This window comes from Chryseobacterium flavum, assembly GCF_003385595.1.
Lineage (GTDB): Bacteria > Bacteroidota > Bacteroidia > Flavobacteriales > Weeksellaceae > Chryseobacterium > Chryseobacterium flavum.
In genome coordinates this window covers 1-57,671 of record NZ_QNUE01000003.1, presented here as the reverse complement: position 1 = coordinate 57,671, position 57,671 = coordinate 1, and the positions used below count along the sequence as shown (strand labels likewise).

The following is a 57,671-nucleotide window of genomic DNA, read 5'->3' as shown; positions in this document are numbered from 1 at the left end:
AACTGTATTCAATCCAAACAGCAGAAAGCCTGTGACCTTTATTGATCTCAGGTAGCCGGGTAAGGCAAAGAGATTTACATATATTTACACTTTAATATTAATAAAACTAATAATTTATGAAAAAGCTGACATTGCTGCTGTTTATAGCAATCTCATCATTTGCCTTTTCTCAGGGGATGAAAATCATTTCAGGGAATTTTGATTTTTTAAAAGATCAGGCTGAGGTCAACACAGAAGTTAAAAGTGACCATGTTCTTTTTTATGTGGAAAACATGAGTGAAGAACAATATCTGGAAAAGAGAAAAAAAGAAGTTTTGGGAAACCCGAAGAAAACACAGCAGGATTGGGACAAATGGATTAGTGAATGGAATAATCACAAAGAAAATATTTATGCTGAAAAGGTTATTACAGGATTTAATGAGAAATCAAAAAAAATAAAGCTTAATAAAGGAATTGCATCAAAGTATACACTTATTGTGGATACCAAATGGATTTATCCGGGATGGCACGGAGGAATGCTGATTCAGCCGGCAAAGCTTACCACAGATTTAAAATTTATAGAAACAGACAATCCTTCTCATGTTGTCTTACATCTTGAATCTTCTGAAGTTCAGGGTAATGGCTCAAGTGCAGAACTGTATATGGAGTATGGGAGAATTGCTGCTTCCTTTAAAAAAACAGGTAAGGACCTGGGTAAGAAAGTAAAAGAAGCCTTGAAATAATAAAAGAGCGGTCTGATTCAGACCGCTCTTTTATTATTGATTTTGTTGTTCCTGTTTTTCCAGTTTGATGAGATTTGCAAGATTTTTGATAACTGTATCATGTTTTTTCACAAAAGGATTATCTTTATTCCACACGTAACCTGCGAGAACGGCACAGATCTTTTTCTTAACGTCCGGATTTTCGGGCTGATGGAAAAAAAGCTCCTGAAGATTTCCGGTATACCATTCTTTTACATAGGTAGTAAAAACATCTACTCCATATAAGATATAATCTGTATACTCAGTCTGCCAGTTGATTTTTTCGCCGTTCAGCTGTCTTAAAGCCAGCTTTGCAGCAAGCATTCCTGATTCTGTTGCAAATGCCATTCCCGACGAAAAAACAGGATCCAGGAACTCAGAGGCATTTCCTGTTAAAGCAAATCCGTCTCCGAACAAACTTTTTACGGAGCAGGAATAGTCTTTCAGATGTCTTGGCTCAAAAAGGAAATCCACTCCGCCAAAACGTTTTACATAATAATCTGAAAGGGAGATGGCTTTTTTTAAAGCCTCGGCAGTGTTACCATTTTCAGCCAGTTTATCAATATAATCAGTGGGTCCTACTATTCCCAGGCTTGTATTCCCATTGGAAAAAGGGATTACCCAAAGCCATACTTCTGTTTCAATAATATCGAAAGATATTAATGTTCCTTCTTCTCCCGGCTCCCTGTTAATATCCTTTACATGAGAAAAAATAGCAGAATGGGGAGACAGTTTGGATGGCTTTTCCAAATCCAGAAGGCGAGGTAAAACCCTTCCGTAACCACTGGAATCAATTACAAATTTAGCATGGATATCTTTTGTTTCTCCATTCCTGTTTCTTACTGTAGTAATAGAATCTGTGCCATTAAATCTGATGTCAATGACTTCGGTTTCGAATTCCAGATCAATTCCTTTATTAATGACTTCCTGAGCAAGTGTATTATCAAAATCAGCTCTTGGAACCTGCCAGGTCCAATCCCATCCTTCTCCGAATTTATCGCTGAAATCAAAAATGCAGACTTCATCTCCGCGAAGGAAGCGTGCACCCAGCTTTTTTTCAAAGCCCATTTTGTCTAACGCAGGAAAAAGCCCGGCTTCATCAAAGTGGTCCATTACCCGTGGAATTAAGCTTTCTCCAACTACCAGCCTGGGGAATTTGGTCTTTTCGACTACTTTTACGTTGACATTATTCTTCTTTAGGTATGAAGAAGATACGCATCCGGAAGGACCGGCTCCGATTACAAGAACGTCAACAAATTCTTTGCTCATCTTTGATTTTTTATTTTAATAATAACTTCTATCTTTGCCGCAAAATTAGTGACAAATAATTAATATTTTACAAAATTATCAACTATTACTTTTGATTAATGAAAATAAATAACTTTTTAGAACTGAAAGACTTTCAAAAAATTATTATTGAGAATGAAAAAATAGAACTGGATGGATCACTTTTATCAAGAGTGAATGCAAGTTTTCAGTTTTTAAAAGAATTTTCAAAAAATAAAGTAATATATGGGGTGAATACAGGTTTTGGGCCGATGGCACAATTCAAAATCAGTGATGAAGACACCCATCAGCTTCAGTATAACCTGATAAGAAGTCACTCCTCAGGAATAGGGGCTCCATTGCCGGAACAGGAAGTTAAGGCATGTATGCTGGCACGGCTGAATACCTTGTCATTAGGACACTCAGGGGTACATGAATCTGTCATTTATCTTTTACAGGAGCTGATCAATAGAGATATAATACCACTAATTTTTGAACATGGCGGAGTGGGAGCAAGTGGTGACCTGGTTCAGCTGGCCCATCTGGCCCTGGTGCTGATTGGTGAAGGTGAAGTATTCTATAAGGGAGAAAGAAAAGCTACAAAAGCTGTTTTTGAGATAGAGGGACTGGAGCCTATACAGGTAGAGATCCGCGAAGGACTTGCTTTAATGAACGGTACTTCCGTTATGTCCGGAATCGGTATTGTAAATGCTTATAAAGCAGCACAATTAACGGATATTTCAATTAAGCTTTCCTGCGCGATCAATGAAATTGTTCAGGCTTATGATGATCATTTGTCGGAATCTTTAAACGGGACAAAGAAGCATTATGGACAGCAGAAAGTTGCTGAAAGAATGAGAGCACATTTAGCGGACAGCAAACTTATCAGGAAAAGAGCAGACCATCTGTATACGCATTTTGAAGAACAGGAAAAGGTATTTAAAGAAAAAGTTCAGGAATATTATTCTTTAAGATGTGTTCCTCAGATATTAGGACCTGTACTGGATACATTGGAATATACCGAGAAAGTTCTTGAAAATGAGATCAATTCTGCAAATGATAATCCGATTATTAATGTTGAGGACCAGCATGTATATCACGGAGGAAATTTTCATGGTGATTACATTTCTTTGGAAATGGATAAACTGAAAATTGTGGTAACAAAGCTAACTATGCTGGCTGAGAGACAATTAAACTATCTTTTAAATGCCAAAATCAATGAAATTTTGCCTCCTTTTGTAAATTTAGGTAAATTAGGTTTTAATTTCGGGATGCAGGGGGTACAGTTTACGGCTACTTCTACAACAGCAGAAAGCCAGATGTTGTCCAATTCAATGTATGTTCACAGTATTCCTAATAATAATGATAATCAGGATATTGTGAGTATGGGGACAAACGCGGCGGTGATCTGCAGAAAGGTTATTGAAAATGCATTTGAAGTATTGTCAATAGAGGCTATTACTATTGTTCAGGCTATTGAATACCTTGATTTTCAGGATAAGGTCTCATCTTCTACAAAAGAGCTTTATGATGAGATCAGAAAAATCATTCCTGCTTTCTCGGATGATATGGTGATGTATCCGTATTTAGAGGAGGTAAAGAAATATTTAAAGACCATGTAATTGCTGAAGGTGATTAATTGTCTTTAAATAACAGCTAATAAAAAAACTAAAAACGAAAATAAACACTAACGCATGAAATGTGCAATCATAACAGGAGGCTCCAGGGGGATAGGCAGAGCAATCTGTATAAAACTGGCAGAAGAGAAAAACTATCATATACTGATTAATTATACAGCAAATGAAGAAGCTGCAAAAGAGACCTTGGACAAAGTAAAGGAGCTTGGTGCTACTGGAGAAATTCTTAAATTTGATGTAGGAAATGCAGCAGAAACATCAGAAATCCTTACAGCATGGCAGGAAAATAATCCTTCGGCAATAGTAGAAGTAATTGTAAATAATGCCGGCATCACAAAAGACGGATTATTTATGTGGATGCCGCAGGAAGACTGGAACAGTGTGATCAATACAAGTTTAAATGGCTTCTTTAATGTTACCAATTTCTTTATTCAGAAACTGCTTCGCAATAAATACGGAAGGATTATTAATATGGTTTCCGTTTCCGGAGTAAAAGGAACAGCAGGACAGACGAATTATTCTGCAGCGAAAGGAGCTTTGGTAGGGGCTACAAAAGCTCTTGCACAGGAAGTCGCTAAAAGAAATATTACAGTAAATGCAGTAGCTCCGGGGTTTATTAAAACAGATATGACACAGGATATTAATGAGGATGAACTAAAGGCAATGATTCCTGCCAACAGATTTGGAGAAGCGGATGAGGTTGCTGATCTTGTCGTATTTTTAGCTTCTAAGAAGGCTTCATACATAACAGGAGAAGTGATTAATATTAACGGTGGAATTTATTCATAATGTTTAGGGCATACTTCAATATGATATTGTTACATTGCAAGACTGATATATTTCTAAATTTAGTGCATACAAATGGAAAATAGGGTTGTAATTACCGGAATGGGAATTTATTCCTGCATCGGGACTTCTTTGGACGAAGTCAGGGAATCCCTATATCAAGGAAAATCCGGTATTGTTTTAGACAGGGAAAGAAAAGAGTTTGGTTTCAGATCGGGTCTTACGGGAGTGGTTCCCAAACCGGATTTAAAACACCTGTTAAACAGACGCCAGCGCGTAAGCATGGGTGAAGAAAGTGAATATGCTTATCTTGCTACTATTGATGCTTTAAAACAGGCGAATCTAGATGAGGCTTTTTTAGATACTCATGAAGTAGGAATTTTATATGGTAATGACAGTGTTTCCCAGGCAGTCGTGGAATCTATTGATATTGCAAGGGAAAAGAAAGATACAACGTTGATGGGATCCGGAGCGATCTTCAAATCAATGAATTCAACCGTGACGATGAACCTTTCCACAATTTTCAAACTGAAAGGTATCAATCTGACGATCAGTGCGGCCTGTGCCAGTGGATCGCATTCTTTAGGACTTGCCTATATGATGATTAAGAACGGCTTTCAGGATATGATCATTTGTGGAGGGGCTCAGGAAACAAATAAATATTCGATGGCCAGTTTTGATGGTCTTGGTGTTTTTTCAGCAAGAGAAGAAGAACCAACAAAAGCCTCAAGGCCTTTTGATACGGAAAGGGATGGACTGATTCCCAGCGGAGGGGCAGCAACATTAATTGTTGAGAGCCTGGAGTCTGCCCGGAGAAGAGGTGTCCCGATTATTGCTGAAATCATCGGCTATGGTTTTTCTTCGAACGGAGGACATATTTCAACACCCAATGTGGATGGTCCGGCTTTGGCAATGGACCGTGCTTTAAAACAATCCGGATTGAAACCTGAAGATATTGATTATATCAATGCCCACGCAACTTCTACTCCTATTGGAGATGCTAACGAAGCAAAGGCTATTTATGAAATTTTTGGAGGAGAGGTACCGGTAAGTTCTACCAAATCAATGACCGGACATGAGTGCTGGATGGCAGGCGCGAGTGAAGTTATTTATTCTATCCTGATGATGCAGAATAACTTTGTTGCCCCCAATATTAATCTGGAAAATCCTGATAATGAAGCAAAAAAGATAAATCTGATCTCAAAAACAAAAAATCAAAAAATTGATGTATTTTTGTCGAATTCTTTTGGTTTTGGGGGAACCAATTCTGCCTTAATAGTTAAAAAATTTGATTAAAAACATGGAAAGGGATAAAATCGTGGCGATTGTTAATGATTTTCTTGTAAATGAATTTGAAGTGGACGGGGAAGAGATCAGCAATGAAGCCAACCTTAAAAATACATTGGGTTTAGATAGTCTGGATTATATTGATATGGTTGTGGTTATCGAATCTAATTTCGGAGTGAAGTTAGGAGAAGCTGACTTCAAAAAAATGGTTACATTTAATGATTTCTACACAACGATTGAAAATAAGATCGCTGAAAAAAACGCATAGCTGTTAAATAGCTATGTTTCCTTAAAATGTACCGGTGTAATAATAGAGTATACTCAAAGATATTGTTACATTGGTACATTATATTAGTAAATTGTATTTATGAACAAGTGGAAAGGTAAATCTAAAGGAACGGTATTGGGATACAGGATATTCGTTTGGTGTATTAGAAATATCGGGATCAGGAGTTCATATTTTGTTCTTTATTTTGTTGCTGCTTATTACGTTCTGTTCCAAAAAAAAAGCAACCAGTATATTCTCTATTATTTCCGGAAAAGGCTTAAGTATGGATATTGGAAGGCTAAAGCCTCTATTTTTAAAAGCTATTTTACTTTTGGAAAGGTTTTGATTGATAAAACGGCAATTTCTGCCGGGCTAAGAGAGAAATATACCTATGAATTTGATGGTATTGAAAACCTTAGAAGTCTTTTGGAACAAAAAAAAGGAGGTGTTCTGATCAGTGCTCATATTGGTAATTTTGAAATTGCAGAGCATTTTTTTGCAGACATTGATTTTGACTGCCAGATTAACCTGATTACAACAGATCAGGAGGTTACAGTGATCAAAGAATACCTGGAAAGTATCGCTGTAAAAAAGAGCAATATAAAATTCATTTACGTCAAAGACGATATGTCGCATATTTTTGAGATCAATCAGGCCCTGTCAAATAATGAGTTGATCTGTTTTACCGGGGATCGTTATTTTGAAGGCTCGAAATTTCTTGAGACGGAACTGCTTGGTAAAAATGCCAAGTTCCCCGCCGGACCATTTCTTATAGCTTCCAGGCTTGGAGTACCGGTAGTATATGTTTATGTGATGAAGGAAGATAATCTTCATTATCATCTGTATGCAAGATTAGCCCGGAATATTAAGAACCGGGATTCCCAGGGACTGTTAAAGTCATATGTTCAGAATCTTGAAGCTATGATCAGAAAATATCCGCTTCAATGGTTTAATTATTTCGATTTTTGGGATGATATTGATTAATTTTTCTATTTTTACCCTGAAAACTAACAAAACTAAAAACCATCAGATCGGGATTAAAATTTGATTCATCCGTTTATATCCATAGAGTTTGCCATTCCGTCAGCAACTGAATAAGATGTTTACAGCATGACAATTAAATGTTTAAATTCTGGATAAACTACTTTTGGATCTCTGTCTCTAAATAAAGCACATTTACTTGAAGAAAGAATATGACATACTTGTAATCGGTAGCGGATTGGGAGGTCTTGTTTCGGCTCTTGTTTTAGCAAAAGAAGGACTGAAAGTCTGCGTATTGGAGAAGAATAGCCAATACGGTGGAAATCTGCAGACTTTTTCACGTGACAAACTTATTTTCGATACGGGAGTTCATTATCTCGGCGGGCTTTCCAAAGGACAAAACCTGAACCGTTTCTTTTCCTATCTTGAAATCATGGATGAACTTCAGCTACAGAAAATGGATGAAGATGGATTTGACAGAATTTCTTTTGGTGGGGAAGGAATAGAATATCCCCATGCACAGGGATACCGGAATTTTGTTGAACGGCTTTCCGAATATTTCCCCGATGAAAAAGAAAATCTGGAGAATTATTGTGAAGAAATTCAATATGTCTGCAGCCAGTTTCCTAGGTATAATGTAATTGGAAAGGAATACTATAATGAGGAAATCCTGCATCTCAATACCAAAAGATTTATAGAATCAGTTACGCAAAATAAAAAGCTTCAGGCAGTTCTGTTAGGGTCTAATTTTCTATATGCCGGTGATTCTGAAAACATTCCTTTTTATGTTCATGCCCTGACTGTTAATTCTTATATTCAAAGTGCCTATAAATGTGTGAAAGGAGGTAGCCAGATTTCAAAGCTGCTGATTAGAAAACTAAGAAAATATGGAGCAGAAATACATAAACATGCAGAAGTCACAGAATTTATTTTTAATGAAAATAATATGCTGTGTTCTGTAAAAACAACCTCCGGAAAAGAATATTTTGCCAGGCAATTTATATCCAATATTGAAATCCGGTCAACCGTTAAACTGATTGGAGAGGAACGGCTGAAAAAGTCATTTTTAAACAGAGTGATGAGTTGGAAGCCTGTTTCTTCCTGTTTTAGTGTTTATCTGGTTCTGAAACCCCAGGTCCTTCCCAATTTCAATTATAATCTATATCATTATGCATCAGAAGATCTGGTTTGGAATGCGTGCCGCTATCAGGAGGAAGCCTGGCCGGAAACTTATATGCTTTCCTGTACGCCGTCGAAACAGCATCCGGAATTTGCAGAAAGTCTTACCATTATTTCCTATATGGATTTTGAAGAAGTAAGAAAATGGGAAAAAACCTTTAATACAGTGGCTGCTGAGCATGAAAGAGGAGAGGAGTATGAAAGATTTAAATTGCAAAAAACCGAAAAAATGCTTGATGCCCTGGAGAAAAAAGTTCCGGGTATAAGACATGCGATTAAGACTATATATACCTCTTCACCGCTTTCATACCGGGATTATATAGGAAGCTTTGAGGGAAATATGTATGGGTACATGAAAAGTTCAGAAAATCCACTTAAAACAATGGTTTCTCCCCGTACTAAGATTGAAAATCTGTTTCTGACAGGACAATCTGTAAATATGCATGGAATCCTGGGGGTAACAATTGGTGCTTTTAATACCTGTGCAGAGATCCTGGGAAAAGAAATAATTGATAACCGCTTGAAGGAAGCAACTTAATAAAGATAACGTGAAAAAAACTAATACCAATTCAGGTGCCTACAACAGACTTTTGCTGTGCCTTTTTTCAGTGGTGATTCTTATTTCATGCGGCACCTCAAAATCTGTACACCATCTTCCTGACATCAGGCAATATTCATTGGAAATTCCCACCGTTCATCAGTTCAATGATACAACATTCAGTTATAAACAGAATTTTCTGACTAAAAATAAGCAGCAATTGTGGGAACTTTATATCCAGGGAAATCCTTTGCAGCTGGGATATAATAATGGTGCACTTACTCAATATCTGATGCAGAAGCAGGAAGAAATTTTTTTTTCTAAAGTAGAAGGGTTTGTTCCATCAAAATTTAAGCAAAGGATATTAAGAGGATTTCTGAAATGGTATAACCGGAAAATGTATCTCAATGTAAGAGAAGATTATCAGGCTGAGCTGTACGGTTTGTCAAGATACTCATCTGACCGGTATAATTTTATTGCTTCAAAATACCTGCGAAGTCTTTATTTACATGGAGCACATGATATAGGACATGCATTACAGGATCTTGCCATGGTTGGCTGTTCTTCACTGGCGGTATGGAACGAAAATACGGAAGACGGAGACCTTCTGATAGGAAGAAACTTTGATTTTTATGTAGGAGATGATTTTGCAAAAAATAAATTGGTTGAGTTTGTTAAGCCCGAAAGTGGCATTCCTTATATGTCAGTAAGCTGGCCCGGGATGATAGGAGTTGTTTCCGGGATGAATAAAGAAGGGATAACTGTAACCATTAACGCAGGAAAATCTAAAATTCCTCTGACGGCTAAAACGCCAATTTCCCTGGTAACACGGGAGATTTTACAATATGCAAAGAATATTGAAGAAGCAATTGCTATAGCCCGGAAGAGAAACGTATTTGTATCAGAATCTATTCTTGTAGGAAGTGCTGCTGATAAAAATGCAGTCCTTATTGAAGTATCACCTAAAAATTTTGGAGTTTACAGGGTGGAGAATACGAGTAGAATTATTTGTACGAATCACTTTCAGTCTGAAGCTTATAAAGATGATGCCAGAAATCAAAAGCAAATCGAAGAAAGTCATTCAGAATACCGCTATGAAAAACTGAAGGAACTTCTGCAGAAGAATATAAAATTAAATCCCGAGAAAATAGCTGCTATTCTGAGAGACCGTTCCGGCTTAAAGTCTCAAAAAATCGGTTATGGAAATGAGAAAGCACTAAATCAGCTTCTGGCCCATCATGCTGTTATATTTTCTCCTCAGAAAAAACTGGCGTGGGTATCTTCAGGCCCCTACCAGCTGGGAGAGTTTGTGTGCTATGATCTGAACAGGATATTTACTGATGAAGACAGGAAAAACAATGACCTTTCCAGATCAGAACTGAATATCCCGGAAGACGGTTTTGCAAATTCTCAGGAATTTAGAAATTATGAGGAATACAGGCAGTCCACAATAAAGATTAATGAAACGATCCATAACACAGATGTGCTTACAGATGAATTTCTTACTCATTATACAAATTTGAATCCCGATTTCTGGAAAGTATATTATATAACCGGACGATATCATTTTTCAAGAAAAGAATATGAAAAGGCTAAAACCGAGTTTGAAAAAGCACTAACAAAGGAAATTACGACCCTTCCGGATAAGAGAGAGATCGAAAAATACCTGAAGAGATCGAAAAGAAAAATTAATTACTAATTATTTTCAGGACTTAGTTTATTAAGGAAAAGAAAAGCTGCTATTCCTGAAAGTGCAGATAGAGTAGTACTTAATATCATACTTCCTATCACATATTGTAGAAGATTATTCTTAATCAGTTCAAAATTCAGGTCCTGATCCATAATATTGCTGTCTCCATGAACAAATGGAGCGCCTAAAAATAAAGAAGCTGCAATAATAAAAGGAATAAATGGAGGGAGGCTGACATTGGAAGCAACAAATGCTAGAACCTTATTCAATTTAAAAAGTACTGATAAGCTTATTACAAGAAGTGTTTGAAATCCCCAGAAAGGAGATAATCCAATAAAAACTCCCAATGCAATGGAAAATGCCTTTATACGGTTGCTTCCATCACTTTCCAGGACATCCTCCTGTATGAATCTTTTAAAGCTTTTTTTTTTGAAGTTATTCACGAAGTTTCTCGGAATAATATAAAAAAGGGTAATAATCACCAGAATTGTATTCAGAATACTGATCCTCGTGAAATCTTTGAATGGCCTGAAGTGAGATACCCGTTCTGCAGGATCATACAAAACCTTTACCGGAACATTTTTTACCGGAACATGTCTCCATGCCGTCCTGACAATAATCTCAATTTCAAATTCAAATTTAGGGGTGAAGTATTTCTGCGGAATTTTATGTAAAGGATAAAGCCTGTAACCCGATTGGGTGTCTTTCAGCTTTATTCCGGTTTCAAACCAAAACCAGAAATTGGAAAAGCGGTTTCCAAAGCTGCTTTTTTTGGGAATACCGTCCTGAGACATATTCCTGTTTCCAATTAAAAGTACGTCTTCTTTTTCAAAAAGTAATGCGTTGACAAATACAGGAATATCATCAGGATAATGCTGTCCGTCCGAATCAATTGTTATTGCATAGTCATAGCCTTGTTCTTTTGCTTTTCTGAATCCGGTTTTTAATGCATTGCCTTTTCCTTTGTTCTCAGATAGACTAATTGTTGTAATCTGAGGATATTGCGCTATAATATGGGCTGTAGAATCAGTAGATCCATCATTGACAATAATAATGTTGCCGGTATAATGCAAAACACCGTCGATAACCCTTTTTAGGGTCTTTTCATTATTATAAGTAGGGATTAAAATGCAGATTTTCTTTTCAGAGATTGCATTTTGTACTTCATCAAGGGACATGATTCTATTTTAAAGTGGCTTTTTCTGTTGCAGTAATTGTTTTGGACTGCATAGCAAACTTTTTTATATAGTTTTTTAATGCTGTATTCTGTTTGCTGTAATTATTTAAAATAAAAGCTTTATCATCTTTGAGGCTTCCTCTGTATCCAACAATTTTTGGGATGTTTTCCTGTACACTTAAGCGGATAAGGCGGAGCTCTGCGTTATTCGGATTGCTTTTAATAATACTTTCAAGGCTTGTTGCTCCGGTTTTCACCAGCGATTTTCTATTGTTTTTGGAGACCTTCGCTTCCATAATCTTTGCCGCAGCCTTATACCCTAATGTTACAGGGTCAGATCCGGATTGCTTTGCTGCAGTATCAATAAAGTTCCGTGTATTTGTACTTGAATCGTTGGCATTGGCATAGCTGTTTCTCAGGGTCTCCAGGTCAGACTGAAAGAAAAACATGAATGCTGCTACAAATGATAGTATAAGTTTCATAATGTCAATTTTTTATAGCTTACTGACATTTTTAATGCAATAGTCTCGCCAAAAGATGTAGTATTTTTTACTTTAATATCTTCCCCGTTGTTATCAATGTCCAGCTGAAGCTTCAGATCCGGAGTTTCAAAAGGATTGATAATGGCCATGAATTTAACATTAGACGCTGTTCTTAAAAATAATTTTGTATCTGTAAACTCTTCCGTCAGTTCTTTTACAATCTGCATCATACAAACTCCCGGAGTCACAGGATTACCCGGAAAATGCCCCTTGAAAATCTCATGATCTTTATTCAAACGGATATAGGCAATATAATTTCCGTTTTCTGTTTTTTCATAGGATTGTAATGTGTAAAAATCTGTAAGAATAGTTTGCATGATCTTATTTTTTCATGTTAAAGGTATAATAGACGCCGGCCTGGAAAGTAACATTGGTATGATTGTCATAAAAGCTGTAGACAGGAACAAAACCTTTTTTTACCCTTGCTTCCACTCCAAAGTTTTTAGTGATATCGTATCCTAACCCTGCAGTGATCCCCAAATCAATTTCGTTATCAGTATTAATGTTCTTTTTTTCAACAACAAAGTCCAGGGTAGGTCCCACGTGTATATTGAACTGATTGAAATAAAACTTATTAACCAGCTGGATACCAAGGTATGAAACGGTTACATTCTGACTTCCTATATTATTAACATTGGATTCAACCTTAGTTCCTTGTCTCGAATAGTTAATTTCAGGCTGAAGTGCATAAAATTTTGCGAAACGGATATTTCCGAGAAAACCAACGTAAAAATCTGTTTTTGTTTTGAAATCTACTTCCATTGTAGCCTGAGGATAGTACATATCTCCGGGATAATAAAATGTTTGGTTTTCATCATTTGTGAAATGTGAAAAATTGGCTCCGGCTCTGATTCCGGGTGTAAATGTTACCTGTGCGAAAGATATGCCTGATATGAGCACAATAAAAAATAAAAATACTTGTTTCATGTTAAGTTATTCAGTTTCGGTTATTTGAAATAGTTTTATATTGATCTTGAAATCTTTGTGCTGAAGATTTAAACTGTCTGCGAAGATATGCTTTTTTGCTTCAAAAGTGAAATCGATCTTTTCTTTCCTGTTTTTTGTATAAATGATCTGTTTTAAAAGCCCGTTTTCTTTATCAAAAAATAAATAATAACTTTTGTTGTGAACTCTGGAAAGATAAATCCGGTCCTTATTATTTTCAAAACCATCATTTACCTGATATTCCCTTTTTAAAAGTTGCTGGAAATCATTCCTTAAAAAATTAACAACAATCTTTTTGTCGAGGTCAGGAAGAACGTAGTTTAATTTAAAATTCTGATCAGAAATCTCAAAGTCAATCAGCTTATTTCCGAAATCCGAGGTCATGGCGACACGGTGAGTAGTTTCATTAATTTTTTTTATAATCAGAATACCGCTGATATGATTTTTATAAATATCCATCTGACATTTATATACATAATCCTGATTAGAAGAAAAATAAAGATTTTCAACTGTTTGTGGTGAACCAGAAAGAGGCTTTACATCAGTTAGCTGGTAGGATTTACACGAAATAATTCCTATTAAAAGAAAACTATAGGCTAAACTCTGACGCAGGAATCGAGGCATTGATCTTAGTGTTTTTGAAGACAATATTTGTAGTATCTCCGGAAGCTTCAGTCATATTAACCTGTGAAACCGTTGATTGGTTTTTAGGAAAATAAAGTTCGATCTGTTTAATATATTTAATCAGCTGGCTTGTTTTGGGGATAAATCTGGCAACATTATAACTTCCATTTTTGAAATAGGCTACTGTAAATTCAGGATCATTAAACATTGTTCCATTTGAGCTTCCCACAATAAGCTTATTGATTTTTTCAAAGGTTTTGCTCTTTGCATCTACGGAAGATTTTTTACCCTGATCATTAATAAAAATCTTATTATTTTTAAAAACAATACTGTACTGATAAGGTTTGGTATATTTCCAGCTTAACATATTAGGTGCTTGTAAAGACATTCTACCATGGGTAACAATACTCTTATCTAAAAAGTCCAGTTTTTTGGTTTGGGTAAAGTCACTTTGTAACGTTTTATAACCTTTGGTATCAGAAGAAACTTTAGTGACAAATGCTTTTGCTTCAACTCCGGACATCGCTGTATTTTGAGCGAAAAAAAGCCCTGATACCAATAAAAATGCTCCCAAAGCAATATTTTTAATCATTTTTCCTTGAATTTATAATTGAGTCAACGGTGAACGTTGAGTATTTTTTATTTTCCAAAAATACTAATAAATCTATCAGAACCCGATAGGTTTTTTCTGAAGTATCGTGAAGGAGAACTATACTTCCATTTGTTACTCCATTTGTTATTCTTTTGTAAATTTTCTTCTCATCATCAATAATCGTATCTAAAGAGCGGACATTCCATCCGATACTGGTCTTATTAGTTTTTTTAAGGGCTTTTGCAATGTTGGGATTGGTCACTCCAAAAGGCGGCCTGTACAGACTGGTTTTTATGTTTCCTATTCGGGCGATCACTTCATCGCATTTTTCAATTTCCCGGATCATTTTGGACTCAGATAAAAATCCGGTTGATTTTGAATGGGAAAGGGTATGATTTCCAATGATATGTCCTTCGGAAATAATTCTTTGAAATGTTTCAGGATATTTTTCAATCTGTTTTCCGATACAGAAAAAGCTTGCTTTTATCTGATGTTCTTTTAAGAGATCCAGAAATTTAGGAGTAAATTCTGTGGGACCGTCATCAAAAGTCAGTGCAATTTCTTTAACTTTTGTCCGTTTATGGGTAATACTGTTGATAAAATAACCCAGTTCTATATCAAAAGATCCCCAAACGATCACTGCAGAAAAAGCCATAAAGCAAAAAATATATACCCAGATACTTCCCTGAAATGCATAAATAAAAGCATTACAGAAAAGATAAAACAGGATGAATAAATAATGTTTCATCGTTTATTGATTTTAGCAAACAGCTCTTTTTCCAATCAAGCTCTCTCTAAAAGAACAAGGCTGTGATCACTTCCTGAAAGGTGGTTATACAGGAGTATATTTTTTATTTCCTTTTTTTCTGTCCGGTTAATCATCATTACTTCAGGAACCTGTTGACTTTTAAGAATATGGCAGGCCATAAAGATTGAAAATCCACTGGCAGTATTGAACTCTCCGCTCAGGTGCTTATAATATAGCAAAGATGAGTCCGGAAATAAATTCATGACATTTGTATAATAAACATCAGAGGCTGCTTCTCCGCTGAAGCCCAGGATTACAGCATCAATATTATGAGTAGATAATTTATTTTTGGTCAGAAATGCAGTAATAAAATCCTGAGTTTCATTTAACTCAAGTTTATTAATGACCTGAATGTCCTTAAGCCTGGCATAAGTACTTTTTGTCTTGTCTTTTCCTACGACAAAGAAACTTGCTCCTTCTCCCCAGATGACTCCGTTTGTTGGGGAGTGTAAATGATCAGCAGGGAGATCTGCTTCCTTTTTAATGGTATTATTGAGACAGTAAAGCTCCATTGTTCTGTCTGTTTGCTCATCGGTAGAGCCTACCAGGATATTTTCTGCTTCTCCATCAGTAATCTGAAGCTGAGCATCCAGTAGTGAGAATTCTAATGAAGAAGAAGTATTCACATAAGTGAAATTGTAAGCATGGCATTGTAGCCCCAGCGCAATTTGCCCGGCAACGGTATTATGGGTGGACTGAATAAAAAATGTAGGGGTTAAAAACTCCTCATGATTGTCAATCACATTTTTCAGGAACTTCTCAGAATCCTGTGAACAGCCCATTCCGGTTCCGACAATAATAGCATCCGGCTGTTTAATTCCTGCTTCCTGTAATGCATTATGTGATGCCACAGAACTCATTTTTACTGTTTTAGACATTCTTCTGATCATAGCCGGAGGAATGAATTCTTTGTAATTTGGTTCTATAGCTTTTATGATCTGTGTCGAATTTTCAGGCTGTAGATGCTGAAAGAAGTTTTCGTTCAGGGTATCCTGAACCGAGATGCAGGATGCACTGTTGATGTAAACTGCATTCATGATTTCGAGAATATTAAAGTTGAACAGTTTCCTCCAAACCCAAATGAATTGGAAAGAACATGATTGATTATCTTTTCTTTCAGCTCCGTAACAGGAGTCAGGTCAAATTCTTCCATTTTTGTTTTGAAATTCAGATTTGGAAAAATAAGATTGTGCTGCATTGACAATATTGAGAATACAGCTTCTATACCTGCAGCAGCGGCTAATGTATGTCCGGTAAAAGCTTTTGTGGAACTGAATTCAGGAACCTGATTTTCACCAAAGATCCTGATCATGGCAATTCCTTCTGATAAATCATTATTGGGAGTGGCCGTTCCGTGAACATTGATATAGTCAATCTGTTCTTTAGCTAATCCTGAAATTTTCAAAGCCTTTTGCATAGCCAGGAACGCACCTTGCCCATTTTCTGAAGAAGCGGTCTGATGGTGTGCATCATTGGCATTCCCGTACCCGGAAAGATAGGCAAGAACCTGTTTATTTTCTTTTTTAACGGCTTCTTCCGATTCAAGGACTAAGTAAGCAGCAGCTTCTCCAAGGTTCAGGCCTTTACGGTCATTATCAAATGGGGTATTATAAGAATCGGTAAGGATCATCAGGGTGTTGAAACCATTCAATGTAAATTTTGAAAGAGAATCAGCCCCTCCCACTATTACACGGTCTAAAACACCGCTTCTGATCAGCTTAGCTCCCATCATAATCGCATTGGCGGCAGAGGAACAGGCTGTGCTTATGGTGGATACCATACCTTTTAATCCCAGATAATCTGCGATCTCCAAAGAAGAATTTCCAGCGTCATGAGCGTCAATATATTTTTGCTTTTCAGGAAAGTTTTCGTACGAATAGAAGTATTTTTCAGTAATATCCATACCTCCCACACTGGTAGAAGATATCAGACCGGTTCTATATCCGTTAATATCTGAAATTCCGGCATTTTCTACAGCTTCCTTTGCGGCAATCATTCCCAGTAAGGAAGTTCTTGTCAGGTTGTTATCTTCATTTATCTGAAGCCTTTTCACAAGCTCTCCGTTGGTTAACTTTATTTCACCGGTTTTAATAGTTCCCGCATGACGGGTTTCAAACATCTGAATATCTGATATTCCATGTTTTCCGGACCGTAATGAAATAAAATTTTCCTCCACATTCGTTCCAATAGAGGAGATGATACCCATTCCTGTTATGGCAATTTTTTGGCTCATAGTTTTTTACAAAAGTAACAATGCAACAATCCTAATTATCAGTAACTGTTATATTGATACATTGTTATATTACCTTATTTTGTTCTGTTTTCTTCGATGAATGTGGCCATCGTATCAATAGATTGGAAAATTTCTTTTCCTTTTTTAGGATCGGCTAATTTTATTCCATAATCTTTATCAAGAAGTACAATAAGCTCCAGAGCATCAATAGAATCAAGCCCCAATCCTCCTCCAAATAACGGATCCGCATCTTTGATTTCCTCTACAGAAACGTCTTCAAGGTTAAGTACTTCAATAATTTTGTGCTTCAATTCTGTTTTTAAGTTTTCCATAAATATTATTTTAATGTAACAATATATCAATGTACCAGTTTACCAATAGTTGTTATTGCCTTTAGCGTTGGTACATTTTCAGATTGGTACATTGTTAAATTATAATGTGAGCAAATATACAAAAGCTTTATAATTTTCCTGAAATAATTCAACCCAGCCGCATAATACTTTATCAGCTTTTCCGGATTGAAGAATTTGTTCAGAATAGTTGTTCAGAAATGTTTCGTCAAATTCATCCAGGACAAAGAATGCGTTTTCCGTCTGCATTTTATGTTTAATACTGATTTCTCCTACGCAAATATTAGGTAATGTATAGACAAATACAGCAGGGCTGGGGAAGTAGTTTTCTTCGGAGTTAATACTTTCCTGATACTTAAAATCTGTATCAAGGCTTGAAGACCTGTTGGCGAGCACAATGGCTGTCCTGCCATGGTCGTGATCTTTTAAAAGCATTTCTGCGGAAAGAAAAGCCAGTTTGCTCAGACCATCCATTTTGTGAAATTTCGGATAGTTAAGCTCCAAATCTTTATAGGCATCTTTCGCAAATTCCGGAAAGGCAACATTTTCGCTTTCAAAAATAATGTTTCCATCAACAGTTATTTTTGAATGTTCTATAGTACAAATATTAGTTTTCTTCATGATACACATTTTAACATTTTTCCAATACTATAGCTGCATTGCATCCGCCAAAACCGGATGCGGTTTTCAAAATATACCGGACAGCTGCAGGTCGATTTGCCTGAATGATATTTAACGGCTGTGATACTCCTGTTTCCTCAAAGTTCTTGGAAGGGATCAGCATATTGTGAAGAGCTCCTTCCATAGAAATGATACTTTCCAAAAGTCCTGATGCTCCCAGACAATGTCCATAATAGCCTTTCATACTGTTAAGAGGAGCATTTTGCAGTTTCATTCTGTTGAAGGCAATGGCTTCCATTTCATCGTTATATAGAGTAGCAGTACCATGAGCAGAGATAAAATCAATTTGTTCTGCTGAGACCTGAGCTTCAGTCATAGCATTTCTAATACTTTCGTACAGCCCGTCTCCGGTTCTTGATGGCCCTGAAATATGGTTAGCATCATTAATGGCTGAATCACCGAGGACCTTAAATCTGAACTTTTCGTTTTCAGATGGAGCTGAGGTGATATAGACTGCAGCAGCAGCTTCACCGATATTGATTCCGTTTCTGTTTTTATCGTAAGGCTTACACGGGCCGGTTCCAATGGCCTGAAATGAATTGAATCCGGAGATTACAAACTCCGAAAGTTCATCTCCTGCAATCACAAAAGCATCTTTATATTTTCCTGCCCGAATCATATTTTTAGCAACAGCAATTGCCATGACTCCGGAAACACAGGCATTGGATACAACAATGGCTTTTGATTTAAAACCAAAAAAGTCCGCAATTTTTTGTGCCAATGTTGAAAGGTAAACACTTTCAGGCAGTGCAGTCTGATTTTTTAATAAGCTGATATTTCCTTTTGTAGTTGATAAAATGAATGCTGTTTCTGCTGTAATATGATGTCTTTCCATCAGGGGCTTGAGACTCAGGAGTAACATTTTTTCCAGCCTTGTAAAATCCTGATTCTTAAAATTTTCGCTGAATTCTTTATTTAGCTTTTCAGAATCGATCATCGAGGCATAAAAAGCATTCTGGTCTTTTATAATCTTGTGTAATGCAACCCCTGTTTGGCCTTCTAAAAGAGCATTCCAGTTGGTTTCTACATTAAATCCAAGGGGAGTAACGCAGTTGTAATCTGTGATATAAATCTCTTTCTTCATAATAATCCCATTTTCTCTTTCCAGGCTTGAAAAAACTCCGGGTTATACAGACATAAATTTCCGTCATTATCTAAAAATACCTGAATGGTCTCTCCCTTGCAGACTAATTTACCTTCCTGGTTGAAAAGCTCATATTGATAGATCAGTTTTGCCGAAGCGGAGTTGATAAAGGTCGTTACAATTTTAAATGTTTCTCCATATTTCAAAGGAAGAAAATGTTCGCAGGTGCTTTTTACAATAGGAGTTACATATCCTGCATGCTGAATGTCAAGATAAGTAAGGCCATGCTCGCGGCCAAACGCTTCTCTGCCATCTTCAAAATAAACAATATAATGACCATGCCAGACAATTCCCAAAGGATCTGTCTCATTGAATCTCACTCTTACCTCTTCAGTACAGGTTAATATGTTTTCTTTAAACTGCATTTTGTTTTCTTTCATAAAAAATGGAAACAGAAACGGTGGCCAGATAAAACAGGAATAAAAATATCAGCTCTTTGGCAATTCCTCCGATCCCGCTGTTTCTTAAAATAATGTCATAATATGCATTTAACCCCCAGTTCATAGGAGAGAATTTAGCAACGGTCTGCATAAATTCAGGCATTAAAAATACGGGAACCCAAATTCCTCCGATTGCTGCAAGGACAACTACTGACGTTGCTCCAAATGGAGCGGATTGTTCCTGTGTATCTGCCACAGTGCCCAGCAAAACTCCAAATCCAATGGCTGCAAGCCCCGCAAATAAAGTTACGGTTAAAAGCTGAAACATTTTCCCGGATACATCAAATGCGGGTAAATCCATATACGGAAAAAGGTAAATTCCTACAGCTACCATCAGTGAAAACTGAATGATGCAAATGATCAGATAGGTGAAAGTTTTTCCCAAAATATGAATAAAGTAGGGAGTCGGGCTTATTCTTGCCCTTACATTGGTCCCCTGACTTTTTTCTTTAACCAGATTAATCGACAATGGAACTACGATGAAGAAAATGGCAAACAATGTCCATGCAGGAACATTGTGCTGAACAGAGTTAGGCATTACATCCATTTCTCCTTTCTTTGGAGTAATTTCTTTAAAACTGATGAGGTTTTTATTTTCTTCAAGATTTTCTTCTGTCCCCAGCTGATCCTGAAAGGCCTTATAAATCTTTTTATTTTCAATCTCAAAAACCATTTTATTAACAGAATTCATTACTGAATTTTTGAATCCTGCATTGGTAGCAGGGTCAAAATATAAATGAATTTCCTTTGTTTTGGGAACTGTTTTTTTTACAGCTGCCGAATCACTTTCCAGACCAAATGAACTTACGATGGTCTGTACCTTGGAATCGATATTGGAATTCAGATCTTTTGTGAGGTTTTCAGGAATAATAATAGCCATTTGATAATCCCCCGAAAATACTGCATCCTGGGCTGACTTTTCATTGAAATTTGTCAATAACTGGAATGTTTTGCTGCTTTCCAGCTCACTTTTTATATTTTTTGATACTTCGGATTTGTCATTATCAATAAAGATGATCGGGATTTTTGATCCCTCAAGATTTTTGAAGGTTGAATCCTGAATGAGGGTAATAGTTACAATTAAAAGCAAGGGCATTACAAATATGATAACAATACCCCCGATATCTCTTTTAAGCAAAAGGATTTCTTTAATAAAACTTCTCCACAGTTTATACAACAACATCTCTTAATTCTTTTCCGGTTAATGAAATGAAAACGTCTTCGAGGTTTTCTGCATTGGCAATTTGAGAAACAAGCTCTTCAGGAGTCCCTACAGCATGAATTTTACCCCTGTCAATAATGGCAATCTTAGTACAGAATTCTTCTGCCTCAGAAAGATGGTGGGAGGTATAAATGATGCAGGTTCCGTTTTTGTTTAATTCCTGCAGGAAGTCTATAATCACTTTTTTAGATTGAACATCAACACCTACAGTGGGTTCATCCAGAAACAATACTTTAGGACGATGAAGCGTTCCTGCAATCAGGTTGCATCTTCTTTTCATTCCTCCGGAAAACTGTCCGACCTGTTTGTCAGCGAATTTTGAAAGCCCCATAATTTCAAGAGACTCATCAATAGCCTTTTTAAGATGTTTATGACTGAGGCCATACAGGCTTCCGAAAAACATAAGATTTTCTCTGGCGGTAAGTGTTGGATAAAGTGCATACTCCTGTGGAACAATACCAATGATCTGCCTTATTTTAAATCCATCTTTATGGGGAGAAAGACCATCAATATTAAACTGTCCTGAAGTCGGCTTAATCAATCCTGAAAGCATGGAAATCAAAGTTGTTTTTCCTGCCCCGTTGGGCCCCAGAATACCATAGATCTCATTGCTGCCAATGTCCAGAGAAATATCATTTACAGAAAACTCCTCAGAGTTTTTGTATTTCTTATACAGGTTTCTGATCTCAATCATATTCTCTGCCATATCAGATCGCTTTTCTCAGTTTTTTATAGAAAGCCTCTTCCAGATCTGCAATATGAAGCATTGTTTTTGAAAGCTCATTATAAATATTGCTTTTAGAGTTTCGGTTTTTGTAAACCCTAGCAATATCCACTGCAAAATCTCTCCAAAGGTCACCAATAGCTGTGATTTCTTTTGATAGTTCCTTTAGCTGGTCATTTTTAAGGATTACAGCTGCTTCCTGAAGAAATGCTCCATAAATGAACCTGAAACCTCCTCCGCCAGTTCCGATTTCCTCCTGCATTCTGATCAGTTGGCCCAGATAATGGTTGGTCACTTTTGTTCCTTTCTTTTCTGCCCATTTCGGAATACTCTTCGCAACCCATCTCATGGCTTTTACCCCGATAAGTGGTACAGGAGCCAGCATATTCTTACAGGTATCCCTGATGCCCTTTTTTATCGCTTCTTCTAAATTGATATTTTCAGGAACATACACAGGATAGTACATGTGTCCTTTGGGAGGTAATGCTCCTTTTGCATATCTCACTTTTTCCAACTCTGATTCAGAAAGAGATGTTACATAATCCATTACCGGATCGCTGATCAGAAATCTTCCGTCTTCCTTACCATATACAACAAGGTTATGGGCATTGAAGTGGAACTTATATTCTTCAGGAAAATAGGTGAGATTGAAAACGCCTACCTGTAATCCTGTAGGAATATTCTGTTCCAGATTCCTCTCTAAAGCTTTCTGTGCATCTTTAGGATTGGAAAATTTTTCTCTTTTGATTTTTATTCCCAATCTTTTTGCTGCTTTACTGAAAATGGCACCGGGCATCGGACGATAACTAAACCCTGGGGCAAAATTGACCTTTAAAAAAGGAAGATAGACAAAAAATAAGCCGGATCCGATTCCAAAGATCATAGGTTCACTCAGCTTAAGCCCTTTATTGAGCAATAGATTGGAAGCAACACCGTTTTCGCAATGTGCAGTCTGGTGATGTTCAAAGTTTAATTTCATTTGCAGCTTTTATCTTTTTCATTGGTAAAACAGAAGTTATACAACAGGGTATGCCTCCATTTATTTCCCATCGAAGTTTTTTAATTCATCCACTGAAATTCCAAATGCATCAGCATATTTTTTCAGTACAGTTTCGTTTAGTGTTTTAAATTTTCCGGGTTTAAAATGCCTTTTCACTCTCCATTGCCACATTCCTACATAAGAAGCAAGTACGCCCAGATCCATTTTATTTAATTCCATAAAGTAAACAATCGGGCTTGCCGTATTGTTGGCAACATTCTGTCTGGCTTCCTCAATTCTTTCATGAATGAGTTCCATAGATTCATCCAATGCCGCTTTCTTTGCATCCCAGCCTGTGCTGTTTGCCGTAGTATAATTGTCATTCTCATCCGTTACATACAGCACTTCAGTCATATTAGCGGATCTCAGATTGCTTTCATCCTGAGGTAGGTCTTGTTTTTTCATCTAATAATGTTTTTTAGATCCCAGATGGAAAATGGTTTACCTTTTTGATTTTAATCAGATGGCTAAAATAGTGAAAATACATAATATGTAAGTTATATTAAAATTAGAGGAATTTTAATTTGAAAAATAGACTGGAGCGTAGAATAAATTACTTTTATTAGGGAAATTTTGTTAATATATGTGTTTATATTTTAAAGCTATTAAAAGGAAGAACTTAACCAGAAAGAAAGATTTCAATCTTACACTGTATACGTTTTATGATTTATGTTTGTAACAGATCTACTGTAACAAGTGTATTATATAATAAGACTAATGTTTCAGAGTTTGATAAAAGAATAATTTAAATAATCACTATGAAGAAATTTTTTATTTCTGTTTCGCTTTTCTGTATGTTAAGTGCTATGGCGCAGAAATTCGATACCCAAAAACTAACGGATAGTCAGGGATATACTTATGAATCGGTAAGGGGTGACCAGACAGGTGTAAGAGTGTACACCTTGAAAAACGGATTGAAAGTGTATCTGGCAAAAAATGAAGATGCGCCAAGAATTCAGACTTATATTCCTGTAAGAACGGGATCAAATAACGATCCGGGCGACAATACAGGATTGGCTCATTACCTTGAACATATGGTTTTCAAAGGGACTTCTCATTTGGGAACGCAGGATTGGGAAAAAGAAAAGGCTTTGCTGAAGCAAATTTCAGATCTTTATGAACAGCATAAAACTGAAAAAGATCCTAATAAAAAGAAAGAGCTCTATAAAAAAATTGACGAAGTATCCCAGGAGGCCTCAAAATTTGCGATTGCGAATGAATATGATAAAGCGATCTCTTCGCTGGGAGCTACAGGAACTAATGCTCACACATGGCTCGATGAGACGGTTTACAAAAATAACATCCCTTCCAATGAGCTGGAAAAATGGCTGAAAGTTGAAAAAGAACGTTTTTCTGAATTGGTATTACGTCTTTTTCATACAGAGCTTGAAGCCGTATATGAAGAATATAACAGAGCTCAGGATAATGACGGACGGCTTGTGAATTATGCATTAATGGAAGCTCTCTTCCCTAAACATCCGAATGGGCAACAGACAACGATAGGAACTTCGGAACATCTGAAAAACCCTTCAATGGTAGCCATTCATAAATATTTTGATACCTACTATGTACCTAACAATATGGCTGTTGTTCTGGTAGGTGACCTTGATTTTGATAAAACGATAAAATTAGTTGATCAATATTTCGGGTCCTTTAAATATAAAGAGCTTCCGATGAAAAAAATGGTAACGGAAGAACCTATGTCAGCAATTGTTTCCAAAACTGTAAAAAGTCCGTCAACCCCAAGAATGACAATGGCCTGGAGAACAGATTCGTATGGGAGCCAGGAAGCGAGATTAGCTGATGTGGTAGCTGAAATCTTAAGTAACAGAGGAGATGCAGGATTAATTGACCTTAATATTAATCAGAAACAGAAAACTCTTGGTGCAGGCGCTTACGAGTCTCCCTTCAAAATGTATGGAATGTTTGCACTGGTTGTAACTCCTAAAGAAGGACAAAGTTTTGATGAAGCTAAAAAGTTATTACTGGATCAGCTTGACCTTGTAAAAAAAGGACAGTTTCCCGACTGGATGCTGAAAGCAATCATTAACGATAAAAAAGTTCAGCGGATGAAAGGCTGGGAAACGGCGGACGGACTGGCCACTGAGCTTTATGATTCTTATATTAAAGGAAGAACATGGGAACAGGAGCTGGATGAGATTAATCAGTATGAAAAAATTACAAAAGCGGATGTGGTTAAGTTTGCCAATGAATTCTTCAAAGATAATTATGTGGTAGTTTATAAGGAAAAAGGAGTAAATGATAAACTTGTGCGTGTTGAAAATCCGGGTATTACTCCGATTAAACTGAACAGGGAAGCACAATCTCCTTTCCTTAAAGAAATTTTAAATACTAAAGTACCTGAGATCAAACCTGAGTTTATTGATTATAAGACTGCTATCCAAACTTCAAAGATTAAAGACAAAACGGTAAGTTTTGTGAAGAATAAATATAATGAGGTCGCTCAGGTGAGTTATGTTTTTCCTTTCGGTACAGATAATGATAAAGAACTTTCTATTGCAGGAATGCTTTTTGAATATCTGGGAACCGATAAGTATACTCCTGAACAACTTAAAGAAGAATTCTATAAGTTAGGAATTTCCAACAGTTTCAGAACATCCAATGATCAGATAACTATTACTTTAACCGGTCTTGAAAGCAATATGAAGAAAGGGGTAGAGCTGATGAATCACTGGCTGACCAGTGTAAAAGCTGATAAAGCAATTTACAGCCAGACGGTAAAAACAATTCTGGAGGCCAGGGCTGTTGCCAAAAAGGATAAAACAAGAATTATGGCAGCCCTTTCAAACTATGCCAAATATGGGAAGAATTCAAGGATGACGGATATTGTTTCCAAAGAGCGCCTTGAAAGTATTGATGTAACAGAGCTGATAAAGAAAGTGAAAACACTGAATCAATATCCTTATCAGATATTCCTGTACGGGCAGGATCAGGCTGGTCTGGAAAAAGCGGTAAAGCCTTTTGTAGTCAATACAAGTTTACAGCCTGCCAAAGCTAAACAGTATGCGGAACCTGCAACCACAGGAAAGGTGTATTTTACCAATTATGACATGGTTCAGATGGAAATGGCTAAAGTGGCAAAAGGAAGTACTGTAAATCTGAATAACTTTGGAAAATCGAATGTTTTCAATGAATATTTTGGTAGGGGGCTTTCTTCCATCGTTTTTCAGGAGATCAGAGAAAGTAAATCTTTGGCTTATTCTGCTTATGTTTCTTACGGGAATGCTTCAGAAAAAGGTCATGCTAATTATATTACAAACTATATTGGGACGCAAGCTAATAAACTTCCTTTAGCTGTCAATGCAATGAATGATCTGATGGCTGAGCTGCCACAGATTCCGGCTCAGTTTGAAAATGCAAAAGGATCTGCATTAAAACAGATCGCTTCTAACAGAATTAACAGAACCAATATCTTCTTCAGCCAGCTTGCTTTGAAGAAACTTGGGGTAGATTATGATATCAGGAAAGATACTTATGCTGAAATTCAGGGGCTGACATTGCCGCAACTGACAGGATTCTATAATACCGAAGTTAAACCTGTACAATATAATACAGCGATTATTGGTAAAAAAGAAAATCTTAATATGGAGTCAGTCAACAAAATGGGAGAATTCCAGGAAGTTTCTCTTGAAGAAATTTTCGGATATTAATCTGTTTACGGTATTGATTTTAAAAGTGAGGCGAAACCGTCTCACTTTTTTAATTGTTTGGCGGAGGTCTTTCCGATGGTAATCTTACTGAACAACATAATGTTCCACGTGAAATAAGAACTGTTGTTTTTGGTGATGAGTATTTGGTGTTTCGTTTTAATTGCTGGTAATGTGTTTGTTATGGTTTCATAGTTATCTTCCAGAAATTAATCAAAATTGGCAGATAAGACATACATATTATATAAAAGAGGCTGTCTCCAAAGACAGCCTCTTTTCAGTTTTCTGTTGATCTCTATGATTTCAGCTCCTGGATAAACAGGCTGATCTCTGCCCTGATCAATAATACATCATCCCTGAAAGTTTCACAGAATATATGACAGATGTTTTCAAACTGGGAAACCAACGATGCTTTTGAGATGATGGTATTTCCTGTCTTCGGAAGCTCAAAAACTTCAATTTTTTTGATGTTGGTAATAAAGCCAATTACTTTTGTATTGGCATCAGGATTTTCAAAGAAGCTTTGTCCAAGAATAGAAGAACAGGTTTGTGCCAGATTTTCAATAAGACCCGCCTCCACAAATTCATTATGATGAACAAATATATTGTCTTCTTTTATCTCAAAGGAAGTTACAACTTTTTCTTTGGTTAATTCCAGTATATAATCAGCCATTAACATCGGCTCACGATGGGGCAGAAAGTTGTGTATATTAATATGGTCTTCCCTGATTTCCATTCCTGTTATTTTACAGCAGTTTTCATTTGAGATTTTGCAATAATGTGGCCATTCAATCTGGTTACAATATCAACTAATGTAACTCCCATCACTTCATTAAGAATAGTAACTTCTGATATAAGGCGGTCTCCTGTTTGTGGTAAAACTTCTGCTTCAAAAGATTTGATGGCTCCAATATATCCGGTTGGTGCTTCTTTCCCTAAAAGATAATACTTGTAACCTGTATGTAGTGCCACGCTCTGCGCCTGATGTTCTATCACTCCTGAAGCCTGGAAAATACCGTCCTGAACAAATATATTATCTTCTTTTATTTCAAATCCGGAAACAAGATGGTTTTCAGAAAACTCTGTCAGCTCATGAACCATCACAAAAGGAAATCTTTGAGGAATAAGGCTTTCTATAAAACCATTGTCTGATGTTGGCAATCTGTTTTCCATTAGCAGACCGTTAATAAAGAGCAGGAATAAGCGAATCTTCCGCTTTCAGGAACACAAAGAAGTATTTTCTCTCCTTTTTTAAGAGTACCGGAATTCATTAATTCTTCTAAAGCAATAAAGATAGAGCCGGCGCCTATATTCCCGACTTCAGAAAGGTTATAAAACCATTTTTCTGAAGGAAAGTCCATTCCCTTTTTAGCAAACTCTTCTTTTAGACCGTCTTTAAAATATCCTGAAGAGATATGGGCCAGCACATGATCAATCTTTTCCGGATCCAGATTGTGTTTGTCGAAAGAAGCTCTTAAACTTTCCGCTCCTTTTACAAGGATGTACTTATCAAGAATTTTAGTATCCTGCTTCAAAGCAAATATTGATTGTTTCAACCATTCGTCAGATGAATAGTCTGCCCAGGATTTTAAGCTTCCGTCTTCCTGCTTTTCACAGCCGGCATACATACATGCTTCGATTTCATGAGCATACGAATAGAAATCAATAAACTCTATTTTTAAAGAGGTTTGATTTTCTCTTGGTTTATTTTCAAGAAGGAAAGAACCTGCTCCGTCAGAAAGCATCCATCTTAAAAATTCCCTTTTGAAGGCAATGATCGGCCTTTCTTCAAGCAGTTTCAGATTTTCTGCTTCGTGGTTGAATTTATCTGCAGTCATCCATGCAGACATTCTTTCTGAGCCTGCGCAAACAGCATTTTCATGTACTCCTGCTTTTACAGAAAGAAAACCGTAATTAAGGGCATTCATTCCAGAATTACAAAGACCTGTTGCCGTATTAATCTCAATAGATTTTCCGATATTCAATTCACCGTGTACCATAGAAGCATGCGAAGGTTGGATCTGGTCAGGAGAGGTAGTTCCTACCGACAGTAACTTCATGTCTTCCTTTTTGAAGTTCTTATCAAAAAGTCCTTCAATAGCCTTTGCGGTGATTTGTGCGTTGGAATGTGTAGGATTTCCTTCTTTATCCAATGCATAATACCTTGTTGTAATTTTATTATTTCTTAAAATAAGTGTTCTTGCTTTAGAAGGCGCATCATTGATCAGACCAAGATATGTCTCCATTTCATCATTCGATACCGGCTCATTAGGTAAGTATGTTGATGCTTTTGTTATAAATACGTCGTACATTCTATTTTAAATTAATTCCTTGTAAATATCTTTTTTGTTTTTGTCTTTTAAACCAAAATATGGGGGTGGTGAGTAAGTGTAAAACTAAAACAATGGGTGAGATAATCCATATTGCTGCCATCAAATATACCTTAAAGAATTTTATCAGCAATGGGCGCTTCTCTTTTTTCTTGATAATCAGATTAGACCATACAGTAAAGATCTTATTTCCTACTTTTTCCACACGCACCAGAAAAGGTCTGATTTCGATGGCACCATTTTTAACTAAATCCGGTTGTAGATGATTCAGATTATTATTTTTAAAATGTTTTTCTATAATCTCACCATACTTTACAGAACCTGCGATCTCGGAATCAGAAATGCCAGCCGCAGGAAGTACTCCGGATTTTTCTTTCTGACCTGTTGTCAGCCACCTTAGGATGGTCAGTACACTGGTATAATTGTCATGTCGGTCTACCAAAGCGATATTTCCGACAAGCTTGGCTTTAAGATCTCTTAAATATACTTTTAATTTTTCCTGAGATAACATCCACATATTTCTTGTGCCGGAAATAGTTACAACCGGAGTGTCTTTAAGAATTTGCTCTGCATAGCCGCTTTTCAGAAACGAAATAACAGGAATAGATGGCGTAAGATACCATACCTGATATCCGAACAGGATGAGATCATATTTCTTATTCAGTACTTCTTCTGATGGGGGCAGAATTTCTTTTGGGATCTGTAGATAAGATTCCGGAAAAGTGTTGAAAAAAACATCACTTGGCCAGGGAAAAGGAAAGTCCTCCTTCAATTGGATATTATAATAGGTAACATTATATTCCTCCTTTTTAGCTTCAAAAGGACTGGCAATATTTCTTACAATATCTTCCAGCTGGCCAGTCTGAGAATAATATATTACAAGTACATTTTTTTTCATTACTATTTTTTAGTGTTTACAAAAATATGTTTTTCATATTTATTATTTAGTTTTAAATACTTTTAATGATTCAGAACTGAATTTTAGTGTATAATCGTCATGGTCAAAGTCTGTACCAGGGAGATTAAGCAAAATGATGGTCTCAGGCAGTATCTGAATATTATTTATACTAAATGTCCTGTCAGATACAAGAAGAGTGTTAATATTTTTATTCACTTCAGAAATATCCTTTATATAATGCAGTTTTCTTTTCTTAACAAGGTAATTCTGAGCGGCAATTTCCCTTCTTTCCTGATTGCTGATGAATGAGAATACTCTTCTTCCTGCCTGATATAAGGTGAGAAGCACATCTTTCTGACCAAAATCATCTGCAATATGTAAAATGCCGGCATCCTTGGGAATGTATTTGTTCAGCTCATAGTAGATGGATTTATTGTTGTTGAAATCGTCCTTTACTTCTTTCACTACTTCACTGTTTTTATACAGATAACTTAGAAATAATTTCTTTTTAAAATAGTTTTCATCTTCAAGGTCTTCTCTCAATTTTGCAAACTCACTTCTGAAATAAGCATTGATCTTTTTTGTTCTCTCTGAATAATTGGCGCCAAATTCCGGATTATCTTTACTGATTCTGCTTCCTACCTTTACTGTAATGCTTCCGTCATATATAATAAAATCTCCTTTCGGCAATACTTCTGAGTTTCCGTGAATGTAAAGGGGCAGAATATCAAGTCCGAATTGTTCCGCAAGATAGAAAGCTCCCTTATGGAATCTTTTGATATCATTAGTATAAGAACGTTCTGCTTCAGGGAAAACAACAAGGGAATATCCTTGTTCGATTTTTTCTTTCAATTTATCCATTCCATTTTCTATGCCTTGTGAAACAGGATAAAACCCGAGGGCCCTTACCAATCTGCCAAATATGGGTGACTGATATACCCAGTCATTGACCAGATAAATAATTTTATGGGTGGTCATGGCAATAGCCAGAGTGTCCAGAAAAGAAGTGTGGTTGGCAATAATAACAGCAGGTTTACTAAAATCTTCAGAAGTATTTTTAATCACTTTTTTCTTTACAAATGGATTGGTATACAGTACAGAAGTTAAAAACTTTGCTAATATCAATTTTATAATTTCCAACGTTCTGCCTTTAGAGTTTCTGACAAAAAAGCTTCCGAAAACCGAAAATAAAATACCTCCTAATCCATAATATAAAAAAGAAAAAACAGAATGAATAAACAATCTGAAGGTAATAGGTGACAATCCTTTTTTTGCTCTGTTGATAATTAAAAACCTGAACCAGAAAGGATACAGTGTTGAGGTTATGATGATGACAGAGAACATTCCAATCAGAGCTACCAAAGCTAAAGAATGTAAGGCAGGATGCTTGGCAAAAATCAGGGAGCCAATCGAAAGGATGGTTGTAAATACAGCCAGAATAATTGAAATTCTATAAGTGGGAAGTTCATTTTTTCCTGTGGTGTGTTCCTTTTGCATGGCCTGGGTGAGGAAAATGCTGAAATCATCACCCACCCCAAAAACCAGAGTACATACCACAGTGCTGAAGATATTGAGTTCCAGTCCTAAAAAATAAAGAATTCCTGCGGTTACTATTCCGGTAAGGACAATGGGGAACATCGTAAGAACAGTTAGTTCAAAATTCCGGAAAAAGACAATAATCGTTAATATGATGGCTAAAAGAGAGTAATTGATCAGGGTACTGAAATCTCTTTTGAGAAGGCCCAGAAAGTTTTCATTCATCTGTTGGCGGTCAATAGCAATCACATCATGTTTTTTTTCGATGTCCTTCATGAAATGATCTCTGCTGTTTTCATTAACCTTTACAACATTAGAGACTGTATAAAAACCATTATCATTGCTCAGAAATTCTGAAATCTGCAATGCTTTTACTTTTTCATAATCTTTTAGGGTTAAAACAGAGTGATTTTTATATAAAACTTCCCTGAAATCTTCAAAAGCAGAACTGTTGAACCCAAATTTATTCCCATTGCGGACAAGCTCAGACATGGCCTGGGTCTTTCTGTCAATAGTCCAGAACTGTTGCCAGTCTTCGATTTTTTTTAGTTGATCCTTCTCTGAAAGAACAATATTTCCGACAGAATTGTAGCTCAGTATTTTCCCCTCTTTTTTTTCTTTCTCAAGAAACTTACTTAACTGGCTATTCCTTGACAGTGCCTCTTCCTTAGAGTTGCCGTAAGATATGGTATAAATGGATTTTGAAGTAATATCTGAAAGCTTCTGTAATTTAGCCTCGCTTATTTTTAATTCTTTTGGGATATAGTTGAGGTCACCAATATCTTCATTAAACCCTACATGTCTGAACCCAAATAAACAAGCAAGGATAATCAGGGAGCAGCCAATAATCAGAGGTTTGTTTTTTTCATATGGATATGATCCTATCCTATCAATAAAATTGGTGTTGAGTTTTTCTTTATCCTCTTTTGGTTTGTAGAGTTGTGGAACAATAATTAATGCTGTAATAGATGATAAAATAACAGTAATGGCGGCAAAAAGCCCAAGATCCTTTAAGGCTTCAGAACGTACAAAAACGAGGCATAAAAATGAAACAGCTGTGGTAGCGCTGCTTAGTATGATAGGCTGGGTAATATCCTTATAAAGTTCTTCAATATTGTTGTTGTGTTTATAATGGGTAAGGATATGCAGGGCATAATCTATGGTGATTCCGATTAAAATAGCTCCTACACTTAATGAAATTGCTGAAATTTTATCTTTAATAAAATACAAGATCATTAAAGATAATAATCCAGAAAATACAGTTGGTAGAAAAATAATAAGAGGAGTAAAGATATTTCTGAAATAATAGATCAGTAATACCAATAGCACTGTCATTGAAATTAATACGGTATTTTGAATGTCTTTTTTTATTTGCTTGGCATTAGCAACAGCAATCACTGGCGAACCAAAATAACTGATTTCTGTTTTTCCCTTAAATTGCTTATTGAGATTTTCTTTGATTAGATTGAGCTGATCAATGAAAGCTTCATTTGCTTTCGTATCATTGCTTTTGTTCTTGGGGTCAATGAATAGCAAAAGATTTTTTCCGTCTTTGGTAACAATGTAGCTGTCTTCAAGTTTAAAATCTTTGCTGATATTTAATGCGTTTAATTTCTTAACGCCTAAAAATGTCAGCCCCAAAGGATCTTTTTTAATGAATTCTTTCGTGACAAGACTGGCAGGAGATACCAGGGAGATGTAATTATTTTCTATTTGTCTGGCAATACTGTCTTTTTGAAGTTTGTTGCTGATTTCTCTGTAATCGTTTTCATTGAGAAACAAGGGGAGGTTCTGATTGACAAAATCAAAGGTTTCGGAAATTTCATTATCATTGACTTTACCCTGAATTGAACCAATATACTTTTCCAGAGGCTCTATTTTTTGTAAAAAAGTATCTGCTGTTTCGGAAAGCTGAAAACTCTCCTCATCTGATTGGTTTTCTACAATAACAATGATTTTATCCGAAAAATTAAGTTGCCCGAGAACTTTTGCCGTAAGATCTGATTTTTCATTTTTAGGGATAATCTGATTGATATCTTCTTCAAAATTAATTTTTGAAGCGAAGAAAATGCACAAAGCGGCAATTCCCAGAGCTGTAAAGACAGAAAGGATTTTATTTCTGGAAATCAGATAATATAAGAAAATAAAAAAACGATGCATTGCATTTTAAAATCAAGTCTGCAAATTTAAATTTTTAAGTATTAGTTCAAAATATTTGGAGATAAGTTTTAACTGAAAATCAATAAAATATTCTAGGAAGAATGAAAAAAAATTCTACTTTTGCAAAAGTTCCCTTTAATGAAATGTATTTTAAACCATAATTATTATTAAAAAATAAGAATCTGTTTTTAGATATGTTGAAAAAAAATGATGAAAAAATAAACGGATTTCTATTTGTAATAGTACTTCCGCTTCTGTTGTTTGCCATGTCTTATTATGGATTTGAATCTTCCTACACAAGACTGAAAACATCAGAAAGACCTCCCGATTTTTTATTCTCATCCGTATATGCTTACAGAGTTATTCCTAATTATCTGAGTGTACAGATGACAGAGCTGGTCTATTATTCAATCAATGGACCTTTTTCCTTTTTTAAAGATTTTCTGACAAAAAACGGAACTCCGTTTTACCATGGGCTTTTCCTGATGAATAGTTTCTTCTTTGTTCTTTGCTCTGTATTGCTCAATAAAATATTACAGTTCAAAGCAGCGTTCTCAAGTGTTGATATAAGGAGAATTGTTCATTTGATGTCAATTTTCTTTATCGTGATTACACAATATGCACCAACAAACTGCGATACCATTGCATTGTTTTGTTATTTATCAGGTGTTTTTCTCACGCTGAAATATTTACATGAACAAAAAAAACAATATTATTATATTTTGATCGTTCTGATTGTTGTTTCTACGTTTGTAAGGGAAACAGCTTGTCTGAATATTGCTTTTTTTGCGGCTGTTTTTTTTAATTTAAAAGATTTAGAACAAAGAAAATATCAGTCTGTTCTGAAAATTATTCCCTTAATCATTGCGTTTTTAATTCCGTATCTGGGATTGAGAAAGTTTATTACTTTAGAAGAAGCTACCTTTGTTGAAGGTTTTTATATTGACAGAAATTTTTCAAGCCCATTTAATTTAGCAGGGTTAATTTTTGCTATTGTTGTATTGTATTTTATATACAGGCTTTGTATTGATAAAGAAAACAGATTGATATTCCAAAAATATATATTCTTTTCATTACCTTATCTTATTATGATTACCTTAGTCGGGCTTTTCTGGGAAGTTAGGCTTTTTCTTCCTTTGATTCTGACCGGGATTATAATAGCATTTCACCATTTAAAACAACTGCAAAGATTCAGTTAGTATGAGTTTATTACATCCATATTATATAATTGCAATGCTGTATATGCTGTTTTTCAGCGTTCAGGAAGTGTATGGGAGAAAAGTAGAAAAAAAATGGTTTTGGTTTCTGGGGATTTATCTGATTATTCTTGCCGGCTTCAGGCATGATGTAGGTCCGGATTATGGAAGCTACTATGGGATTTATATCTATTCAGACACAAAAAGTTACTTCAGTATTTTCATGAAAATGCTCCATATGGAGGGACCGGACACTCTGGATGTGGAATGGTTGTATACTTTGCTCAATAAGGTATTGCTTAATGTCTTTAATGCCCCGTTTTATATGGTTACTCTTATTGTAGCTATTTTTGCAATATGTTTTAAAGTAGAATACACAGATGACAATACATTTTATCCTTTTACCTTTACCCTTTTTATGTTTATTCCCAACTTCTTTGTTGGAGAAAGCGGCCAGATAAGGCAAAACCTGGGTACATTTATCGTTTATTTTGCAATACGGTATATTAAAGAAAGAAAATTCTGGCATTATATGTTCTTTATCTTCCTGGGATCCGGGATTCATAGTGTCTGTTATTTATTTTTGCCAATGTATTGGCTGGCTCGTGTTCCCTTAAATAAGATAACCATGTTGATCCTTATTATCGGATCTATTTTCTTATCTCCATTTGAGATTTACAGGGTTTTTGGTGATTTTTTGTCTGGGATGGCGGAAGAAAGTACACTTGTAGAAGGGTTTAACGGATACATGGATGAAACAGTACAAAGACTGAATGGAGGCTTTGGAATTCCGGAAGCCATGATGGCTATTCTTACTTTCTTCCTTTTCGTTTTTGACACCAAGATGAAGGAATTATATCCTTATTATGAATATCATAGGAATTATGCTGTTGTGGGAATTTGCTTTTATTTTATTTTCAGAAATAATCCGATATTTTCATCCCGTCTTGCCGGAGCATTTATCGGTTTTTCCTATATTATCATTCCAAATACAATGTATGTTGTTCCAAGCAGGGTCAAAAACATGGTTTATGCATTTATTATTGCACTCGTTGTTTTTAATTTTGTTGTTTTTGCTTCATTTAATAATATTAAGGCAGGGAGATTCTCGATCGACCTTTATAAAAATTATATTCTTCCATAATTGTATTTAAAAGGCTGCCGGCAGGTTGCCTTTTAAGCTATATCTATCCGTAAATTTCTTTGAATGAATATTTATTTCGACTTGCTATGTTGTAAATGAATTGTATTGAATTATTTATATTATAATTGAAATATGTTGTTTTTATTTATAAAATAAATTTATTTTTATTAAATAGGGCTTAAAAATTGTATTTCTGGTTTTACATACAAATCCAGAATATGAAACGAATAGTTGAAAAATTAGTGGCAATTTTTTGCTTAGTATCGGTTAGTCTCTGTTTTAAAAGTAACATTATTTCTGCAAAAGATTTGCCGCCGGCCGGATATTTGGAAAATGCGTTCGTGATTGCAGATCCGGATTCATTGGTTAAGCCTGCCAGCGATTCTGTATCTCTCATAATTACTGATTGGAAGAAAGCTCCCAATAGCTATTTTTTTGATCCGGAGCAGAAAAGTGCAGGTTTACTGATTCCTGTAAGAAAAGCTTATGCAATGTGGGAGGGAGGAGGTCATATTAAGGGAAATGGAATACCGGCAGGAACAATTACAGCAGATGTTCTTTGGGAAGATGAACATGGTCTGATAAAAACAGATGCAAATTATACCTTGGCTATTTCGGGCTCGGGACAACAGGCAAAAATACAGGTTCCGATCAATAAATCTAAAAAAGGAAATGCAGTGATTGCTTTCAGGGTCAATGGAGAAATCTACTGGAGTTGGCATGTCTGGGTAACTGATGATCCCAGTAATGGACCTTCTTATAAAAGTTTTGATCATCTCAAAAGAGTTAGGGCAGACGGAGTGATTGAAGAAATTCCGGATTCTGACTGGAAATGGATGGACAGGAATCTGGGTGCTCTTAGTAACTCCATTACCGGATCAGACTGGAACAGAAATAGTGGTTTGCTTTATCAGTGGGGTAGAAAAGATCCAATCCCTCCGCTGGTTACAAGAGGGAATGATTTTTATGAAGCGTCGGGAGCAATAGGACGGGTAAGACATCGGGGGGCAAAAAATTTTACAAATGCTGTGAGTATTGATGATCTTGTGAAGGTTGTTTTGCTTTCCGGAGCAGAAATAACTAATAATATCCGGCTCTCTATAAAAAACCCTTTAAGCCTGATCTATATCAACAAGGATGATAATTCCGGACAGGCTTATTATAATAACAATGTGAATCTTCCTGTAAACTGGTTCGGGAGATCTGCAGAACTTCCGGATAACCGACTTTCAGAGCTGAATTTGTGGTCAGATAATTCACAGGGAAAAATAGAATCAGTATATAATACGGACAGCAGTGCTAAACCTTACAGGGATAAATCTCCTTACGATCCTTGTCCTAATGGCTGGCGTGTCCCTTCTATGCTTGTTGCCAACCTTGCATCTCCATCGTATGTGGATGATATCAGAGTTGATTTTTCTCCTTTTGGCGTAAGAACCAATATGAGCAAAAATGTCTTTGATGCCAATAAATATTATATCATAAAGCCTACAGATTCTGGAATGCCTAATTTTATGACGGGATTTGAAGTGTATCCAAACTGGGGGTTTGACCTTTCAAATGTAGGTGGTTATAATATGGGAATCTTTCCGGGAACAGGCCAGCTGATCAGAGGGGCTCATTTAGGACAATATAGTGATCAGCATCATACGGCGCTGTGGACAGCTACTATGGCAAGGCACTTCGATGCTTCTCCCGCTGTTGGGGTCAGAGGTTTGACTCTGATTCCCGATAAAGGGCAGCCTGATGTTCCAGATCCTGCTTATCCAAACATTAAAGGAAGGTATTACTATATGCCAATGACTGGAATGTATACTTCAGATGCCAATGGCTGCAGATGTATAAAAGATCCGTTGTATATAGTGAATGATTATAACTTTCCTACCGAATATATTCCGGCGGCCATCTCCGATTATAAGGAGGGGATTAATAATCCCAATACATATCTGGCAGTTAAAAGTACACAATCGCAAAGTATTGAAATTCCTGTAAGTAAAGCTTTTTCAGTACAAAGCCAGATGATGAACAATACGGACATACTCAATCCTTCAAATTTTAATGAGCTGAAAGCAAATGTATTATGGACAACGAATGTTAATCTGATAGATAAGATCTCGGTATTTAATCCGTCTCCTTCCTCTCTGGAGGATGTCAGGTTTTCCAGGATCTCAGTAGAAATAAGACCTAATCAAAGTGGGAATGCGGTGGTGACTTTGCATAATGGAAGCATTACCAATCCTGTCTATTGGAGCTGGCATATCTGGATTACCGATACTCCTGTCTATTCTTATGCATATACAACAGAGCTTCCTGTAATGCAGGCTTCTAATTATATGAATTATACCCCTAAAGCAGATGTAGTAATGATGACGGAATTTTTAGATAGAAATATAGGTGCTCTGGCAGCTTTTCCTACGGTAGTAAATCCGCTAACTCCTAATGCTGCTGAAATTGCACAGATCAGGGCATCTACCGGACTGCATTATCAGTGGGGAAGAAAAGATCCTATTCCAACATTTCAATATGCTGATAACAGGGCTGCTTTCAATGTGTTCCTTGGAAAAGTATCAGATAACGGAAGCATTTCTTATACGACACTAACTGCGTCGGCATATAATAATTTGTCAGGAGGGTATATCGTTCCATATAATACGTATGCAGCAGCCTCGGGGGTGCAGAATACAGATAAGCCTGCTGATAGAGTAAATAAAATATTGGCGTATTCTGTCCGGAATCCACTGGTTTTTATGGTTCCCAGTACCTTTTCCCCTTTTAATAGTGTAACTCCAAATTATACCAATGGAACAGACTGGATTGCAAATGAACCGAATCTTGCTCCTGACAGATGGGGAAGGGGAGGTGAAAAGTCTCCTTTTGATCCTTGCCCTGATGGCTGGAGGATTCCGGATGTTACCAGTGTAGCGCTCGTTTCGGGACAGGATTTTGGCCAGACTCCGTGGTATAAAAAAGATAAAAATATCGCAACTATGTATAGTGTATCTTCAGATTACCAGGGAATCAGGGTAAGGAACCCTTCCACAACTTATACAATTGGTTATCAGTTTACAGATAAATCATACAGTATTGGGAATTACCCTAATTCCGGATCCCGCGCATTCAGAAGCGTGGTCGGAAATCAGTCTCCGCAAGGAACGTTAAACGTTCTGAATTTTCAATATTTCGGTGTTTGGACGGACGCTCTGACAGCAAATTATCTGGGAAGACCTGTTAATATATTATTTGATGCTGCATCAACAGCTAATCGTTTGATTACTTTTCATGATAATAATGATCCTTATTTTGGAATGGGCTGCCGATGTGTGAGAGTGAAATATAATGCTTTTGGTAAGGAAGAAGGACCTGTACCAAGGTTGTTAATCAACGCGTTGAAGAATGGGCTTGGTGCGCCGGTTATGCTAAGTAATTCAGAGGTTCCATCAGACAAATCGATAATTTCCCTGTTTCCTAACCCTGTTAAAGATGTACTTTATATTGAAACCCCGGAAAACAAAAATTATAATTATGAAATTTATAATATGACGGGACAACTTTTGAAATCCGGTCAGTTTAAGAATAAACAGATAAATGTTTCTTCTCTCGTACCCGGAGCGTATTTAATAAGAATAAATAACTCTGAAGTGATTGAGAAAGTTATAAAACAGTAACTTTAGTATAGTTTAGGGGGGTAGTGAAGATAGCTGTCACTACTCCTTTATATTTCCTGTATCTATTGCAATTGGTGAAAAATTCTATATCATTAATATAATACCTTCTCTGGAGGGCTAAAGTATACATAACAAAGGACTTGATTGGTTATTGTGTATTTGGTCTGATCCTGTGCAAAGTGTTGTATTTACCAAATTAAAATTCCAGAACCAAAGTATATAATAAAAAAGCTTTACTTTTGCAAAAAATTTTTAGAATGTCGAAAAATTTAGTAATCGTTGAGTCCCCGGCAAAAGCAAAAACTATTCAGAAATATTTAGGAAAGGATTTTGAAGTGAAATCCAGTTTCGGACATATCCGGGACCTGCCTAAAAAAGGGATGGGAATAGATCTTGCTACATTTAGCCCCGATTACGAAGTTTCTGCAGACAAAAAGAAGCTGGTAACAGAATTAAAGGCTGCAGTAAAGAAAGCAGATATGGTATGGCTGGCTTCCGATGAGGACCGCGAGGGAGAAGCTATTGCGTGGCATCTTGCAGATGAATTGAAGCTGAAGCCTGAAAACAGAAAAAGGATTGTCTTCCACGAGATTACTAAAAATGCCATTCTAAAAGCAATTGATAACCCACGGGATATTGACCAGAATCTAGTAAATGCCCAACAGGCAAGAAGGGTTCTGGATAGAATTGTAGGGTTTGAAATGTCTCCGGTTTTATGGAAAAAAGTAAAACCAGGTCTTTCTGCAGGAAGGGTTCAATCTGTTGCAGTAAGGTTAATCGTAGAAAGAGAAAAAGAGATTCGTGAATTTATTCCAAAAGCAAGCTTTAAACTGGATGGTGTCTTTTTAAACAACACCGGCCAGGAGATTGCTGCGAAACTTAAAAAAGATTTTGAAAAAGAAAAAGAGGCAGAACATTTCCTTGAGCAGGCGAAAACTACAGAATTTAAAGTTCTGAATGTTGAAACAAAACCTGGAACACGTTCAGCATCTGCTCCGTTTACAACATCAACATTACAACAGGAAGCTTCTTCCAGACTTGGATATAATGTGACCAGCACAATGCGTCTGGCGCAAAGGCTTTATGAGGAAGGATATATTACCTATATGAGAACGGACTCTGTTAACCTGTCCCAGGAAGCTATTGAAGGAGCTAAGAAACAGATTATATCAGAATACGGAGCTGAATATTCTTCACCAAGAAATTATACAACAAAATCAGCTTCAGCACAGGAGGCGCACGAAGCAATCCGTCCTACGGATTTTGCAGTAAAAAGTATAGGAGATGCCCAGTTGAATAAACTTTATCAGCTGATCTACAGAAGGACTCTTGCTTCTCAGATGGCTAATGCAAAAATTGAGAAAACTGTTATTGAGATCGGAAACACTTCGTTGCCATATCATTTTGAGGCCCAGGGAGAAGTAATCATATTTGATGGTTTCCTTAAAGCATATGGAATTGTGAAGGCAGAAGACGATGACGAGGAAAATAATGAGAAATTGCTGCCAAAAGTTAAAGTGGGAGAAGTGCTTGATTACAAAAGTATTACTGCTACTGAAAAGTTCACAAAGCCAAGTGCTAGATATACGGAAGCAGGGCTGGTCAGAAAGCTTGAAGAACTGGGAATTGGTAGACCTTCTACATATGCGCCAACAATTCAGACTATTCAGAACAGGGAATATGTAGATAAGAGAGAAATAGAGCCACAAACCCGGGAAGTGATTAAAATGTCTCTGGTAAAAGATAAAATCAAAAAAGTAATTGTCAACGAAAAGTTTGGAGGTGATAAAAATAAATTTGTCCCAACAGATATTGGAGAAGTTGTCAATGATTTCCTAACAGATAATTTTAAAGAAATCTTAGATTATGGTTTTACGGCAAGAGTAGAAGAGAGTTTTGACGAAATTGCGAGTGGTGATCAGAAATGGAAAGAAATGATGACCAATTTCTATTCTAAGTTTCATCCGAGAATTGAAGATGTAGAAGAAAATGCGGACAGGGCAACAGGAGACAGGTTGTTAGGTGTTGACCCTAAAACCGGTAAGAATGTCCATGCCAGAATAGGGAGGTTTGGAGCGATGATTCAGATCGGGGAAACTGATGATGAAGAAAAACCGATTTTTGCTTCATTAATGGCTGGACAGAATATTGCAACCATTACTTTTGAAGAAGCTATGGAGCTGTTTAAGCTGCCGTTTGACCTGAACGAATTTGAAGGACAGCCTGTTTCTGTAGGAGTGGGGAGATTTGGTCCTTATGTAAAATGGGGAGAAACTTTCATCAGCATCCCTAAGGGTGAAGATCCTCTTTCTGTTGATCAGAACCGTGCTGAAGAGATCATTAATGAAAAGAAAAAAGCAGATGCCCCAATTGCAACTTATAAGGGAGAACCGGTAACCAAAGGTACAGGAAGATTTGGCCCATTTATTAAATACAAGGATATTTTTGTAAATGTTCCGAAGAAATATAATTTTGATAACCTTTCCCAAAGTGATATTAATGAGCTGATTGATGCAAAGCTAGAAAAAGAAGCCAACCGTTATATTCAGCAATGGGAGAAAGAAAAAATTTCTCTGGAGAATGGAAGATGGGGACCTTTCATCAAATTTGGAAAAGCAATGTTTAAAATTCCAAAGAAAAAAGATGATACGAAGTATGAAGCCGAAGAATTAAAGCAGATTTCCCTGGAAGAGGTAAAAAAATGGATTACTGATCAGGATAAAAATGCGTTTGCAGAAAAGAAAAAACCTGCAGCAAAAAAAACAGCCGCCACTAAGAAAACAACAGCTGCCAAAAAAACAGCGGTTAAAAAGAAGTAAATTAAAAGGATAATAATAAGCCGTTAATAGTAGTGTTAACGGCTTTTTTTATGAATAAAAAGAAAGAAAGGTGGGCTGGTGCTAAGGTTTTTTGTATGTTTGTTCCGGAAAGCAATTAGCAAATATTACATTTTCAAATTTTTAGATTAATATGGATTTTGAAGACTTTATCATTTCACCAAGAAATTTCAAAACAGAAAGCTGGCAAATAGGGAGCCGGATAACAAAAGATATAAAAGAAAATAGTATTGTACTTTTGTTTGTTTCGGATTACAGGGGAGCAGGTGGAGAGGCTGAAGTTCAGGATTTCACAGCGGTCAGGAAAGAGTTTTACAGATTGTCACAGCTGGATTTTGAGATCCCCATTGTAGATCTGGGTGATTTGGTTTCCGGAAAATCTGTTCAGGATACTCACTATATATTGCAGGAGGTGCTTTCGGCTTGTCATTACAAAGGAGCTCTCCCTGTTGTTATCGGCGGATCCAATGATTTTGCATTTTCATTGTTTTCCACACTTAATTTTCATCAGAAAAGTATCAATTATACTCAAATCAGTAATATTATTTCTCTAAAACAGGGAGAGGAAATTAATGAACATACTTTCCTGAGTAAAATATTCGGAGCGAAAAATTTTTCAATTAAAAATTATCATCATTTGGGGTATCAGAAGCATCTGAATGAAATGGATTCTGTACGATTGATCAAAGAAGTTGAATTTGATATTATCAGACTGGCAGAAATGATGAATTCAACAGAAAGAACAGAGCCTTTTTTTAGAAAAGCAGATCTGGTTTCTGTTAATTGTGATGCTGTTGAAAGCTTTGGGGAGCCCTTTTCTATGAATCCGCAGGTTAATGGACTGAACAGGAGAGAAGTTTGTGCATATATGAAAGAGATCGGATTAAGTGAAAATTTGAAATCCGTAGGAATCTTTAACTATAATATTTATTCTGGAAGTCAGCTGAACCATCAGCTTCTGGCACAGATGCTCTGGTATCTTATTGAAGGGATTAATATACAGAGGTCACATCCGAAAGAAAGGCATTATGAATTGTTTTATGTTTTAATTGATGACAGACAACATGCTTTTAAGCGTGATACTTTCAGTAATTTGTGGTATTTTGGTGACGATGAAAATATAGAGAATTGTATTCCGTGCTCAAGAAAAGATTTTGATGATGCTAAAAAGGGCTGGTTAAATGCAAGACTGACGAAATTTTAATGTATGATAAACGTTACTCCGAAAGTTTCAATCATTGTTCCTGTTTATAATGTCGAAAATTATTTGGCAAAATGCCTCGATTCACTGGTTAATCAGAGCCTTGAAGATATTGAGATCCTCGTGATCAACGATGGGAGTAATGATGGTTCTGCTGAAATTATCCATACTTACTCTCAAAAATATCCTGATAAAATAAAACCTTTTACTAAAGGAAACGGAGGACTAAGTGATGCCAGGAATTTTGGAATTGACAGAGCTCTTGGAAGTTATATTGGCTTTGTAGATAGTGATGATTATGTGGAGAGAAGTATGTTTGAAGAAATGTTTTTTCTTGCACAAAAACATGATGCAAAAATGGTGATCTGCAATATCCAGAAAGTAGATCAAAATGGTAATATCACTCAAAAGTTAACCCAGATCCCTAATATGCCGGAGAAAATAAATCTTAATGATAATTTCTCGGTTTTTTCAGATTTGAGCTATTTCGCATGCAATAAGTTATTTAAAAAAGAGCTTTTTAACACGAAAAGGTTTAAAAAAGGTATCCACTTTGAAGATATCCAGCTTATACCGCAGCTTTTACTGGAGTGCGAAACGATCGCCCAGACGCAGCACTTTCATTATCAGTACCTGGAAAGAACAGACTCTATTACAAAAACACATACAGAGAAAGGGCTTGATATATTAAGAGCGGTAGAAGATGTAGAAAAATCTTTTAAAGAGTCACCATACTCACAGAAGGTGAAGGAACTGAAAAATTTTCAGATTTTTGAAGGTATATATTCGTTTCTGGCCTATCTGGCCTTTGTAAAAGATGAAAAATTATTCTATGAAATGGCCCATGAAATGGATGTTTTTAGGAAAGATAGGCAAATAAAAATTCAAGATATATTGAAGTATAATCGTTTTGATAAGAATTATCTTTTATCTTTGCCACTGAAAAAAAAGATTTTTTATCTGTTATTTTTTGCGGGGCAAATGAAACTGATAAAAAAATTAATGTAAAACACAAATGTAAGTACTATTGTTTCGAACAATAGAAATTATAGTATAGGTTATTTTAATCTGCATTATAGTTTTAATTGAAGCAAGGAAGTACTGAATAAGGAAAAGATGAAAAATTTTGAATTGTTCTTAAGCGGGTCGGGAATTCCTATTTTCTATGTGAAAATAGGTTTGGGTTTTATATTCTCCTTTTTAATTACCTTTTTTTCGATACCTACTATTATAAAGATCTCCAGGAGGAAAAACCTTATGGATGAACCTGGGATAAGGAGTTCTCACCTTAGGAAAATTCCTAATCTCGGAGGGATTGCTATCTTTTACTCTATTGGAATTTGTGCTTCTATATTTGCTTATGAGCTGTTTGATCTCTATAAGTTTTTATTTGCGTCTCTGATTATTCTGCTGTATGTAGGAGTAATGGATGATATTGTGGTCATGAGGGCTTATAAAAAACTGGTAGCTCAGATTGTTGTTTCCTCATTGGTTGTAATAGGATCGGATATAAGAATCAGGAGTTTATTTGGCATATTCGGAGTATATGAACTTGGCTATTTTGTAAGCGTCATATTCAGTATTATTACATTTATTATCCTTATTAATGCTTTTAACCTTATTGATGGGATAGATGGCCTGGCTGGTGGATATTCTGTCATTTGCAGTGCTCTGTTCGGAATCAGTTACTACAGATTGGGGGAGTATAATTATCCGCTGGTTGTTTTATCAGTTGTAATTATCGGGACTGTTTTAGCTTTTCTTTACTATAATTTATCCAATTACAGAACCAATAAGATATTCATGGGAGATACCGGTTCTATGCTTCTGGGTTTCCTGTTGGCATTTACTTCCATTTGTTTTATCGATATTTTCATTGATAAAAAGCTTGTGGATGTGCCAAGATATCACTTACAGTCAGCTCCTGTTGTTGCTGTTGCTATTCTGATTTTGCCTATTGTTGATACATTAAATGTGATTTTTGTAAGATTGTACAATAAGAAATCTCCATTTGATGCCGATAAAAACCATATTCACCATAAACTGTTAAAACTTGATCTTACCCACAGAAGGTCGACATTCTATATAATTGTATATTATCTGATGATTGTAACAGTAGCTTATTATTTTAGGCATATTAATGTTAATTTATTGCTATTAGTTGTTGTTTTGTTAGGTTTTTTTGGTGCATATTTACCAGATCTGGTGTATCGGTTGAGAAATAATAAAAATTAACAATTTAATCTTTACTTTTGTAAACATATTCAAATATGATGAAGAACTTTAAGTATTTATTTTTAATCTTACCTTTTTTGATTACTTCCTGTATTACAACAAAGGATGTAAGGTATTTACAGCCAAGTGAAAGCCTTGTAATTAACGAAGAAGGTCTTGTTCCCTACAACATTCCTGTGTACAGGATAACAAAAAATGATATATTAAACCTGAACATTGTTACGACTCCCAAAGGAGATGCAGCACAGTTCTATTCCTCCTATAACACTTCAGGAGGAACAGGAGTGCCTTCTTCGAATAATGCCACCACATTAGCAGGCAGAGCAGGGGGATTAGGTGGTAACGGATCCAGTATTGGGGGAAATATAAACTTTTATTTTAATGGGCTAAAAGTTGATTCTAATGGAGAGATCAATGTTTTTGGTATTGGCTATATCAAGGCTGAAGGCAGGACTCTTGACGATGTAAGGAAAGAAATCCAGGATAAAGTGAATGAAAATTTCCAGGAAGGCAAATCTGAAGTAAGATTAAATACAGACGGAATTACATATTATATCCTTGGTGATGTAGAAACTACAGGGCTTTCCGGTGAAAAAGTAGCGCACAAAAATACAATGACTATTACCGAAGCTTTAGCCATTAATGGAGGACTTAACAGAAGTGTGGACCGAAAGAATGTTGTAATTCACAGAAAGCTTCCGGAAGGAATTAAGATAGTTAAAATTGACCTTACCAGAGAAGATCTGATGAATTCACCATATTATTATGTTCAGAATGGGGATGAAATTTATCTGAATACCAGAAGAAAGAGCCTGAACGGATTCGGAAAAGATCCAATACAAACTTTGCTTACCAGTGTGACGGCTATTACAACAGCATTGACTTTATATACAATCCTGCAAAAACTTTAACCTATGATTCCAGGAAAAGACGATAAAGTAGGAAAAGCTGATTCCCCGAAAGAAAAGTACGGGGTATTTGCGTTATTCGATGTTGAACATTTTTTGAGAAGGATATTTAAAAACTGGTACTGGTTTGTGTTTATGTTTTTTATTGGCTACATCATAGCATGGGTGTACAGTAAATATTATGCACAGAATGTATTTTCTTCAGATATATCCGTAAGTACTTCAAATAATACGGCCAGTTTCTTACAGCCTACCCAGGCAAGCCAGTCCATCAATTTTATCTGGGGACAAACTGGAAATCAGGATGGAATCTTTTTAAAGAAAATGCTTCTTTCAAGATCTCATAATGAGTTTCTTGTAAAAGAATTGGATCTCTTTGTTAATTATTCCACTAAAGGACTTATAAAGTCTACCTATCTCGATAAAGATGATTCTCCTGTTTTTCTCCAGATTGATAAACAGCATCTTCAGCAGGTTAATTACCCTATTACCTTATTACCTAAAGGAGGTGGGGCATATGAAGTTGTTCTTCCCGAAGAAGGAGAGTCTACTTATTTATATAGTTATTTAGGGGAAAGTTTTCAAAATATCGCAGCTTTCAGCAGACCGGCTAATAAAATCATCAGAATTAATGAATGGTATAATTCTCCTAACCTGAGATTCAGATTGATTCCAAATCCTGTTTCTCCTACAATTAAGCTTGATAATATCATTATTAATCTGAATACAGTAAATGAGAGCGTAAATGAGATTGTTTCTACTATAGGGGTGGAATTTGATAAAGAAATTAACAGCATCATGGTAATTAGTAAGAGAGGGTACAATCTGAACAGTACGGTAAACTTTCTGAACAAATCTATTGCTGAGCTGCAAAAGAAAAGGCTGGCGGACAAAAATATTGTGAATAAAAATACTGAAATTTATCTTCAGGGCAATCTTGATATTATTCGTAAAAAGCTTGATTCCAGTGCAGCTGTACTGAATTATTTGAAAACATCCGAGAAACTTTATAATATTAAAGACAGAGATGAAAAGTCTCTTGAGAAAATAAAAGATCTTGAAGCAAAGAAAGCAGATTTAATAAGCAAAATCAGTTCGTTAAATACTATTAAAAATACGCTGCAGTCCCAGAATTTTGATAAAATGATCGGAACTAATGCTGCGGGATTTGAAGATGGTTTGTTTTCTGCATCAGTTACTGAGCTTAAGGCCTTATATACCAAACGTGCAGAAATGGCTTTGATTTATAAGCCGAATTCTGAACCTATGAAGGAAGTGAACAGGCTTATTAATGAGTCAAGAATGGGAGCTTCAAATAGTTTGAGAAGCTATTATGCGAAGTATTATGATGAAATCAATAAAATAGACAGACAAGTTGCAGATGCCAATGCTGATTTATCCTCATATCCGGAAAAAGAAAGAAAATATCTTGATGCTGAAAGAGGGTATAATATGATTGAATCTACATACAACAGCCTTTTGGGAAGACAGAACGAAACGCAGATGAGAATGGCAACCAATCAATCTGACATTACGGTGATTGACCCGGCTAAGAATTTAGGACAGCATCCAATAAGTCCGAATATAAAACTGGCAAAAATTGGTATAATCTCCGGGATGTTACTGCTTCCTGTATTGTTTATTTTAATCGGAGAACTGCTTGATAACAAGATCAGAAATATTAAAGAGCTTCTGGGAGCTACAAAAATTCCTTTACTGGGAGTTATTGGAAACAATAGCAATGAAAACATGCTCACTGTGCTCGAACAGCCAAAATCTTCCGTATCGGAAGCATTTAGGGGAATCAGGGCAAATATGAGGTTCTTAATGGATAATGAAGATAAAAATGGAAAAGTAATCTTGGTGACGTCATCTATTGGAGGAGAAGGGAAAACTTATATTTCCATTAATTTAGCTTCAGTAGTAGGATTGAGCGATAAAAAAACAATCCTCCTGGGAATGGATCTTAGGAAACCTAAAATTTTTGGAGATTTTAAGATTGATAATAAATATGGTATTTCAAATTATCTTACAGGAGAAGTAGAAATAGATCAGATTATCAATAAAACGAGAATTCCTAATTTGGATGTGGCTACTTCAGGACCTATTCCTCCAAATCCATCTGAACTTTTAATGAGTCAGAGAAATATTAAATTTATACAGGAACTGAAAGAAAAATACGATTTTATTATTATTGATTCCCCACCGGTAGGTCTGGTAGCGGATTCTTATGAGCTGATGAAATATTCTGATGCAAATATCTATGTGGTACGCCATGAGTATACCGAGAAGTATATGCTGAGAATGATTAGTGAGAAATATCACAATAATGAGATCAGTCATCTGGGGCTTATTTATAATGACTACAATACTAAACAAGGCTATGGGTATGGCTACGGCTATGGATATGGTTACGGATATGGTTATGGTTATTTTGACGAAGACAAGAATTATAAGGAACCATTACTGATCAGAATCAGGAATAAAGTGCAGGCATTGTTCAATAAAAAATAGAGCTTTAAACCCTCATTTAATGGGGGTTTTTCCATACATAATGTAAATTCAATCTGTGAAAAAAAGAATATTTTTGCCACTTTGCCGTTTACTTTATAACAAATTATGTTTTTTTGTTTATTTTTAACTATACATTAAGAATATCATTAATATAAAAATGTTTTATATTTGCAAAAATTAAATTTTAAAATAACCATAAATCCATATTCTTTTATGAATAAAAAATTATTGTTTAGCTTCCTTGCCTTCCTTGGATTGGTGAGTGTTAAAGCACAAAGAAACGAATTGGGAGTTCGTCTAGGGATGAGTAACCTAGTGGGAGATGTAGGAAGGACAAATTATATTTTACAAAAGCCGTTGGATTTAGATAGAGTTTCAGATTGGGGATTCCCTTTTTATGGTGGAATATTATATAGATTTAATTTTAATCCGCACCAGACCGTTAGATTGGATTTAGGATATAACCAGATTCAATTTAGTGATAAAGTTGCGAAAGAAGAATATAGAAAGAATAGAAATTCATTTGGAAAGAATAATGTGTATGAAGCAAGCTTAATGTTTGAATATAACTTCTTTCCGGTAAATAATGAACAGATGGGTATGGTAAGTCCGTATATCTTTGGAGGTATCGGTGCTTTAATGTTTGATGCTCCTAAAGCAACTCTTGTTAATGACTTTAGAAGAGATGCAGATGGTGTGGCTCTGGCTCCGGCCAATGAATTGGATTTTAAAACGTATACCGAATATTCATTAGGGAAAAAAATAACCATGCATATCCCTTTTGGTGTTGGTTTGAAATATAAGTTCAATCATTCCTGGGCTATATTTGCAGAAGCTACATTCAGGTATACATTGACTGACCAGCTGGATCATAGTAAAATTCTTTCTAAAGATGTGAAAACATCTTATAATGCAGATATTTTAGATCCTGCCACTGGCGGATCTCTGTTGCAGTCAGGAAATTATTACGCTGTTTCTAAAGAAAGAGAGGAAGAGTTTATTAAAAAAAGAAATATTGGAGATGATAGATCTAACGATTGGATGAATACTTTCAGCTTAGGGCTGACATTCTCATTCGGAAGGCCTCCATGTTATTGTGATTAATATGTCGTTGATTAAAGATAAAATAAATTCTGAGAATTTACCAAAGCACGTAGCTATCATTATGGATGGCAATGGAAGATGGGCGAAATCTCGTGGCGAGGAAAGAACTTTCGGTCACAAAAATGCCATTAATGCTGTAAGGAATGCCATTAATGCCTGTAATGAGATCAATATCCCTTATTTAACACTTTACACATTCTCTTCAGAGAACTGGAGCCGTCCGGCTGAAGAAGTAAATACCCTTATGAATCTCCTGGTGGAGACCTTATTGCTCGAAGCAGAAGAGATCTTTAGTAAAGGGTTAAGAATGCATGTAATCGGGAATTTGGATAAATTGCCCTCTTTAGTAAGAGATCAATTGCAGCGGGTGATAGAACTTACAAAAGAAAACACAAAAGGAAACTTAGTATTGGCTATAAGCTATGGCTCACAAAACGAAATTTTGAATGCCGTTAAAAATATAAGTTCTGATGTAAAGGAAGGGAAGGTAGAGATAGGGAATATTAATGAAAAATTATTTGAAAGCTATCTGTATACAAAGGATTTTCCTCCTGTAGACTTACTTATCAGGACTAGCGGTGAAATAAGAATAAGCAATTTCCTTCTTTGGCAGATTGCTTATGCAGAATTACAGTTTTTAGACGTCCTGTGGCCGGATTTTACCAAAGATATTTTCTTCCAGTGTATTGTTGATTATCAAAACAAGGAAAGAAGATACGGATTAACCGGTGAGCAGATAAAAGGCCAATAAATTTTTTAAGAAAAGAAAGACTCGATAAAATGAAGTTTAGACTATTACCCATCATTATGTTTGCTGCTTCTGCACATTTTTATGGACAAGTAACTCCACAGGACAGCACAAAAGTAAATAATGCTGTACATGCAGAAAATGAAGTAGGCACTTATACACTTAAAGACATTGTTGTAGATGGGGTAAAAAAATATACACCAGCTCAAATCCTGAGATTTACAGGACTATCCAAAGGAGAAAGTGTAGATATTCCCGGACAGAAAATTAGTAATGCTGTTAAAAAGCTTTGGGATACCCAATCTTTTTCTGAAGTAGAGGTTTATGTACAAAGTATTGAAGGACAAACTGTAGTTTTGAGATTCTACCTGGAAGATCTTAAAGAACTTGGAGAAGTGAAATTCAAGGGAAAAGGAATAGGTAAATCCAAAGGAGAGAAACTTGCTAAGGATAATAACCTGAAGCCAGGAACAAAAATTACACAAAACTTAATTTCAAGCCTTAAAACCAATATTCCAAAGGACTATATTAAAAAAGGCTTTGCTGATGCAAAAATTGATATTCAGGATAAAGTGAATGCAGGAGATCCTGCATTGGTGGACTGGACAATTACTGTGGATAAAGGCAAAAGAGTAAAAATTGATCATATCGAGTTTGAAGGAAACGAGAATGTTACAGACAAAAAACTTAGAAATAAAGCCTTTAAAGAAACTAAACAAAAACGTTTCGGTATCGGTGGTATTCTTAAATCTTCAAAATTTATCGAAGATAAGTACCAGGAAGATAAACACAGTCTGATTAATTATTATAACTCTCTGGGATATAGAGATGCCAAAATTGTTTCGGATTCCGTATGGAGAAATAAAAGGAATAATTATGAAATCAATGTAAAACTCAATGAGGGTAAGAAGTATTATATAGGAGATGTTACATTTACCGGAAATACGGTATACTCTACAGAATATTTACAGAGATTATTAGGATATAAGAAGGGAGATATTTATGATGCTGTAGGTTTTAACAAAAAAGTAGGAGAAGACGGAGGTAAAGAAGATGATTCAGATATTAAGTCTGTATATATGAATAATGGTTACCTTTTCTCTAATGTAACTCCGGTAGAAAAATCAGTAACTGGAAACGCTGTAAACCTTGAAATCAGAATTAACGAAGGAGAACAGGCTACCTGGAATAAAGTAACATGGCAGGGAAATACAACAACACATGACCATGTGATCCTTAGATCTTTAAGAACTAAGCCTGGAAATCTTTTTGCAAAAAGTGATATCAAGAGAACCTATTTCGATCTGGCAGGAATGTCTTTCTTTGATCCGCAACAAATAGGACAGGATATTCAACCTAATCAGGTGGATAATACGGTTGATATTAACTGGAAGCTGGTGGAAAAAGGATCTTCACAGGTTCAGTTACAGGCTGGTTACGGAGGTAACAGCTTTATCGGAACTCTTGGACTGACGTTTAATAACTTCTCATTAAAGAATTTCCTTAAATTCAAAGACTTTAAACCGGTACCACAGGGAGATGGGCAGACATTATCTATTCAGATGCAGGCTGGGCAATATTTCCAGAACTATGGAATTTCATTTACTGAGCCATGGTTGTTTGGAACAAGACCAACTGCTCTTTCTGTAAGTTTAAATAACTCCAGAGTAAAATATACAGATCAATATGGAAGTTCACAGAAACTTAATATCTTTTCTGCATCAGTAGGACTAAACAGATTATTAAACTGGCCGGATGATTATTTCTCATTATATACAGGACTTCAGTTCCAGAAATATAATTTCAGTAACTATCCATTCCAGTTTGGAGATACAACCGAATATTATGGAGATGCTAATAACCTTAGTGTTAACATAGGATTAAGTAGGAACTCTGCGGGTATTGACCCTATATTCCCAACAATGGGTTCCAATATTGAGCTTTCTGCAAAATTAACTCCTCCATATTCATTATTTAGTAATAAAGATTATTCCTCAATGGCCCCTATCGAGAAGTATAAGTGGATGGAATTCTATAAAATCAAGTTCAAGGCAGATGTATATAATGAAATTGCCGGAAAACTGGTTTTAAGATCGTCAGCTGAAATGGGCTTCATGGATGGATACAACAAACAGTTGGGAGCTCCGCCTTTCGAAAGATTCTATATGGGAGGAACCGGTCTGTTTGGAGGGCGATATGATGGTAGAGAGTTGATTCCTTTAAGAGGATATGAAAATGCTTCTACTTATGGAGGGGATGCTTCTCAGGGAGATATCACGCCAAAAGGAGGAGGAACAATTTATAACAGATTTACCTTAGAATTGAGATACCCGATTTCAATGAACCAAACAGCGAAGATTTATGCATTGACATTTGCTGAAGGAGGAAATGTCTGGAACTCCTGGAGTACTTATAATCCATTCCAGTTAAAGAGATCGGTAGGTGTAGGTGTAAGAGTTTATATGGGAGCGTTTGGATTAATTGGATTTGATTTCGCATATGGATTCGATAAAACAATATCCGGAACAGAACCTTCAGGATGGAAGACACACTTCTTGATGAACCAATCATTATAATTATAAATATGAAGAATTTTAAAGTAACTTTCACATTCGTGTTGCTCTTGATTTTCGGGCTTGGTAATGCCCAGAAAATAGGGGTGGTGGATACTGACTATATTCTGAATAAACTACCTCAGTATAAAGAAGCCGAAGCAAGACTGAATTCGCAGATTGATACATGGCAGTCAGAGCTTCAAAATCTGCAAGCTGAGTATGAAAGAAAAAAAGCTGCATTTGAAAGTGAAAAAGTGTTATTGATAGGAGACCAGCTAAAACTTAGAGAAAAAGAAGTTGTAGACCTTGATAAGAATATCAGAACCACAACAAGTCTTCGTTTTGGAGCCAATGGTGAGATTACAAAATTAAGAACAAATTTGGTGCAGCCTTTTCAGGATCAGATATGGAATGCAATCAAAACAATGTCTGAGAAAAACGGTTTGGGCATAGTTCTTGATAAAAGCAATAACATTAGTGTTATTTTTCTTCAGAAAAAATATGATTTTACAGACAAAGTCCTGGATATATTACTGAAAGGAACTGATAAGAAAGAAAAAACTAATAAAAGTAAAAAGTAATTAACTTTTACTTAAATTTAAAATCTAAAAACAAATTAAATTATTTATTTACCAGTTATGAAAAAATTAAGTGTATTATTTGCAGCGGTAATGATGGTTGTATCAGTAGGTATGGCAAAAGCTCAAAAAATTGCTACTTTAGATGTGATGGGAGTGCTTAATGCAATGCCTGAAAAGAAAAAAGCAGATGCAGATCTTAAAACATTCCTAGATACTAAACAAGCAGAAATCAAGAAAAAGGCTGATGCCGGACAAGCTAAACTAAAGCAGTACAGTGAAGAAGCTCCTAAGAAAACTGCAGAAGAAAATAAAGCTAGAGAAGCTGAATTACAGAAAATTCAGGAAGAAATAGCTCAAATGCAGGATAAAGCTCAAAAAGATCTTCAGGCTAAACAGGATGTTGCTTTTGGACCTATTGAGAAAAAGTTAAACGATGCAGTAGAAAAAGTTGCTAAAGCAAACGGTTACGATTATATTATGGATGCAAATTCATCTGCTTTTGTTTACAAGGCAGGTCCGGATGCTACTGCAGCGATTAAAAAAGAATTGGGAATTCAATAATTCATTGAATTAACAAAGATTTATAAAAACTAGCCATCTCTTTTAGAGGTGGTTTTTTTATTTTTGCGGAATGGAAAAAGAAGTATCAACTACGGTAAAAGTCAGGTTTAGTGATTGTGACCCTATCGGGCATCTAAACAACGTAAAATATCTTGATTATATGTTTAATGCCAGAGAGGATCATGTAGAAACTTTCTATGGGTTTACCTATGAAGAATATACGAAAAAAACAGGTTGTACCTGGATTGCAATCCAGAATGAAATTGCCTATTTAAAAGAAGTAAGGTATAATACCCAGGTAGTGATCAGCAGTAAGACAATAGATGTACAGGACAGAACTGCTAAAGTCGAAATCCTGATGAAAAGCCTTGATGAAAAAACAGTGCATGCTGTGTTATGGGTGACAGTAATTTATTTCAATGTTAAAACAAGACGATCCGAAATTCATCCTGAAGATATAAAAGAGACTTTCCATAAGTTTTATGTAGATTTAGAGCAAAAAGATTTTCAGCCAAGAGTTAAGTACCTGAGATCGCAAAATGCCAGAAACTCTTAAGCGTAGTTTTTTGCAGGATCATTATCAATTTAAGTAACCATTATAACATGAAAAAAATACTCGTAATAGGAAGCAATGGACAGTTGGGAAATTGTATTAGAAAACTGGCTCCTGATTTTGAACATCAATATGAATTTTTATTTACGGATTCAAAAACTTTAGACATTACCAGTGAAGAACAGGTAAATGACTTTTTCTACGATAACAAGCCTGAATATTGTATTAATGCCTCTGCATATACCGCAGTTGACCTTGCAGAAACTGAAAAAGATAAAGCCTTTGCCGTAAATGCTGATGGAGTTGCCAATCTGGCGCAGGCTTGTGCTGATTTTAACAGCATTTTAATTCATGTTTCAACAGACTATGTTTTTGATGGAGACACAAATCTTTCCTATTCAGAAGATGATTTCACGAACCCGATTGGCATATATGGACAATCAAAACGAAAAGGAGAAGAGCTTGCACTGGATATAAACCCTAAAACTATTATTATACGAACTTCCTGGTTATATTCAGAATTCAACAAAAACTTTGTCAAAACAATGCTGAATCTTTTTACTCAAAAAACAGAATTAGGTATTGTTGCAGACCAGTTTGGGCAGCCAACAAATGCTAATGATCTGGCAGAAGCAATAATGAATATTATAGAGTTCCCGGTAAAGACTTTCGGCATTTTTCATTTTTCAAACTATCCGGAAACTACGTGGTATGAATTCGCTAAGAAAATTGCAGAATTTTCAAAGTCTCCGATAAAACTGAAGCCGCTGACAACTGATCAGTATCCCACTCCGGCAAAAAGACCGGTAAGGAGTACCATGTCATTAGATAAAATTGAACAGTCCTATAAAATAGAGCCAAAACATTGGGAAAACAGCCTGGAAGAATGTTTAGAGGTGCTTTCACAACAAAAAATATAAACATCTTATGAAAAATCTGGCAATTATCATTTTTGTATTATCCCTTCAGCTTTACAATGCGCAAAACGTCTATCTTACAAAGGTTGAAAAAACCAATGATAATACAGATAAATTTCTATACAGAAAAGATGAAACATTGTCTGACCAGATTTATCTTGGTGAGATAGAAGTTCAGGGGTTTTCAAAAGATGATGCTGCTGTCTTTTCATTGGTGTATAAAAAAGCGAAAGAAATTGGAGCCAACACCTTTGAGCTGAAACCTTTTGAAAATATTGATGGTACAGCTCAGGCATTCAATGCAGCAAACTATAAAATTGCTCTTTATTATACGCCCAGAGAAAAACTGATAACCAAAGATGGGATGATGTATATATTTGCCTCTTCAGAAAAAGCACAGAAAATAAATGTGAATCAAAGAGATTATATATTACAGCCCAGGTCATTTATTAAAATAAAAATAGTTCCTGGTGAAATTTATACTGTTTCTACGAAAAAACTTTTGGGATCTACTATAAAAGTGCAGCCAAAAGATAATAATGATAATATGTATTTTCAGGTATCATCGTTAAAGGTTAAATCAGACACTTCCGGAAATGGTGGTTTAAATTTAAAATCAGGCGATGTCATTGGTCTGGAAAAATCTTACGCTGAGTTTTTAAGCATGATTTATAAGGACAATACATTGTGATGCTTAAATCTGGTAATTCTTAATCCAGTTTCTGAACTAAAATATAACTTCACATATACCATTCCGTAGGAGCCGCATAATAGTACTCTTACGGAATGTTTTTTTTATCAGCAGGAAAAATATCCTATACCACTAATATATCAGGAGCTATATCCTGCTATCCATTCATACTCCTCGCGCCCTTCTTTCGGTGCTGGCTGCTGATCTTCCTCCGCGTGCTTCGGGGTAACCATTTCTATCAGGGCTAAGATGGATTATAGTTAATAAATTTCACGGCTGGAAACATTTCTATATAATTATAATAATAAGACACCACCTTTCCCCAATATTTTTCCATCCTCCAACTCTTCGACCTCATTACTCAAACATTTGTTTAAAATTTTTCTCACTTTGTTTCAGGGTGTTATGGTTAAATATGAATAAAGGGTCAATTTTAAGTTAAATAAACTTGTTTTGCGTTATGATAAGTTGTTATCTTTGCCCCACTGAAAACGAGAGTAGATCAGTAAGCGCAGAAGGGCTTTTAGATAAGCAGGGACAATATTTACTTCAGGATGACAGACGAAAAAAAAACTTTCAAAACTTTTTGTAAAAAGAGTTGCGGGAATAAAAAGAGTTTGTATCTTTGCAGTCCGAATAAATCGGAGCGCAGGAGTAGGGTGATAAGGTGTTGAGAGGGATTTAAGGTTACTTAAAAAACTTTAAAATTTTCTTCAAAAACATTTGGTCATTAAAAAATAAAGTTTTACTTTTGCACTCGCAAATACGGAGCGACA

Annotated in this window: 50 protein-coding genes (1 of these 50 running past the window's edge); 27 read left to right on the top strand and 23 right to left on the bottom strand. The window is 35.8% G+C overall.

The genetic code is table 11. The annotated features are described in order from the left end of the window. Together DRF59_RS04170 and DRF59_RS04165 are read left to right on the top strand one after the other, a co-directional pair. Positions 1–55, top strand: the final stretch of a protein-coding gene (locus tag DRF59_RS04170) for a phenylacetate--CoA ligase family protein (protein WP_115957124.1). It extends 1,238 nt beyond the left edge of the window; 55 of the gene's 1,293 nt are visible here — the last part of the coding sequence; the start codon falls outside the window, past its left edge; it ends in the stop codon at positions 53–55. Positions 56–116: 61 nt separating this feature from the next. Continuing rightward, a complete protein-coding gene (locus DRF59_RS04165) occupies positions 117–722 on the top strand; it encodes a hypothetical protein (RefSeq protein WP_115957122.1) in 606 nt (201 codons plus the stop codon). A 33-nt stretch (positions 723–755) separates the two neighbouring features. On the opposite strand, the gene DRF59_RS04160 is transcribed toward DRF59_RS04165, so the two are convergent. Further along, the gene (locus tag DRF59_RS04160) at positions 756–2,009 is read right to left on the bottom strand and encodes an NAD(P)/FAD-dependent oxidoreductase (RefSeq protein WP_115957120.1); all 1,254 of its coding nucleotides are present in this window, start codon (positions 2,007–2,009) and stop codon (positions 756–758) included. Between the two features lie 98 nt (positions 2,010–2,107). On the opposite strand from DRF59_RS04160, the gene DRF59_RS04155 reads away from it, so the two are divergent. The 7 genes from DRF59_RS04155 to DRF59_RS04125 all read left to right on the top strand — a co-directional run bounded on the left by DRF59_RS04155 (position 2,108) and on the right by DRF59_RS04125 (position 10,381). Further along, positions 2,108–3,628 carry an HAL/PAL/TAL family ammonia-lyase gene (locus DRF59_RS04155; protein WP_115957118.1) on the top strand — a complete coding sequence of 507 codons (1,521 nt, stop codon included), beginning with the start codon at positions 2,108–2,110 and terminating at the stop codon, positions 3,626–3,628. 72 nt (positions 3,629–3,700) lie between these two features. Next, positions 3,701–4,432: a 3-oxoacyl-ACP reductase FabG gene (gene fabG / locus DRF59_RS04150; protein WP_115957116.1), complete on the top strand. Its 732-nt coding sequence runs from the start codon at positions 3,701–3,703 to the stop codon at positions 4,430–4,432. A gap of 72 nt (positions 4,433–4,504) precedes the next feature. Next, entirely contained in the window at positions 4,505–5,725 is a 1,221-nt protein-coding gene (locus DRF59_RS04145) for a beta-ketoacyl-[acyl-carrier-protein] synthase family protein (protein WP_115957115.1), read from the top strand. 4 nt (positions 5,726–5,729) lie between these two features. Further along, positions 5,730–5,984, top strand: a complete 255-nt coding sequence (locus tag DRF59_RS04140; RefSeq protein ID WP_115957625.1) for an acyl carrier protein — start codon at positions 5,730–5,732, stop codon at positions 5,982–5,984. A gap of 99 nt (positions 5,985–6,083) precedes the next feature. After that, positions 6,084–6,968, top strand: a complete 885-nt coding sequence (locus tag DRF59_RS04135; protein ID WP_115957113.1) for an LpxL/LpxP family acyltransferase — start codon at positions 6,084–6,086, stop codon at positions 6,966–6,968. Between the two features lie 196 nt (positions 6,969–7,164). Continuing rightward, complete coding sequence (locus DRF59_RS04130; RefSeq protein ID WP_115957111.1) at positions 7,165–8,682, top strand: phytoene desaturase family protein; 1,518 nt, start codon at positions 7,165–7,167, stop codon at positions 8,680–8,682. Positions 8,683–8,692: 10 nt separating this feature from the next. Beyond that, complete coding sequence (locus DRF59_RS04125; protein WP_115957109.1) at positions 8,693–10,381, top strand: C45 family autoproteolytic acyltransferase/hydolase; 1,689 nt, start codon at positions 8,693–8,695, stop codon at positions 10,379–10,381. On the opposite strand, the gene DRF59_RS04120 is transcribed toward DRF59_RS04125, so the two are convergent. From DRF59_RS04120 to DRF59_RS04040, 17 genes are all read right to left on the bottom strand, one after another. Continuing rightward, positions 10,378–11,550, bottom strand: a complete 1,173-nt coding sequence (locus DRF59_RS04120) for a DUF2062 domain-containing protein (RefSeq protein WP_115957107.1) — start codon at positions 11,548–11,550, stop codon at positions 10,378–10,380. The genes DRF59_RS04125 and DRF59_RS04120 overlap by 4 nt on opposite strands. A gap of 4 nt (positions 11,551–11,554) precedes the next feature. Next, a complete protein-coding gene (locus DRF59_RS04115; RefSeq protein ID WP_115957105.1) occupies positions 11,555–12,031 on the bottom strand; it encodes a hypothetical protein in 477 nt (158 codons plus the stop codon). Continuing rightward, on the bottom strand, positions 12,028–12,408 hold the full coding sequence (locus tag DRF59_RS04110) for a 3-hydroxyacyl-ACP dehydratase (RefSeq protein WP_115957103.1): 381 nt from the start codon (positions 12,406–12,408) through the stop codon (positions 12,028–12,030). Before DRF59_RS04110 ends, DRF59_RS04115 begins: the two co-directional genes overlap by 4 nt. A 4-nt stretch (positions 12,409–12,412) precedes the next feature. Beyond that, complete coding sequence (locus tag DRF59_RS04105) at positions 12,413–13,018, bottom strand: outer membrane beta-barrel protein (RefSeq protein WP_115957101.1); 606 nt, start codon at positions 13,016–13,018, stop codon at positions 12,413–12,415. 6 nt (positions 13,019–13,024) lie between these two features. Next, positions 13,025–13,660 carry a hypothetical protein gene (locus DRF59_RS04100; protein WP_115957099.1) on the bottom strand — a complete coding sequence of 212 codons (636 nt, stop codon included), beginning with the start codon at positions 13,658–13,660 and terminating at the stop codon, positions 13,025–13,027. After that, on the bottom strand, positions 13,626–14,252 hold the full coding sequence (locus DRF59_RS04095; RefSeq protein ID WP_115957097.1) for a LolA family protein: 627 nt from the start codon (positions 14,250–14,252) through the stop codon (positions 13,626–13,628). Before DRF59_RS04095 ends, DRF59_RS04100 begins: the two co-directional genes overlap by 35 nt. After that, positions 14,245–15,000, bottom strand: coding sequence for a polysaccharide deacetylase family protein (locus DRF59_RS04090; protein ID WP_115957095.1), 756 nt, complete (start codon positions 14,998–15,000; stop codon positions 14,245–14,247). Before DRF59_RS04090 ends, DRF59_RS04095 begins: the two co-directional genes overlap by 8 nt. 35 nt (positions 15,001–15,035) lie before the next feature. Beyond that, the gene (locus DRF59_RS04085) at positions 15,036–16,097 is read right to left on the bottom strand and encodes a beta-ketoacyl synthase N-terminal-like domain-containing protein (RefSeq protein WP_115957093.1); all 1,062 of its coding nucleotides are present in this window, start codon (positions 16,095–16,097) and stop codon (positions 15,036–15,038) included. Next, positions 16,094–17,293 carry a beta-ketoacyl-[acyl-carrier-protein] synthase family protein gene (locus DRF59_RS04080; protein WP_115957091.1) on the bottom strand — a complete coding sequence of 400 codons (1,200 nt, stop codon included), beginning with the start codon at positions 17,291–17,293 and terminating at the stop codon, positions 16,094–16,096. Before DRF59_RS04080 ends, DRF59_RS04085 begins: the two co-directional genes overlap by 4 nt. A 74-nt stretch (positions 17,294–17,367) precedes the next feature. Beyond that, entirely contained in the window at positions 17,368–17,625 is a 258-nt protein-coding gene (locus DRF59_RS04075; protein WP_115957089.1) for a phosphopantetheine-binding protein, read from the bottom strand. A gap of 99 nt (positions 17,626–17,724) precedes the next feature. Beyond that, positions 17,725–18,264, bottom strand: coding sequence for a 3-oxoacyl-ACP synthase (locus DRF59_RS04070; RefSeq protein WP_115957087.1), 540 nt, complete (start codon positions 18,262–18,264; stop codon positions 17,725–17,727). Between the two features lie 10 nt (positions 18,265–18,274). Next, positions 18,275–19,408, bottom strand: coding sequence for a beta-ketoacyl synthase N-terminal-like domain-containing protein (locus DRF59_RS04065; protein ID WP_115957085.1), 1,134 nt, complete (start codon positions 19,406–19,408; stop codon positions 18,275–18,277). After that, on the bottom strand, positions 19,405–19,833 hold the full coding sequence (locus tag DRF59_RS04060; RefSeq protein WP_115957623.1) for an acyl-CoA thioesterase: 429 nt from the start codon (positions 19,831–19,833) through the stop codon (positions 19,405–19,407). The genes DRF59_RS04065 and DRF59_RS04060 overlap by 4 nt, the downstream gene beginning before the upstream one ends. After that, positions 19,823–21,091: an ABC transporter permease gene (locus tag DRF59_RS04055; protein ID WP_115957083.1), complete on the bottom strand. Its 1,269-nt coding sequence runs from the start codon at positions 21,089–21,091 to the stop codon at positions 19,823–19,825. The genes DRF59_RS04060 and DRF59_RS04055 overlap by 11 nt, the downstream gene beginning before the upstream one ends. After that, on the bottom strand, positions 21,078–21,836 hold the full coding sequence (locus DRF59_RS04050) for an ABC transporter ATP-binding protein (protein WP_115957081.1): 759 nt from the start codon (positions 21,834–21,836) through the stop codon (positions 21,078–21,080). The genes DRF59_RS04055 and DRF59_RS04050 overlap by 14 nt, the downstream gene beginning before the upstream one ends. A 1-nt stretch (position 21,837) precedes the next feature. Further along, positions 21,838–22,833, bottom strand: a complete 996-nt coding sequence (locus DRF59_RS04045; RefSeq protein ID WP_115957079.1) for a BtrH N-terminal domain-containing protein — start codon at positions 22,831–22,833, stop codon at positions 21,838–21,840. A gap of 60 nt (positions 22,834–22,893) precedes the next feature. Further along, a complete protein-coding gene (locus tag DRF59_RS04040) occupies positions 22,894–23,298 on the bottom strand; it encodes a hypothetical protein (RefSeq protein WP_115957077.1) in 405 nt (134 codons plus the stop codon). Between the two features lie 353 nt (positions 23,299–23,651). On the opposite strand from DRF59_RS04040, the gene DRF59_RS04035 reads away from it, so the two are divergent. After that, complete coding sequence (locus tag DRF59_RS04035; RefSeq protein WP_115957075.1) at positions 23,652–26,564, top strand: M16 family metallopeptidase; 2,913 nt, start codon at positions 23,652–23,654, stop codon at positions 26,562–26,564. Between the two features lie 292 nt (positions 26,565–26,856). Here DRF59_RS04035 and DRF59_RS04030 read toward each other — a convergent pair whose 3' ends face one another. From DRF59_RS04030 to DRF59_RS04010, 5 genes are read right to left on the bottom strand one after another with little or no spacing between them, the layout of a single operon-like run. Continuing rightward, the gene (locus tag DRF59_RS04030) at positions 26,857–27,297 is read right to left on the bottom strand and encodes an ABC transporter permease (protein WP_115957074.1); all 441 of its coding nucleotides are present in this window, start codon (positions 27,295–27,297) and stop codon (positions 26,857–26,859) included. A gap of 5 nt (positions 27,298–27,302) precedes the next feature. Beyond that, positions 27,303–27,734 (bottom strand): hypothetical protein, encoded by a 432-nt coding sequence (locus tag DRF59_RS04025; RefSeq protein ID WP_115957072.1) that lies wholly within the window; start codon positions 27,732–27,734, stop codon positions 27,303–27,305. Then, complete coding sequence (locus DRF59_RS04020; protein WP_115957070.1) at positions 27,734–28,873, bottom strand: beta-ketoacyl-ACP synthase III; 1,140 nt, start codon at positions 28,871–28,873, stop codon at positions 27,734–27,736. The genes DRF59_RS04025 and DRF59_RS04020 overlap by 1 nt, the downstream gene beginning before the upstream one ends. A 1-nt stretch (position 28,874) precedes the next feature. Continuing rightward, positions 28,875–29,789 carry a hypothetical protein gene (locus tag DRF59_RS04015; protein ID WP_115957068.1) on the bottom strand — a complete coding sequence of 305 codons (915 nt, stop codon included), beginning with the start codon at positions 29,787–29,789 and terminating at the stop codon, positions 28,875–28,877. A 42-nt stretch (positions 29,790–29,831) separates the two neighbouring features. After that, entirely contained in the window at positions 29,832–33,485 is a 3,654-nt protein-coding gene (locus tag DRF59_RS04010) for an MMPL family transporter (protein ID WP_115957066.1), read from the bottom strand. A gap of 194 nt (positions 33,486–33,679) precedes the next feature. Between DRF59_RS04010 and DRF59_RS04005 the strand changes: the two genes are divergently transcribed. The 17 genes from DRF59_RS04005 to DRF59_RS03925 all read left to right on the top strand — a co-directional run bounded on the left by DRF59_RS04005 (position 33,680) and on the right by DRF59_RS03925 (position 56,895). Further along, positions 33,680–34,684, top strand: a complete 1,005-nt coding sequence (locus tag DRF59_RS04005; protein ID WP_115957064.1) for a hypothetical protein — start codon at positions 33,680–33,682, stop codon at positions 34,682–34,684. 1 nt (position 34,685) lies between these two features. Next, a complete protein-coding gene (locus DRF59_RS04000; protein ID WP_241505473.1) occupies positions 34,686–35,825 on the top strand; it encodes an EpsG family protein in 1,140 nt (379 codons plus the stop codon). 218 nt (positions 35,826–36,043) lie between these two features. Continuing rightward, the gene (locus DRF59_RS03995) at positions 36,044–39,490 is read left to right on the top strand and encodes a T9SS type A sorting domain-containing protein (RefSeq protein WP_115957062.1); all 3,447 of its coding nucleotides are present in this window, start codon (positions 36,044–36,046) and stop codon (positions 39,488–39,490) included. A 257-nt stretch (positions 39,491–39,747) separates the two neighbouring features. Beyond that, positions 39,748–42,309 carry a type I DNA topoisomerase gene (topA, locus tag DRF59_RS03990; protein WP_115957060.1) on the top strand — a complete coding sequence of 854 codons (2,562 nt, stop codon included), beginning with the start codon at positions 39,748–39,750 and terminating at the stop codon, positions 42,307–42,309. Between the two features lie 151 nt (positions 42,310–42,460). Beyond that, complete coding sequence (locus DRF59_RS03985; RefSeq protein WP_115957058.1) at positions 42,461–43,531, top strand: formimidoylglutamase; 1,071 nt, start codon at positions 42,461–42,463, stop codon at positions 43,529–43,531. Positions 43,532–43,534: 3 nt separating this feature from the next. Next, positions 43,535–44,536, top strand: a complete 1,002-nt coding sequence (locus DRF59_RS03980; RefSeq protein ID WP_115957056.1) for a glycosyltransferase family 2 protein — start codon at positions 43,535–43,537, stop codon at positions 44,534–44,536. 108 nt (positions 44,537–44,644) lie between these two features. Beyond that, on the top strand, positions 44,645–45,763 hold the full coding sequence (locus DRF59_RS03975; protein ID WP_115957054.1) for a glycosyltransferase family 4 protein: 1,119 nt from the start codon (positions 44,645–44,647) through the stop codon (positions 45,761–45,763). Between the two features lie 35 nt (positions 45,764–45,798). Further along, positions 45,799–46,674 carry a polysaccharide biosynthesis/export family protein gene (locus tag DRF59_RS03970; RefSeq protein WP_115957052.1) on the top strand — a complete coding sequence of 292 codons (876 nt, stop codon included), beginning with the start codon at positions 45,799–45,801 and terminating at the stop codon, positions 46,672–46,674. Between the two features lie 3 nt (positions 46,675–46,677). Then, positions 46,678–49,185 (top strand): exopolysaccharide transport family protein, encoded by a 2,508-nt coding sequence (locus tag DRF59_RS03965; RefSeq protein WP_115957050.1) that lies wholly within the window; start codon positions 46,678–46,680, stop codon positions 49,183–49,185. Positions 49,186–49,398: 213 nt separating this feature from the next. After that, positions 49,399–50,289: a type IX secretion system protein PorG gene (porG, locus tag DRF59_RS03960; protein ID WP_115957048.1), complete on the top strand. Its 891-nt coding sequence runs from the start codon at positions 49,399–49,401 to the stop codon at positions 50,287–50,289. A 1-nt stretch (position 50,290) separates the two neighbouring features. Further along, on the top strand, positions 50,291–51,040 hold the full coding sequence (locus tag DRF59_RS03955) for an isoprenyl transferase (protein WP_115957046.1): 750 nt from the start codon (positions 50,291–50,293) through the stop codon (positions 51,038–51,040). Between the two features lie 29 nt (positions 51,041–51,069). Then, positions 51,070–53,613: an outer membrane protein assembly factor BamA gene (gene bamA, locus DRF59_RS03950; RefSeq protein ID WP_115957044.1), complete on the top strand. Its 2,544-nt coding sequence runs from the start codon at positions 51,070–51,072 to the stop codon at positions 53,611–53,613. A gap of 8 nt (positions 53,614–53,621) precedes the next feature. Continuing rightward, complete coding sequence (locus tag DRF59_RS03945; RefSeq protein WP_115957619.1) at positions 53,622–54,173, top strand: OmpH family outer membrane protein; 552 nt, start codon at positions 53,622–53,624, stop codon at positions 54,171–54,173. A gap of 57 nt (positions 54,174–54,230) precedes the next feature. After that, positions 54,231–54,734, top strand: coding sequence for an OmpH family outer membrane protein (locus DRF59_RS03940; protein ID WP_115957042.1), 504 nt, complete (start codon positions 54,231–54,233; stop codon positions 54,732–54,734). Between the two features lie 70 nt (positions 54,735–54,804). Further along, the gene (locus DRF59_RS03935; RefSeq protein ID WP_115957040.1) at positions 54,805–55,290 is read left to right on the top strand and encodes an acyl-CoA thioesterase; all 486 of its coding nucleotides are present in this window, start codon (positions 54,805–54,807) and stop codon (positions 55,288–55,290) included. 47 nt (positions 55,291–55,337) lie between these two features. Continuing rightward, on the top strand, positions 55,338–56,207 hold the full coding sequence (gene rfbD, locus DRF59_RS03930; protein WP_115957038.1) for a dTDP-4-dehydrorhamnose reductase: 870 nt from the start codon (positions 55,338–55,340) through the stop codon (positions 56,205–56,207). Positions 56,208–56,214: 7 nt separating this feature from the next. Continuing rightward, positions 56,215–56,895: a hypothetical protein gene (locus DRF59_RS03925; protein WP_115957036.1), complete on the top strand. Its 681-nt coding sequence runs from the start codon at positions 56,215–56,217 to the stop codon at positions 56,893–56,895. Positions 56,896–57,671: the final 776 nt, after the last annotated feature.

What these genes read in the sequence shown, in the direction of transcription:
- DRF59_RS04165 (WP_115957122.1), top strand. Translation starts at nt 117, where the DNA reads ATGAAAAAGCTGACATTGCTGCTGTTTATAGCAATCTCATCATTTGCC.
- DRF59_RS04160 (WP_115957120.1), bottom strand. Translation starts at nt 2,009, where the DNA reads ATGAGCAAAGAATTTGTTGACGTTCTTGTAATCGGAGCCGGTCCTTCC.
- DRF59_RS04155 (WP_115957118.1), top strand. Translation starts at nt 2,108, where the DNA reads ATGAAAATAAATAACTTTTTAGAACTGAAAGACTTTCAAAAAATTATT.
- fabG (WP_115957116.1), top strand. Translation starts at nt 3,701, where the DNA reads ATGAAATGTGCAATCATAACAGGAGGCTCCAGGGGGATAGGCAGAGCA.
- DRF59_RS04145 (WP_115957115.1), top strand. Translation starts at nt 4,505, where the DNA reads ATGGAAAATAGGGTTGTAATTACCGGAATGGGAATTTATTCCTGCATC.
- DRF59_RS04140 (WP_115957625.1), top strand. Translation starts at nt 5,730, where the DNA reads ATGGAAAGGGATAAAATCGTGGCGATTGTTAATGATTTTCTTGTAAAT.
- DRF59_RS04135 (WP_115957113.1), top strand. Translation starts at nt 6,084, where the DNA reads ATGAACAAGTGGAAAGGTAAATCTAAAGGAACGGTATTGGGATACAGG.
- DRF59_RS04120 (WP_115957107.1), bottom strand. Translation starts at nt 11,550, where the DNA reads ATGTCCCTTGATGAAGTACAAAATGCAATCTCTGAAAAGAAAATCTGC.
- DRF59_RS04115 (WP_115957105.1), bottom strand. Translation starts at nt 12,031, where the DNA reads ATGAAACTTATACTATCATTTGTAGCAGCATTCATGTTTTTCTTTCAG.
- DRF59_RS04110 (WP_115957103.1), bottom strand. Translation starts at nt 12,408, where the DNA reads ATGCAAACTATTCTTACAGATTTTTACACATTACAATCCTATGAAAAA.
- DRF59_RS04105 (WP_115957101.1), bottom strand. Translation starts at nt 13,018, where the DNA reads ATGAAACAAGTATTTTTATTTTTTATTGTGCTCATATCAGGCATATCT.
- DRF59_RS04100 (WP_115957099.1), bottom strand. Translation starts at nt 13,660, where the DNA reads ATGCCTCGATTCCTGCGTCAGAGTTTAGCCTATAGTTTTCTTTTAATA.
- DRF59_RS04095 (WP_115957097.1), bottom strand. Translation starts at nt 14,252, where the DNA reads ATGATTAAAAATATTGCTTTGGGAGCATTTTTATTGGTATCAGGGCTT.
- DRF59_RS04090 (WP_115957095.1), bottom strand. Translation starts at nt 15,000, where the DNA reads ATGAAACATTATTTATTCATCCTGTTTTATCTTTTCTGTAATGCTTTT.
- DRF59_RS04085 (WP_115957093.1), bottom strand. Translation starts at nt 16,097, where the DNA reads ATGAATGCAGTTTACATCAACAGTGCATCCTGCATCTCGGTTCAGGAT.
- DRF59_RS04080 (WP_115957091.1), bottom strand. Translation starts at nt 17,293, where the DNA reads ATGAGCCAAAAAATTGCCATAACAGGAATGGGTATCATCTCCTCTATT.
- DRF59_RS04075 (WP_115957089.1), bottom strand. Translation starts at nt 17,625, where the DNA reads ATGGAAAACTTAAAAACAGAATTGAAGCACAAAATTATTGAAGTACTT.
- DRF59_RS04070 (WP_115957087.1), bottom strand. Translation starts at nt 18,264, where the DNA reads ATGAAGAAAACTAATATTTGTACTATAGAACATTCAAAAATAACTGTT.
- DRF59_RS04065 (WP_115957085.1), bottom strand. Translation starts at nt 19,408, where the DNA reads ATGAAGAAAGAGATTTATATCACAGATTACAACTGCGTTACTCCCCTT.
- DRF59_RS04060 (WP_115957623.1), bottom strand. Translation starts at nt 19,833, where the DNA reads ATGCAGTTTAAAGAAAACATATTAACCTGTACTGAAGAGGTAAGAGTG.
- DRF59_RS04055 (WP_115957083.1), bottom strand. Translation starts at nt 21,091, where the DNA reads ATGTTGTTGTATAAACTGTGGAGAAGTTTTATTAAAGAAATCCTTTTG.
- DRF59_RS04050 (WP_115957081.1), bottom strand. Translation starts at nt 21,836, where the DNA reads ATGGCAGAGAATATGATTGAGATCAGAAACCTGTATAAGAAATACAAA.
- DRF59_RS04045 (WP_115957079.1), bottom strand. Translation starts at nt 22,833, where the DNA reads ATGAAATTAAACTTTGAACATCACCAGACTGCACATTGCGAAAACGGT.
- DRF59_RS04040 (WP_115957077.1), bottom strand. Translation starts at nt 23,298, where the DNA reads ATGAAAAAACAAGACCTACCTCAGGATGAAAGCAATCTGAGATCCGCT.
- DRF59_RS04035 (WP_115957075.1), top strand. Translation starts at nt 23,652, where the DNA reads ATGAAGAAATTTTTTATTTCTGTTTCGCTTTTCTGTATGTTAAGTGCT.
- DRF59_RS04030 (WP_115957074.1), bottom strand. Translation starts at nt 27,297, where the DNA reads ATGGAAATCAGGGAAGACCATATTAATATACACAACTTTCTGCCCCAT.
- DRF59_RS04025 (WP_115957072.1), bottom strand. Translation starts at nt 27,734, where the DNA reads ATGGAAAACAGATTGCCAACATCAGACAATGGTTTTATAGAAAGCCTT.
- DRF59_RS04020 (WP_115957070.1), bottom strand. Translation starts at nt 28,873, where the DNA reads ATGTACGACGTATTTATAACAAAAGCATCAACATACTTACCTAATGAG.
- DRF59_RS04015 (WP_115957068.1), bottom strand. Translation starts at nt 29,789, where the DNA reads ATGAAAAAAAATGTACTTGTAATATATTATTCTCAGACTGGCCAGCTG.
- DRF59_RS04010 (WP_115957066.1), bottom strand. Translation starts at nt 33,485, where the DNA reads ATGCATCGTTTTTTTATTTTCTTATATTATCTGATTTCCAGAAATAAA.
- DRF59_RS04005 (WP_115957064.1), top strand. Translation starts at nt 33,680, where the DNA reads ATGTTGAAAAAAAATGATGAAAAAATAAACGGATTTCTATTTGTAATA.
- DRF59_RS04000 (WP_241505473.1), top strand. Translation starts at nt 34,686, where the DNA reads ATGAGTTTATTACATCCATATTATATAATTGCAATGCTGTATATGCTG.
- DRF59_RS03995 (WP_115957062.1), top strand. Translation starts at nt 36,044, where the DNA reads ATGAAACGAATAGTTGAAAAATTAGTGGCAATTTTTTGCTTAGTATCG.
- topA (WP_115957060.1), top strand. Translation starts at nt 39,748, where the DNA reads ATGTCGAAAAATTTAGTAATCGTTGAGTCCCCGGCAAAAGCAAAAACT.
- DRF59_RS03985 (WP_115957058.1), top strand. Translation starts at nt 42,461, where the DNA reads ATGGATTTTGAAGACTTTATCATTTCACCAAGAAATTTCAAAACAGAA.
- DRF59_RS03980 (WP_115957056.1), top strand. Translation starts at nt 43,535, where the DNA reads ATGATAAACGTTACTCCGAAAGTTTCAATCATTGTTCCTGTTTATAAT.
- DRF59_RS03975 (WP_115957054.1), top strand. Translation starts at nt 44,645, where the DNA reads ATGAAAAATTTTGAATTGTTCTTAAGCGGGTCGGGAATTCCTATTTTC.
- DRF59_RS03970 (WP_115957052.1), top strand. Translation starts at nt 45,799, where the DNA reads ATGATGAAGAACTTTAAGTATTTATTTTTAATCTTACCTTTTTTGATT.
- DRF59_RS03965 (WP_115957050.1), top strand. Translation starts at nt 46,678, where the DNA reads ATGATTCCAGGAAAAGACGATAAAGTAGGAAAAGCTGATTCCCCGAAA.
- porG (WP_115957048.1), top strand. Translation starts at nt 49,399, where the DNA reads ATGAATAAAAAATTATTGTTTAGCTTCCTTGCCTTCCTTGGATTGGTG.
- DRF59_RS03955 (WP_115957046.1), top strand. Translation starts at nt 50,291, where the DNA reads ATGTCGTTGATTAAAGATAAAATAAATTCTGAGAATTTACCAAAGCAC.
- bamA (WP_115957044.1), top strand. Translation starts at nt 51,070, where the DNA reads ATGAAGTTTAGACTATTACCCATCATTATGTTTGCTGCTTCTGCACAT.
- DRF59_RS03945 (WP_115957619.1), top strand. Translation starts at nt 53,622, where the DNA reads ATGAAGAATTTTAAAGTAACTTTCACATTCGTGTTGCTCTTGATTTTC.
- DRF59_RS03940 (WP_115957042.1), top strand. Translation starts at nt 54,231, where the DNA reads ATGAAAAAATTAAGTGTATTATTTGCAGCGGTAATGATGGTTGTATCA.
- DRF59_RS03935 (WP_115957040.1), top strand. Translation starts at nt 54,805, where the DNA reads ATGGAAAAAGAAGTATCAACTACGGTAAAAGTCAGGTTTAGTGATTGT.
- rfbD (WP_115957038.1), top strand. Translation starts at nt 55,338, where the DNA reads ATGAAAAAAATACTCGTAATAGGAAGCAATGGACAGTTGGGAAATTGT.
- DRF59_RS03925 (WP_115957036.1), top strand. Translation starts at nt 56,215, where the DNA reads ATGAAAAATCTGGCAATTATCATTTTTGTATTATCCCTTCAGCTTTAC.